Genomic DNA, 57671 nt, shown 5'->3' on the forward strand with positions numbered 1-57671 from the left:
CGACCGCTTGTTCCATACCCTTTTTGATGCCGAGGCCGATCTGGAAAATGAATTGGACACCCTTGCAACTCAATTCAGTACCTTGGTCGCCCTGGCCTGTTGGGAAACCGGCAAAAGCTGCCACGAGACCTGGGACACCTATGTAAAAGGGTTACCCCAGATTCTGAGTAAACTCAATGCCGATGCCGCCGCCATCCATGCCTGTGATCCCGCCTCCCTATCGCTTGAGGAGGTCTATTTGGCCTATCCCGGCTTTTTGGCCATCGCAGTATATCGTTTGGCCCATCCGTTGTACTTATTAGGGTTTCCGTTAGTACCCCGCTTGATGACGGAATATGCCCATCGCGAGACCGGGGTAGACATACATCCGGGTGCCCAGATTGGGGAATCGTTCTTTATTGATCATGCCACAGGAGTGGTAATCGGACAGACCGCCGTGATACACAACCATGTAAAAATATACCAAGGGGTTACCTTAGGCGCCTTGTATGTAGATAAAGATCTGGGAAACACCAAACGCCATCCTACCATAGAATCGCATGTAACCATATACGCCAATGCTACCATTTTAGGGGGCGATACCGTTATCGGTAGCCACAGTACCATTGGTGGTAACGCTTGGATTACCCAATCGGTGCCCCCACATTCCAAAGTTTACCACAACGCCCAAAATTCCATTAAAACCAATACCCATGCCTAACGATTTATTGTCTTTGATCGGTAACACCCCTATGGTGCGATCCCGAGTATTGAACACCAACCCGAATGTTGCGGTATATTTTAAATTGGAAGGCCAAAACCCTGGGGGCAGTGTAAAAGATCGAGCCGCCCTCAATATGATCCAAACCGGCTTGGCAACAGGTAACATAGACCAAAACACCAAATTAATAGAGGCTACGAGCGGTAATACCGGAATCGCCTTGGCCATGATCGCGCGTTCCTACGGACTCGATATAGAACTGGTTATGCCCGAAAGTGCCACCAAAGAACGGGTACAGACCATGCGGGCCTATGGGGCCAAAGTTACCCTGACCCCTGCCGATATCGGTATTGAAGGTGCGCGAGACTATGTAATGGACAAAGTGGCCAGCGATGGTTATGTGATGCTGGATCAATTTGGGAATGCCGCCAATTGGCAGGCCCATTACCAAAGTACCGGGCCCGAGATCTGGGCCGATACCCAAGGCCAGATTACCCATTTTGTCTCGGCCATGGGCACCACGGGCACCATTACCGGTACCGCAACCTATTTAAAAGAACAGAATCCGGCCATTACCATTGTTGGGGCCCAGCCTGCCGAAGGCTCGAAAATTCCGGGAATCCGAAAATGGTCACCCGATTATGTACCGGCTATTTTTGATCCGAGCAAAGTTGACCAAACCCAAGATGTCTCTGCCTCGGAGGCCCAGCAAATGGCCAAAAGAATGGCGCAGGAAGAAGGTATTTTCTGCGGTATTAGTAGCGGTGGGGCCGCCACCATTGCCCTGCGCCTGGCCCAAACCTTGGAAAAAGGATGTATCGTTAGTATTGTCTGTGATCGGGGCGACCGCTATTTATCATCCGATATTTTTTAAACTGAGTTCGATTAATTGGAATAGATAACATATCTGAATTACTTTAGAATACACTCATGTCAGCGCAGTCGAAAGCCTATAAAAGTTCTATGGCAAAAAAAGCCCTTCGACTGCCTGCCTGTCGGCTGACACGGCGCTCAGGAAGACATAGCTCGGCAACTAAGCGTAAAACATGCTGGCTACATACTTATGTTTTTTTGTAGGAAAAGATTAAAAAAAAGGCGCCGAAAATCAGTTCACCACAACTTTTTAGACTTCCACAACAAAGTGGCTTCCGTTAAACGATTTTACGTCAGAAAAAGGGATCTGCCTCGTTTTTATTACCGAATATTGTCCCATAAAAACCTACGTAATCGCTTATGGCCCTGTTTAGAATACTGCCATGGAAGGCCCTTGTCGTGCTGTCATATCTTTTATTGATTTGCCTAATCGTGTTAAACTTTTATGGCTTGTACAGTAATCGATTTTACTTTTTTAAGTTCGACAATTACATCTTACCCCTACTAGCGGTAGTACATTTCATCTATTTGTTCGTAATCCGTTTTAAAATCCGGGAAATGGAATACCCCGACCCCCAAATGCGTAATTTGGAATATGTGTTATACATTATCCTATCGGTATATGTATTCAAAGCTTTCGATACCCTGTTTACGGTATTGAGTTATAACGATTACGACCACCATTTGATCCCGGAAACCTTTCTCCCCATCGGTATCACCATATTTATCTTGTATCTAGTGCTCATGTACGTTACCTTTTCGCTCTTTTTGTTCCGAAAAGAACATATCGGTGCCTATGATTTTGAAAGCCTTAACGAAAAAATTGATCCCTGGCCTTGACCTACTTATGCAGGGAATCACCAAGCCTCGACATCTGTTGGGGCTTTTTTTATACTCTAGAATAATGGATATTAATGTAGGTTTTCACCACCAATCGCTTCTGGATGCCCTTGGAACCACCATTTTTCTTGGTTAAAGAAACCACCTTCCGAAAACTTTTGGGCAACAGAAGGCCTCAACAATTTCTAGAACAAACTTTTGGCCAATACCCTCCCCCTAGCCACACCAAACCTAGCCAAACCCAATAAAGTCCACTGTAAGGAAAGGTTTAAAGTTCCGGCAAATCCACCACAAATAGGCATAAGGGGTACTTTATCATAGATCGTGATACTTTGGTGAACCCTTTTTTGTTGTATTGCAAACAGCTATGCCCTTGAACACGGAACCCATGAAGCAGATCCTTATTATAGAAGACGACCCGGCCATCGTAGAATTGCTTGAAATACATCTTCAAGACCAATTTTATACCACCTCCAAGGCCTTAGATGGCATTTTAGGCTTGGACATGGCCCTAAAAGAATCATTTGATCTAATTATACTGGACTTGAACCTACCCGGAATGGATGGTGTAGAGGTCTGTAAACGTATCCGGGTCGAAAAAGAGGTCCCCATTATCATGCTTACTGCTAAATCAGAGGAAATCGATAGGGTGTTGGGCCTAGAGATCGGTGCCGACGATTATATCACCAAACCTTTTAGCGTTCGCGAATTTATGGCCCGGGTTAAAGCCGTTATGCGCCGCTCGGGCAGTAAAAAAAGGAAAGAAGATTCGTCAAGCGTTATGGATTACAACCACTTATTGATCGATATAGACAAACGGAAAGTGGTATTGGAAGGCAACCGTATCGAACTATCGCCCAAAGAATTCGAGCTATTGGCTCTAATGGCGGCCCATCCGGGTAAGAACTACAGCCGTACCGAATTACTGAACCTCATCTGGGGCTATAATTTTGAAGGCTATGAGCATACGGTCAACTCCCACATCAATCGGCTTCGCGCCAAAATCGAAAAAGACATGTCGCATCCGCAGTATATACTGACCAGCTGGGGTGTTGGCTATAAGTTCAACGAAGACATGACCGCATAATGGAAAATCAGCATACCCTTACACCCAAACTTATTAAGAAACTATGGATCGCTTTTACCACGCTTATCCTTTTAATGGGACTGAGTTACGTATTGATCACAGCCTATTTTGCCAACAAATACAACCAGCGGATCATTCAGCAGGTGAACTGGAACGTGGCCCAACACGTTATTGAGGAAAAATTTGCCGAGACCCCACCCTTTCTGGAAGACGGCAGCGTCAACAAAGCCCTTTTCGGTGACTTGATGCACGATATGATGGCCGTAAACCGGGGCATAGAGGTGTATCTTTTAGACCCGGAAGGCACCATACTCTATTCTGTGGTATTGGACCATGAAAAAGGAGCGCCGGTGCGCAAGATAGACCTGGCCCCTGTTCAAGAATTCCTGGGGCAAACCGGCGATAAAATCGTTCTGGGCGATGACCCCAGGGGAATGGACCAACGTAAGATATTTTCGGCCGCACCTTTTGAGGTAGATGGTAAATCGGGTTATATCTATATTATTTTAGCCGGAAAGGAGTTTGACCTGATCAGTAGCAACCTCTTAGGCTCCTATTTTTTAAAGCTAGGATTGGGTACTACCCTACTCACTATGCTTTTCGCGGCCTGTATAGCCTTGCTCAGCATTTGGTTCCTGACCAAGAACCTACGCGAGATCATTAAGATTATTAAACAATTTCAGGAAGGCGATCTTAAGGCGCGTATCCCTGATCCCGAAAAATCGGATATTGCCCCTTATGCACTCTCTTTTAACGAAATGGCCGATACCATAGTAGACAATATTGAAAAAATACAATCGGTCGATAGTCTACGCCGGGAATTGATCGCCAATGTTTCGCACGATCTCCGTACCCCTTTGGCCATCATGAAAGGGTATGTAGAGACCATGGTCATGAAAAAGGACAGCCTACCGCCGACCGAAATGGAGCGTTATTTACAAACCACCCACGACAGTACCGAAAGATTATCACGATTGATCGATCAACTCTTTCAATATTCCAAACTGGAAGCCGAGCAGGTGAGCCCCCAAAAAGAACCTTTTTCCATTAAAGAACTGTCTTATGACCTGATTGCCAAATTCAAGGTTTTGGCCGAGAAAAAGGGAATAGACTTGCATTTAGAATATTCCGATACCAATTATATGGTCTTCGCCGATGTGGGCCTTGTTGAACGTGCCATTCAAAACCTGTTGGAAAATGCCTTAAAATACACTCCGGCCCAAGGCGCGGTAACCCTTTGCCTTAAAAAACTAGGGGAACAGGTAGAAGTACGCGTTACCGATACGGGTGTGGGAATTGCCCAAAACGAACAAGCCCATATTTTTGATCGCTACCGCCAATTGCCTACGGCCGACAAAAAAATGGGATCAGGTTTAGGTTTGGCCATTGTCAAAAAAATCATGGACCTACACCAAACCACCATAACCGTTTTAAGCAAACCCCAAGAAGGCAGCTCTTTTGTGTTTCAATTACCGGCCTATTCATAAGTACTGCTGCAAACTCAGTCCATAACAATGGCCAAACATCAAGGATTCTAGGCTCTTAGTATTGAGCCTAGGTTGTACTTTTAACTTCCGGTTTAGCTACGGGCGTATCCCCTTTATCTATATGGGTTTCCATAGTACTTTAGTATTTACTATATTTCCAAACCAAACATTCTTTCATTTTCCTTAAAAATTGGTGGCATGGTTTAAGGAATCTCTAAAAATCACCCTGCGGATTAATCCTAGGGTGCTATGAAAGGGTCTAGAGGAGTATAAACTTTATCCGAAACCAAGGAAACCATGCGTAAGACCACCAATTACCTGATTCCCCTACTTTTTTGTGCCGTTTTTGGCGGTAACGCCCAATCACCCAATATCATTTTGGTAATGACCGACGATCAAGGTTGGCTAGATGCCGGCTTTAACGGCAATACCGAAATACAAACACCCCATCTCGATAAAATGGCCTCCGACGGCATTATTCTAGATCGATTTTATTCCGCCTCGGCCGTATGTTCCCCAACCCGGGCCAGTGTGGTCACTGGCAGGAATCCGTTGCGTATGGGTATTCCTAACGCCAATACGGGGCACCTAAAAACACAGGAATTGACTTTGGCGGAAATATTAAAAACCCAAGGTTATGCCACCGGACATTTCGGAAAATGGCACTTAGGTACCCTGACTACACAAGAAAAAGATGCCAACCGCGGGGGTCAGGAAAAAAACGCTCAGCATTTTAGCATACCTAGTATGCACGGCTACGATACCTTTTTCTGTACCGAATCTAAAGTACCGACCTACGACCCTATGCGGGTACCTCAAAGTTTTGATGCCGGTGAAAGCAAACGCTATGGCTGGAAAGCCGTGGAAGGCCAACGAAAAGATACCACCTACGGCACCTTCTATTGGGACGGACACGAACAAAAGGTCACCCAAAACCTGAAGGGAGACGATAGCCAGGTTATTATGGATCGTGTGATTCCTTTCATGGAAATGTCGGTAAAGGCCCAAAAGCCATTTTTCAGCACCATATGGTTCCATACACCGCATTTACCAGTAGTGGCCGATAGCGCCCAACGTGCCCAATACGCCAAACTCGATTTGAGGAAACAAATCTATTACGGTACCCTGACCGCCATGGACCAGCAAATGGGACGCTTATGGGAAAAATTGGAAAAAATGGGGGTGGCCGAAAACACCATGATATGGTTTTGTAGCGATAATGGCCCCGAGAACCGTACGCCCGGAAGCGCTGGCAAATTCAGGGCCCGTAAAAGAAGCCTGTACGAAGGCGGAGTTAGGGTACCTGCTTTCGTCATTTGGAAAAAAGTACTACAAGGTGGTAGTAGGAATACCACTCCCATGGTTACCAGCGACTATTTACCTACCCTATTGGAGGTTTTAAACATAAAGTACCCGAGCACACATCCGTTGGATGGGGAAAGTGTTTGGACAAATCTTTCAAAAGGAAAGCATGAGCGAAAAAAACCGATAGGCTTTTTATACGGCAACCAATATTCTTTGGTGAACAACCGCTATAAATACCTGAGCCCTGATAAGGGTAAAACCTATGAATTATACGATTTGATCAACGATCCGGAAGAAAAGCATAATATTATTTCAGAAAACCGGGCCTTGGCCCAAAAAATGCACGCCGAACTCAACTCTTGGATGGTGGCCGTAGATGCGAGTGCAGCGGGTAAAGACTATAAATAACCGTCAAACCTATTTTATGAAAGTCATCCCTTTTAGAATTTTTACGGCCATCGCGCTTTTGGGAGTGGTATTGTTTTCTTGTAAGGAAGCCCCTAAGACCGAAGCTCCGGCCAAAAAGCCCAATGTGGTCTTTATTTTTGCTGACGACCACAGTTACAACGCCTTAAGCAATTTAGGCGCAGATCAAGTGTACACCCCCAATTTGGATCGATTGCGAAAAAACGGTACCGATTTCTCCCACACCTATAATATGGGCGGCTGGAACGGGGCCATCTGTGTTGCCTCTAGAGCCATGATCAATACCGGACAATATATATGGAACGCCCGCCGTACCGATTCCTTGGTGCGTAAAGGCCAACCCACGAACCCATACTGGAGCGAGTATATGCAACAAGCCGGGTACGACACCTATATGACCGGTAAATGGCATGTATCGCGTAAGGCCGAAGAATTGTTCAATACGGTGGGTCATGTACGTGGTGGTATGCCCCGAAGCGTAAAAACAGCCTACAACCGCCCTTTAAGTGTTAACGATACTGTTTGGAAATCTACCGATACCATAAACGGTGGCTTTTGGGCCGGCGGCACCCATTGGAGTGAGGTCGTGGCCAACGATGCGCTTCAGTTCATTGACAGTGCCAAGACCAAAGAGAATCCGTTTTTTATGTATTTGGCCTTTAACGCCCCACATGATCCGAGGCAAGCGCCGCAGGAGTATTTAGATAAATATCCGTTGGATCAGGTAGCCGTTCCAGAGACTTTTTTAGAGGAGTACCCTTATCACGAAGAAATGGGTGCGGGCAAAAAGTTACGTGACGAGCGCTTGGCTCCCTATCCGCGTACCCCCTACTCCATTCAGGTACATCGCAAGGAATATTATGCCCTGATAAGTCATATGGACACCCAAATCGGTAAGATCCTCGATGCTTTGGAAGCCACGGGCGAAATGGACAATACCTATATCGTGTTTACCGCCGATCATGGTCTATCCGTGGGCCAACATGGCCTTTTGGGTAAACAGAATATGTACGACCACAGTGTACGGGTACCCTTTTATGTAGTGGGCCCCGATGTACCAAAAGGAAAAACCATAGATGCCCCCATTTATTTACAAGATGTGATGCCTACTACCTTGGAATGGGCCCAACAAGCCATACCCGAGCATGTTGAATTCAGTAGCTTGGTACCTTTGATCCAAGGTAAGGGCAAGGCCCATTTACCCTATATCTACGGGGCCTATACCGAAAACCAACGTATGGTACGTACCGACAGTCATAAACTGATATGGTACCCCAAGGCTGAAAAAATACGTCTATTCGATTTGAAAAAAGATCCCTTGGAAGAAAACGATGTGGCCGAAGATGCCAATTATGCCGAGGTCAAAACCGATTTGATCGAAAAATTACAGTCTTTACAGCAAGACATGCACGATCCCATTCCCACTATCGGGAAATAAACAACGGATCAGAAACCGTTAGATGGGCGTACCGACTCTTCCCTAGTGTCGTTACGTCCATTCTTCTTTTTCCCAAAACTATAATTCATTTTGAACCACAAAGGAAGGGCCGGAAGGGCCACATCACTCGCCTGGGTGGTATAAAAGTCCGAAGCGGTCTTAGTGGTCGTATAGGAATTGAATCGTTTGGCAAAGGGTAGGCCAGAATTGACCGCAAGGGTAAAATTCTTGTTAAGGGCCTTTTGTATGGAGACAAAGTAAAGTACATCGGCCCGGGTTTTCCCTTGAAAATTGATCCGAGGGCTATTGGCCGAGGCATTTAGCGCGAATTGCCAACCAGTTGCCCTACTATAGAGTAAACTGCCCCCGCCCTCAATAACCCATCCTTCTCGTGTTGAACTATCGGTCAAGGCTTTTAAGGGTTCGGTATGGTCATAAGAGGTTTTTATAAACCCGCCAACATCCATATTTTTACCCAAGGCGATTTGGGTATTGAGAAAAGCCCCAATACTTTGCCTTGCTCCAAGGTTCATTGCCTGATCCAAAAAATAACCTTCGGGTTGTATATGGGTATATAGCCCCTGTACATCTTGGGTATGGCCATAAAACAAGGCCCATTGATACCTATTGTCATTTTTGGCATAACTATATTTTGCCTCCACATAATGGTTTATGGCCGGTCGCAATTCCGGATTGCCTCTTTGAATGGTTACGGGATTATGGAACTGCGGACTCGGGTTTAATTGATGCCACGATGGTCTAAAGAGCTTTTTGGCATAGGTTACAAACAGTTTCGCCTGCTTTATATCGTGCTCCAAAACCAAGGTCGGTAACACATTGAAGGTTCTGTCGGAAACTTGGGCCTGACCTAGACTTGTTCTAGCAAATTCCCCTCGTGTTCCGATTTTAATGCCCCAGTTTTTCCACTTCTTCCGATATTCGATATACGATGCCCCAACCCATTCCTTGAAATCGAAACTTTGGAATACCGGATCGTTCAAATGGCGATACCTAAAGTATAACCCTGCCTTAAGCCTTCCTTTTTCCTTGAGATCATAGCCCGTATCGAAGCGCAGTTTGTAAAAGGTCTGTGCTGTTTCTTGATCGGCCTTTACGGTTTGGTCGGCATACACATAAGCCGTATTTCGTGATGCCCGTAAATCGGAAAATGCGGTGTTGAGACTATAATCCCAAAGCTCATTTTCGCCATTTAGGGTCAGGGCGTGGTATTGCTCGCGATTGGCATCATCATCCCATCGTTCTCCTTGTGCTTCCCAAGTTTCCTCGGCCCTTTCAAGGTATTGCGAAAATGCCCCGATCAGCTCATTTGAAAAATAGGTGTAGGTTCCATAATAATCCAACCGCCATTGCTTTGAAAACGGATACGATAGCCCAAAGTGACCTGTTTGGGCCGTATTCCTTTGGTCGTATTCCATATGCGATTGCCAGTATACGTCTTGGTCAAAAATGGTCTTGGATTCCTTATTTTTCTGATCCAGATACACCCATTCCCCATTATAGGAAGCGAAAATGTCGAGTTTACCCATGCTATAGCCTAAGTCCAAAGACGGAAAGGCGTATACCAAGTCGGATCGGGTTGGGATATCTACCACAAGGTTCCCATAAAGGGACTCCACATTCGCCTTACTGACGATAAAATTTAAAACAACCCCTACATCCGCTGCAACACTACTATCATTTTCCAAAACCTCGACCCGTTTTACAAAGGCCATATCCAAACGTTTGAGATAAGACAAGGGACGATCCACCCCATTCACCCTAACCCTTAGGTTACCGGTACCCTGATAGCGGATCGTTTTATTCAAATCCACCGTAATACCTGGGATAAATTTCACCACATCGGTCGCGGTAAAACTATTGGCCTGTACTTCTTTGTTTATGGTATAGGAGGTAACCCCCATACCCGTAGTATTTCGGTCTACCTCCGCAATTAGCACCACTTCATCCAAGGTTTCGGCAGAGGGGCTCATCCAAATGGTTGTAGGCGGCATTTTGGGGTTAAGCTGCATCGTCTCTTTACGGGTCGCATACCCCAAGGACGAAAAAGTTAGGGTATATTTTCCCAAATGCAAGGGGCCCAAAGAAAACACCCCCTTTTCATCGGTAATACAGCCTTTCCATTCACCCGCAATTTCCGTAACCACATTCACAAAGGGTAACGGACTTAGTGTAGTACTATCCAAAACCTTTCCATTTAGCCAAACTTCCTCTTGGGCTTGGGCTACACTAAAACTGAAGACCAGCAAGGCGATACCCAAAAATCCTTTTTTAAAAAGCATATCCATCACTTGATTTTTGTACAAAGTGAGGGCCTACGGATTCTTCGCGCAATTTTATGTGATGGGAGTCGTGTTTTTGTTACTTATGGAGCAAAAAGCTAAAAATATGGGCTGAAATGCAAGGAATTTGGTTTGGGTGACTAACCCAGTTTTTCCAATACCGTATCGAATTCGGTGGTTTTGTTGCGGGAAACGGGAATCTGTGCATCTATGTTCGTTAACCGTAAACGATAGCCCATACTGTTTCCGCTTTTAGCTTCTATTTTATACAGGTTGACCATATAGGAACGGTGCGATCGGTAGATAAAGGGAAAATTTTTTAACTGGGCCTCCATTTTGTTCATACTTGAACGAAGTAGCTTATGGGTCACCTCCTGTCCAGAATCGTAAAACAATTTGACGTAATTCCCCTCCGCTTCCAAATAAATGAGATTTTCGGGATCTATGTCCAAGAACTCCTTTTTTAGCTCGGATCGGATTCTTATGCTTTGGTTTTTTGTTGGTGTTCCAGCTTCTTTAGAGAATTTGAAATGGCCGTACCACCATAAAATAAGTACGGGTAAAGAGCCTCCTAAATAAGTATTACCCATCGAGTCAAAAAAAGTAGCCCAATGCCATCTGGAATTCGGATGGGCCTCTAGGGCAAATCCGAGAAAATAGCCCACAACACCACCGAAGCTTAGGACCAAAACCATAAAGAGTAAGGCATTGCCCAGGTTATATTCCCGCAAGTATTTACGAAGTAAAAACAGAAAAGGGATCAAGGCCAAAACAGAGCCCAATACATACATGGCCAAAACCGGATAATATCCAAATTTCTCCGAGGTATTAAAAAACAAGGGTTTGTAAATAGCCACAAAAAGAACGGATAGCAATCCAAAGCCTAAAGCCCCCTTAAGCGGGTGCATAAGCATATAGTGTGGGGGCGTTTTTCGCTTAAAAAAATTTAAATAGCTTGTTATTCCCATACTTATCAAAAGTAAGGCGAATACTGAAAACAAAACATATTTTTAGCCATATGATGGTCTAAACTACTTCCTATGCCGTTTTTCCAAGACCTTTTCAATATCGGCAAGGGAATAGCCTTTGGCCTGTAGTAAAATCAAATAATGGAACAACAGATCGGAGGACTCTTCCAAAAAGAGGTGGTCGTTTGTATCCATCGCCTCGATAACGGTTTCTACGGCTTCTTCCCCCACTTTTTGGGCCACCTTATTGATCCCCTTTTGGAACAAGCTGGAAACATAACTCGGTTTCCTGCCACCGGCCTCATGGTCTTCGGCCTGGGCTTTTCGCTGGGCGATAACCTCTTCTAATTTGCTTATAAAACCGAAAGAAGGGGTATTGGCCTCAGCCCAACAAGTATCCGTGCCTTTGTGGCAAGTAGGCCCTTGCGGGTGTACTTTTATCAGCAGGGCATCTTGATCACAATCCAATTTAATATCGGCCACCAACAAATAGTTTTCACTGGACTCCCCTTTGGTCCAAAGACGTTGTTTGGAGCGGCTGTAAAAAGTGGCCTTACCTGATTTTTGGGTTTCGGCCAGGGCCTCGGCATCCATATAACCCAACATGAGAACATTTTTGGTGGTTACATCTTGTATTATAGCGGGCACCAAGCCGTCTTTATATTTTTGGAAATTTACGTTCATAACTGATGGGTTTGCTTAACTTTCGATACGTACCGCTACTCCGGCCGCGTTTAAATTCTCTTTTAATTCGGGGATTCCGATTTCCTTGAAATGGAACACACTGGCCGCTAGGGCCGCATCGGCCTTACCTGCGACAAAGGTATCGGTAAAATGCGACATATGGCCCGCACCACCCGAGGCGATTATGGGTATATTCACCAATTCGGACAACTGGGCCAAAGCTTCATTGGCGAAGCCATTTTTGGTGCCATCGTGATCCATGGAAGTGAACAAAATTTCGCCTGCACCTCTTTTTTCCACTTCTTGGGCCCAGGCGAACAAATCGAGTTCGGTGGGTACCTTACCCCCTACCAAATGTACTTTCCATTGGTCGTCGATCTGTTTGGCATCAATGGCCACTACTACACATTGGGCCCCAAATTTTTCGGAGAGTTCATTTATCAATTCCGGGCGTTTTACCGCTGCGGAGTTTATGGAGACTTTGTCGGCCCCGTTCCGTAAGAGGATGTCGACATCTTCCACAGCAGAGATACCACCACCAACCGTAAATGGGATATTGATTTTCTGGGCCACCCGTCGTACCAGATCCGCTAGGGTACGTCGGCGTTCCTCTGTGGCCGAAATATCGAGAAATACCAATTCATCGGCCCCGGTTTGGGCATAAATGGCCGCCAGTTCCACGGGATCTCCCGCATCGCGCAGGTCTACAAAATTGACCCCCTTTACGGTTCTACCGTTTTTAATATCGAGACAAGGGATAATACGTTTCTTTAACATCTTAACTTAATTAATTTTCGCACAATGATTTAAGTGTGAAGTACCAAGTTTTAGGTACGAAGTACGATTTTCGAAGTTCGAGGTTATTAATTACATATTCTTTTTAACTGTTTTAATAGAGGCCACTATTATGGCAAGAACTTGATTCGCCTCACTTAACAAATCTTCTATTTTCTGATTACGCTCGGGAATTACCTCGGCAAACAGCTCCAACCAATATATGGTTTCATCAGCCTCTTCTTCTACAATTTTTAACTTATTTAAAAAATCCGCTGTGCTTTTAGCCCTTTGAGCTGCACGGTAATTGGCCCCTACGGAGGCCGAACAACGTATAAGCTGTCTTGCCCAAGCATCATATTCACGGGATTTGGGAACGTCTCGACAAAACAACCAACAGGCTATCGCTAGTTTTTTTGTTCGTTGTTTTAAATCTTGCATAACCGTTTTTCTTTATATTTTCATTTCCTCTTTTAATTTCCCGCTATAATTACGAGGTTCTAAGTACGAAGTACGAGGTTAAAATTCTTTGTGCATTAATCCTAAACCAGCAAAACTTTCGAATTGAATGTGATTGTTGTCGTTTTATTATCTTAATTTAATTCTATATGTTCTATTCTCTCTATTCTATCCCCAAATTCGTACTTCCCACTTCGTACTTCCGACTTCGTACTTCCCACTTCGTACTTCCCACTTCGTACTTCCCACTTCGTACTTCCCACTTCGTACTTCCCACTTCGTACTTCCCACTTCGTACTTCCGACTTCGTACCTCCCACTTCGAACTTAGACTACAGTTCCAATCCGTCATAAAACCCTAGGTCTTTACTCTTGAGTGCCTTTACGTAGAAAGCTATTTGTCCCGTATGGTAGGAATAATGCTCTATGGCATGAAACACCATGGCCAACCCAGAGTAATGATAACATTGTACTTCTTTTTTAGTTTCGTAGGCCTCATCGGAAGCTTCCAAAATCTTGGTTTTAGCTTGATCGACTACCTGACGTAACATTTCCAACAGTTCTTGTTTCGAAAGACCGGTTTTGGCATCAAATTCTTGGTCGCGCTCCCTTGTATCGCGTTCCCCGCCCAATCCGGAAATCACATATTGGGTTATGTTTCCACAAAGATGCAAAATCAGATTGGCTATACTATTCGATTGGGCATTCGGTCTTTGCCAAACCTCCTCGTCTGAGATATGGGTAAGTGCCTTTTGGATCTTTTCGGTATTCTCATCGAGCCGGGCCAAGGCCTGTGCTTTAAAATCGATCAACAACGCACTCATGAGATGATGTAATTTTCCAATTGTTTTAAAGAAATGCGGTTTTCGTAAATCGCTTTTCCAATGATGACCCCTTCACAGCCCAATTCGGCCAGTTTGGGTAGCTCATCAAAAGTAGAGATACCCCCACTGGCAATTAGTTTGGCCTTGGGCGTTCGCTCCAAAATCTCGGTATACAAGGCAAACGATGGCCCTTGTAGCATGCCGTCTTTGGCAATATCGGTGCAGATAACATAAGACACACCCTGATCGCAATATTGGTCAATAAAAGCTACCACATCTTCATTAGACGACTCTAACCAACCTGAAACGGCCACCTTTCGGTCTTTGGCATCGGCCCCAAGAATAATACGGTCGGCCCCATGCTTCTCTAACCAGTTGATAAAAGTATCGGGTTGTTTTACCGCTATACTGCCCCCGGTAATCTGTTGGGCCCCACTCTCAAAAGCGATATGCAGGTCCTCGTCGGATTTGAGTCCACCCCCGAAATCGATTTTAAGATTGGTTTTGGACGCGATGGTCTCCAACACCTTATGATTGATAATACGTTTTGATTTGGCTCCATCGAGATCTACCAAATGTAGGTATTCAATACCATGATCCTCGAACATTTTGGCCACCTCTAACGGATTTTCATTGTACACCTTTTTGGTATCGTAATCCCCTTTGGATAGGCGAACACATTTTCCTTCAATTATATCTATGGCTGGGATAATTCGCATAGGTCAGTAATACGTTGATTTAAAATTTATCTTCTTGAATTCTTTTAAACATCCAAACTTCCGGGTCATTGGGTCGTTCAAAACCGAATTGTTGGTACAGTCCGTGGGCATCTTTTGTTTTTAGCCCCACGCCCCTCACCTCTTGTAAGGACGGATGGTCTAGTATCGATTGGATTAAAAATTTTCCCAAACCCTGGCCTTGGTATTCGGGTGAAATGAACACATCCATCAACCAGGCAAACACCACATAGTCGGTTGCGATCCGGGCAAAACCTAGCTGCTGGCCACTCTCCTTTTCAAACAAACCAAAACATAAAGAGTTCGCTATCGCCTTTTGCATACGTGCTTTGCTCCGCCCTTTGGCCCAATACGATTGGTCGCTCAAATAGGCCTGGATAAAATCGAAATCCAAACGGCTTTTGTCGGTATCACATTCGTATATACTTGCCAAATTGCTCATTTTTATAGCGATAGAAAATTAGCCAAGATACGCTCGCCAATACCCCCACTCTTTTCTGGGTGGAATTGCGTCCCATAGAAATTGTTTTTACCCAATGCCGCCGAATACCATAGCCCATAGTTGGTTTGGGCAATCGTATCGGCTCCTAGGGCCACATAATAACTATGCACCATATAAATATCGGAAGCCTCGGTAACCCCAGTAAACAAAGGACCTTTTAGGTTTTCGATGGCATTCCATCCTATTTGGGGCACTTTTACCGAATCGGGAAAACGGACCACCTTTTCCTCAAAAATACCGAGGCCATCGGTATCGCCTTCCTCAGAATGGGCACACATGAGTTGCATACCCAAACAGATACCCAAAACCGGTTGTTTTAATATGGGGATCAAAGTATTGAGCCCGCTGTGTTTTAGCTTGGTCATAGCCGCCTGAGCGGCACCGACACCCGGAAAAATAACCTTATCCGCCCCACTTATGGCATCGATATCGTGGGTTACCTTGCCTGAATAGCCCAAACGTTCGAGTGCAAAACAAACACTCTGTACATTACCGGCCCCGTAATCTATAATAGCGATTTCCATATTATAACACCCCTTTTGTTGAAGGTAAGACCATTTTCTCTGGATCTCGTTTTACGGCCATTTTTATGGCTTTGGCCCAGGCCTTAAAAATGGCTTCGATCTTATGATGCTCGTTGGTACCTTCGGCCTTAATATTGAGATTGGCCTTGGCCCCATCTGAAAAGGACTTAAAGAAATGGAAAAACATTTCGGTGGGCATTTTACCTACCATTTCCCGTTTAAAATCGGCTTCCCAAACCAACCAGTTACGCCCTCCAAAGTCAATGGCCACCTGGGCCAGGCAATCGTCCATGGGTAAACAGAAGCCATACCGTTCTACCCCAAGTTTGTTACCCAAGGCCTGGGCAAAACACTCGCCCAAGGCAATGGCCGTATCTTCTATGGTATGGTGCTCATCGACCTCAAGGTCGCCTTGTACCTTAATATTTAGGTCCATTTGCCCGTGCCGCGCCAATTGATCTAACATATGGTCAAAAAAAGCAATGCCCGTATCTATTTCCGACTGGCCGCTACCATCGAGATTTAGCCCGATTTGTATTTGGGTCTCATGGGTATTGCGCTCGAGCTGGGCGCTACGGGATTCCAATTTCAAGAAACGATAAATAGCCTCCCAATCGTTGCTCTCCAAGGCAATGTACTCTTGAAGTTCATTTTCAGAAGATTCGGTCTCCCCCATGCCCAAATGCGTATTGTCGTTGATAAAGATGCCTTTGGCCCCCAAGTTTTTGGCCAGTTCTACATCGGTCAAACGATCGCCGATCACAAAAGAATTCTCTAAATCGTATTCTTCAGAAAAATAAGAGGTCAACAAGCCCGTACCGGGTTTACGCGTTGGGGCATTGTCTTTAGGAAAAGTACGGTCGATAAAGACCTCGGAAAAGACTACACCCTCATTTTCAAAGGCTTTAAGTATAAAATTATGCACCGGCCAAAACGTGTCTTCCGGAAAAACCGAGGTGCCCAAACCATCTTGATTGGTAATCATGACCAGTTCGTAATCCAATTCCTTGGCAATCTTACCCAAATAAGTAAACACTTTGGGGTAGAATACCATTTTTTCGAAGGCATCGATCTGTTCGTCAACGGTTTCCTTGATTATGGTGCCGTCGCGATCTATAAACAATACTTTTTTCATTTTAGGCTATCGATTTTAATGCTGTTATCAATTTTCGATTCTCTTCCGGGGTACCCACGGTAAAACGAAGTGTATTTTCACATAAAGCTTGGGTGGTCCTATTCCGAATTACTATCCCGGCCGCCAACAATTGGTCGTAGCGTCGGTTGGCATCGTCTACCCGGGCCAACACAAAATTAGCGTCGGAAGGGAAAACCTCGGTTACAAACGGAATAGCCCCTAGTGCTTGTTCCATCACATTTCTTTCCGAAAGAATGTTTTGAATTTCTTGGGCTACCCCTGCCCTATCCTGCAAACGTTCCAGTGCTTTTAATTGGGTCAACTGGTTTACGTTATATGGGGGTTTAATCTTATTGAGTATCGCAATAATTTCTAGAGAAGCCCAACACAATCCCAATCGGATACCAGCCATACCATAAGCTTTGGAGAGGGTTTGTGTAACTACCAGGTTCGGGTATTTGTACAATTGGGAAACACAACTCTCTTGATTGGAAAAGTCGATATAAGCCTCATCTACCACTACGATTCCCTTAAATCCGCTTAGTAAATCATGCATAGATTTCGTATCGAAACTATTGGACGTTGGGTTATTGGGCGAACAAAGAAAAAGTAATTTACTTTGGGGGCTTTGCGTTTCGAGGATTTTCGATACCTGCGGCTGAAAGTCAGCATTTAGGGTAATTTCGGTAACCCCAACATTATTGATACCGGCCAATACCTGATACATACCATAGGTGGGCGGAAGGGTTATGATATAATCCTGCCCCGGTTCACAAAAAGCCCGGAATAAGAGATCCAAAACTTCATCGCTACCATTGCCCAATAACAAATGATCGGCCGGAGCGCCTTTAATGTCCGCTAATACATTTTTTACGGAGCGCTGATAAGGATCAGGATAGCGGTTTACACCCGATTCATAGGGGTTTTCGTTAGCATCGAGAAAAACCATTTCCGACCCATCCGAGACATATTCGTCACGGGCCGAGGAATACGGTTTTAGATTTTTAACGCTTTCGCGGGTGATTTTATCTAGGTTGAAATTCATTTTGTTTTTGTTCTAAAGGGTCTTCGACTGCGCTCAGACTGACATGCTTACTATCTTCGACTGCCTGCCTGCCTGCCTGCCGGAGGACATGGCGCTCAGTGACCGACTTCCTACTTCATTTTATATCTTTTAACCTCAGGCAAACGGCATTTTTATGGGCCTGTAATCCTTCCGCCTCGGCCATTTTTTCTATAGCCGGACCAATTTGGGCCAACCCATGGGGTGTAATTTGCTGAAAGGTGATACTCTTTTGAAAACTACCCAAATTTACCCCGCTATACTGTTTGGCATAGCCATTGGTGGGCAAGGTATGGTTGGTACCCGAGGCATAATCCCCGGCACTTTCAGGGGTATGGTTACCAATAAAGACCGAACCTGCATTTTGGAGTCCATCGATATAAAAATCGAGATCTTTTACACAAATAATAAAGTGTTCTGGACCATATTGATTGATCAAATCCAAGCTTTCTTGGGCATCTTCCAACAAAATCAATTTCGAATTGGCAATGGCCTTTTCGGCAATGTCTTTTCGGGGTAAATCGAGTAACTGACGACTTACTTCGGTATTTACCTGCTCGATCATCGCCTTACTATTAGAAACCAAAAGTACTTGGGAATCGGGGCCATGCTCGGCCTGACTCAATAAATCACTGGCCACATAGGCCGCATTCGCCGTATCGTCGGCCAATACCAATAATTCTGAAGGTCCGGCAGGCATATCAATGGCCAATCCAAAACGGGTAGCCAACTGTTTGGCCACGGTAACGTATTGGTTACCAGGACCAAAAATTTTGTATACTTGGGGCACGGTCTCAGTACCAAAGGTCATGGCCGCAATGGCCTGTATACCACCTACCTTATAAATCTTTTCGAGTCCGCATAAATGGGCGGTATACAAAATAGCCGGGTGTATCTTGCCTTCGGCATCGGGTGGGGTACACAAAATCACTTCGTTACAACCCGCGATTTGAGCCGGTACGGCCAACATGAGAATGGTAGAGAACAAAGGGGCCGACCCTCCCGGAATATAGAGTCCCACCTTTTCAATGGCCCGCTTTTCTTGCCAGCAATGTACTCCCGGAGCGGTCTCAACACTCACCCTATCGGTAAGCTGCGCCCTATGGAAACTTTCAATATTGGTTTTGGCCAGTTTTATGGCCTCTTTTAGATCAGGATCCAACTCCGCTATGGCCACATGTACTTCTGGGCTACTTACGGTCAAGGTCTCCAACACCACCTTATCATACACTTCAGTATAGGCCTTAAGTGCTGCATCGCCTTCTGCCGCTACGCTGTTAAAAATGCGTTGGGCCAAGGGTTCAATAGCCTCATAGGTAGCCGTTGGTCTTTGCAATATTTCCTTCCATTGGGCCCGATTCGGGTTCTCAATAATTCGCATCTCAATTCATTTTTTGGATATAGTGGTAACCTACCGCTTCAAATCCTTGGTTTTGCCAGAATTCCTGGCCTTTTTTATTCCCGAGGTAACAATTCAATTCTGCCGATTGGCAACCTTGGTTTTTGGCATAATCTAAAATCCATGACACTAGGTTTTCACCAATGCCTTTGCCCCTAAATTCGGGTAAAATACAGACATTGTCCAGTTCTATATGCTTTCCTGTATAGATTTTATGCAAAATCCAAATTCCGGAAATACCGATCAACGAATCCCCATCAAAGGCCCCTACACATTGGTAATTATGCAGTTTCATCTGCTCGAGGCGAGCCCATAATTCCGCATCGGGTATATCTGGGTTTAGCAATCGAAGTAGAGGGATTATCCCTGCCAAATCATCCTTGTCAATAAACCGAATGTCAATCGCTATTGACATTACAACACCATTTTCTCAATAGGGCATACCAAAATACCTTCGGCCCCGGCCTGTTTCAATTCATCGATCATTTCCCAGAACCTATCTTTTTGCAAAACGGTATGTACCGAACTCCACCCTTCTTCAGCCAAAGGCAATACGGTGGGGCTACGCATTCCGGGTAACAATTTAAGAATGGTATCCAACTTTTCGTTAGGGGCGTTCAACAATACATATTTGGCCTCACGGGCCTGCAAAACCGATTGAATGCGGAATCTGATCTTTTCCAGAATCGCCCTCCTTGCATCTGATATTTTGGGCGATACCGCCAAAACCGCCTCCGATGTAAACATGATCTCGACCTCCTTTAGGTTGTTCTTGAACAAAGTACTGCCACTGGAAACGATATCGCAAATGGCATCGGCCAATCCGATATTGGGTGCGATCTCTACCGAACCATTGATGATATGCAGCTCGGCCGATACGCCTTTTTCGGCCAAATAATTTTTAACCGTATTCGGATAGGAAGTGGCTATACGCTTGCCCTCAAAGTCGGTAACCGAGTTATAGGCTACGCCCTTAGGAACGGCCAGCGATACCTTACATTTCGAAAAGCCCAAACGATCGGTAAAGTCGATATCGGCACCTTTTTCGACCAAAACATTCTCTCCGATTATGGCAATGTCCACTACACCATCTCGCAGGTATTGGGGTATATCGCCATTACGAAGGTAAAACACCTCCAAAGGAAAATTACGGGCCGAAGCCTTTAACTGATCCTTCCCATTTTCTATAGAGATACCGCAGTCTTTTAAGATTTTTAAGGAATCTTGGTTAAGTCTTCCGCTTTTTTGAACCGCAATCCTGATTTTTTCCATGCTAATTAATCTATGTTTTCTATTTGATTGATTATTTCCTTTTCCACTTAGATCCCGCTTTTCAGCGGGATTTGTTCAACTATTTGTTTTGATTTCGTTGCTCCGCAACTTTCAAAACAAGGGTTTCACTAACAAAAAAAACCCGTTTGATCTCTCAAACGGGTTTTACTATTTTGTAGGTACACAAAACAATCTCACCTCGCCTGAGCGTGGAAGTGAAAATGATGGTGATGTGTACGACTGTTGTTCTTCATTACGGTGTAAAAGTAATCGGTTTTTTTAAAACACAAAACCTAAAACGATAAACATTTTATGCCGCTATTGTTATTTTTATGTGAATACGTTGAAACAAAGACCGCTTTGCTAAAAGAATATCATGATACTCATAATATGTTTCGATTGCCAACACCAAACTACTCTTGAGTGATTATTACTAGCGGATGATAATCGTATTCTTCTTTTCGATATTCTCTTTGGTCTTGGTAAGGATATGTATGACCGGAAATTGAAAATCGTTGCCATAGTCTACCTGGCCAATTCTAACTTCCAAAATATAGGCCGGATCAATTTTCAAAGTACCAGGATCTTCATAAATAAACTCATGGTTAACTACATATAGAGCCTTTCCTTTAACATCGGTATACTGTCTTTGCAAATCATATAGGGTGATTAATCTCCTAATTAACGCTTTTGGTACCTCTAGCTCTAAAATGGCATCATAGGCTTTCCCGGCAAAAACCGTATCCTTGCGAATAACATTAATGTTCTTGATTTTCCCTTGATCAATAAAGTGCCCGGATTGAAAAGGAATCAATTCATCCCCTACTTTTATAATAGGCTCTATACCATGCCCGAAACCCGGATATTTGGCATCTTTAACAACATCAAAGTCGACATTATAGGTCCGTTTTACCGTTTTCCTATTAGATTGAAGGCCCGCAGGTTTTCCTTTTAGCTCATCTAAAACGTTTTTCTTTTGACCATATAGGCCAAATGAACAGCATAACACAACCAGTAATGGCCATTTGAAGGTCATCCCATCCAATTATTGGTTCCCCAAAATCAAAGGCAATCCATCGTCGCCAGAACCTACCACAACTACCTTGGCATTGGGCGATTCGGCCAGTTTTAGGGTGGCATCGATACCCTTGTCCTGCAATATCTTATCGGTCAAAGAGGCACTTAAAATGCGGTTGGCATCGGCTTTACCTTGAGCCTCGATACGTACTTTTTCCGCCTCTTTTTGAGCCGTAACCAATCGGAACTCGTATTCCAAGGATTCTTGCTCTTGTTTAAGCTTTCGCTCGATAGCCTCTTTAATGGTATTGGGTAGGGTTACATCACGAACCAAAATCTCATTAAGTTGGATATATTGGTCCCCCACAATTTTTTTGGTTTCCTCGAAAATCTCGGCCTGAATGGCATCCCGCTTGGAGGAATACAACTGTTCCGGGGTATAACGACCCACTACCGAACGTGCAGCAGAACGAATAGCCGGAAGCAAAATACGATCAATATATTGCTCACTCTTCTCTTTGTGGAGCTTGCCCAATTCGTCATATTTAGGTTGAAACCAAGCTGAGGCATCCAATTGAATATCCAAACCATTGGAAGACAACACCTTCATTTTCTCAAAAACCTCTTGTTGTCTTACCTCATAAACAAAAACCTTATTCCATGGAGCTACGATATGGAAGCCCTCTCCCATTGGGGGTTCATCGGTAACCACACCGCCACCAAAAGTTTTGTACAATACGCCCGCTTCACCCGAACCAATGGTTACGGCCGATTTGGCGATAACGATAAAAAGTATAATAATCACCAACAAAGTCGGCAATGCAATTTTTGGTAATTTTTCCATTTGAAAAGTATTATAAGTATCCGTTATATTTTCTGATAAACCACTCCAAGCCAAGGCATAAGGCCACTAAAGCCAATAGCCATTTGAAATCGATTAAAGATACCTTTTTTTCCTGGCTTTTTTGCACCGGAAGCCAACGATCATTTTGCAACAATTCAGCCTTTAGTTGCTCAAATTGATCGGGCAAAAAGGCCATGCCGTTATTATAATCAGCAAAGCGCTGCATTTTACCAAAGTCGGCACTGAGCTGTTGCTGCTCCAAATTAAAAGGCAATATGGTAAAGGCCCCAGATTTGATCAGACCTTCTTTTTTGTTCTCTACGGAAAACGTATAGTCGCCCACGGCCAATTGGCGCAGGTCAGCTTCGTAAAAATTCCCTTTTAAAACCATGGGAATTTCGGTTTCAGCACCATTCCCTGTCAATTTCAATGAAAGACTGGCTTTAGCATCGAAAACAAACGTCTTATCGAAATATTTGGCGGTAATCACGGCTTCCCTTGCCCCTCGAAACACATTTTGATAATCGACCGACAGCCGGGTTTTGGATTTATTCGCTGACAAAAAGCCCACCAATTTATCCATAAGTCCGTCAAAACCTTCGAAATTCCCTTGATTACGATAGTCTTGCATACGCCATTTCCAGATGCCTTCACCGAAAAGAATGGCCTCCCTGTTTTCATTACCCATCAAAGTCGCCAATAAGGGTTCACCTATGAGTCCGCCTTTAACCTCTTGCTCCAATAACTGCTCATGCTCCCTATGGATAATAGTCTCGCCCAATTCGGTTTCCAGGGGCGGATAACGCTCCAAGCTCCAAGAATCGGCAGCGAAATAAGAGAAGCCCCCGTTTTTTACGGGAATGGTTTCTTCATTGGCCCCTAAGGTAGTTTTTTGAAAGGCGGATTGAATTTGGTTTAAAAAGCCCCAATCGGTTTTTGGCCCCGTAATCGTGAAAAGATTGGCATTGCTGTTCTTTAAATAAGTATACAATTGGGTAAACGACCTATTGGGCTGATAGAGGATATACAGATCGGCCTCTGGTACTTGTCCGCCAGCCAAAGGTTTTCGTAAATCGAGGAACTCAAAAGTACGTTGTCCGTTTTTTTCTATCGCTTTTTTCAGCGCACCCATATCCGGATGCAACATAGTGGAACAAAACAACACCTTGACCCGTTCGTCTACCACCTCTATGGCCAATTGTCTTTGGTTGTTTTGGGTATTCCGCTCATTTTCCAAGGGTCGTAAACGGACCGAAATCGGTAAGATACCTATCCGTTCGGCCTTGATATCGGTTTGGATTTTGACCGTATTCTTTATCGCATCGAATGCAAGGGTTTCGGAAAAGGCCTTTTTTCCATCTACCCAAATCTCCAGATTGCTACGTGCACTCCCCTTTCCTTTATAATGTACATAGGCTTCAATAGGAAATCGATTATCGAGAAAGGCATACGGATTCAGTTGAATACGCCCTAAAGCCAGATCACGATACTGGGTGGTATCGCCCACCGTAAGGGTGTACAGACCCATTTTTTCGGGTACTTGTACGTACTCGTAGTCTTGGCCTTGGGTTTGGTGCCCGTCGGAAATCATGACCGTAGCCACTTTTTCTTTAATGAAAAGGTTTTCCAGTCCTTTTACGCCTTTCGCCAAATTGGAAACTTCACCTGTACAAGCCAGGGAATCAAGGGTAGTTAGTTTTTCAGCGATGGCGAATTGCTCCAGGTCGAAACGATCGAGCAACTCACTGCTGTTTCGAAAGTTTTCCAGTAAATCAGAGGTTTGTTGCTCGCCGCGTACCGCTTCAATAGACGCCGAAACATCTGTTAATAATACCAGTTTCGCCTTTTGAATATAAAGTTCCCTACTTACCATTTTAGGATCAACCAATAACAACAAGATCCCAAAAATCGATAGAAAACGAAAAAAGGAAAGATAAATATGTAATCTACCTTTCCTTTTGTTTTTATAATAATATTGAAATACCACCAGCAGCAAGGCCAACACGGCACAAGCGATTATCCATAAAAAGGTGGGTAATTCCATAAATGCGATGTCTACTAGGTAAGCATTCCCCCGTCTACATTTAGTACCTGACCGGTTACATAGGCCGAAAGATCGGAAGCGAAATACACACAGGCATTGGCCACATCTTCGGGCGTACCGCCACGTTTTAACGGAATACCGTTTCTCCAGCCTTCCACAACTTTTTCATCCAATTTGGCGGTCATTTCGGTTTCGATAAATCCAGGGGCTATGGCATTGCAACGAATGTTTCTAGAACCTAACTCCAAGGCCACGGATTTGGTAAAGCCGATCATACCAGCCTTTGAGGCCGCATAGTTGGCCTGACCCGCATTTCCTTTTACCCCAACCACGCTACTCATGTTCACGATGGAACCTTTACGCTGTTTTAGCATAGTGCGTTGTACGGCCTTGGTCATATTAAAAATAGACTTGAGGTTGATTTCGATAACGGCATCAAAATCGGCTTCGGACATACGCATCAACAAATTGTCTTTGGTAATACCGGCGTTATTGATCAATACATCAATACTATCAAAATCTTTATTTACCTCGGCGATCAAAGCTTCGGCCTGCTCAAAACTAGCGGCATTACTTTTATAAGCCTTGGCTTTAACACCCATGGCGCTAAGGTCTTTCTCTAAAGCTAAAGCCGGAGCCTCACTGGAACTATAGGTAAATGCGACATTGGCACCGTGCTGGGCGAATACTTCGGCAATACCTTTACCTATACCCCTACTGGCACCGGTAATGATCACATTTTTTCCTTCCAAAAGTTTCATCTATTCTTGTTTTAGGTTTTGGTAAGCAAATATATCAATTATTACCAAGGTATTTGGGAATGAAACCCGCTAAACCAGTCTGGTAAAACTGGGGAGCTTGGCATAAGAAAAAGGCTGTATATCCTTACAGATACACAGCCATAATTCATTAACCTATCAGATTTAATCTTTTATCGGGGCTGGTTTTTCATAGTTGAACAGATAATCGACATCCAATTCCTGTACCTTGCCCAATCGGGAAAGGGCGTTGACATCGACGTCTTTTTTATTACCTACTACCATAACATCGTAATCGCCGCCTTTAATATTCTCATTAAAGAAACCTTTTAGATCATCAAAACTCATATTCTTGATGGTATTATAGATCTCTTCTTTATTATTCTGGGTAAGCCCTCGTTTTTTAAGCCCCTCATACGACCAGAAAATTCGGGATTTTGTGGTACGTTCTGCGGCCAACTTCTTTAAGGTAGACGCTTTGGCGGCCTCAAAATTCTCCTGGGCTTCAGGCATATTCTCCATCAATTCCATCATGGCATCTACGGCTTGGTTCAATTTATTGGCCTGGGTACCTACATAAGCATAGGTATAATCGGGCTCTCCTGCCTTATCCGCAGCACCATAGGCCGAAAAGGCTGAATATGCCAATGATTTGGATTCGCGTATCTCTTGGAATACGATAGACGATAAGCCAGAACCGAAATAGGTATTGAACAATCGGGTCGCTGCCATTTTCGAGGGATCGAAAGTATCTCCTTTTGAGAGGAACAACATTTCAGCCTGAACCATATCGTAGTCCACAAAATAGACATTACCACCGGTTTCTTTCCTTTCGTAAGTTTTAGGATTTGGATAGGCTTTCAACTCACCATCTATTTGATGATGGGCAGCTAAGGCCTCGGTGGCTTGGTTAAGGTCCTTACCATAATAGAACAAACGGTGCTGATACCCTTTCAGGTTTTTGATTTCGGCCACCATTTCTTTGGAATCCATTGCTTTAAGTTCTTCGATGGTGTAGATATCGCGCAATCTCGAATTCTCACCGAATTCCCCATAACTAAAGAGTCCGCGCCACATGATCTGGCCTTTATTGGCCTTGGTATCTTGACGTCCTTTCGCGATTTTCAATACATATTTATCCCAGGTTTCTTGGTCGGCCTGGGCATTGGCCCATAAATCTTCCAACAAGGCCAAACCTTTCCCAAGATTTTCCCGTAAACCGGAAACATAAATAGTGGTACGATCACTTCCTGTACGCACCCCATAGTTCACCCCAAGCTTATAAAAGTCTTTGCTCACTTCTTCTGGGGTTTTCTCATGTGTACCCAAATACTCTAAATACCCAGCGGCCAAACCAAGCTTTTTGTTATGGTCGTTGCCCATATCGAAAATTAGGTTCAACTCGGCCAAATCGTTGGTAGTATTGGGAATATAGGCCATGCTCAGTCCATTTTCCAAGGTAGAGGTTTGAATAGCCTTGTCGTAGTCGACAAACTCAGGCTGAAGGTCCGGGGAGGTCATTTTATCGAAGCCTTGTACGAATTCAGACTTCTTACCACGGTTCAATTCTATAGGCGTAATGCCCGGGTTTTCTACTTTGACCAAGTCTTTGGTCTCCCCTTGGCGTTTATATACCACGGCGTAATTGTTGGTGTAGAAAGCGTTGGCAAAATCGACCAATTCTTGTTTGGTTACCTTTTTCATCTTCTCGAACATGGAAATGCGATCTTTCCAGTCCTGGAATTGGGTAAAGGCCTTTACATACTGGTAAGCCACCCCATTGGTATTTTCATATTGACGGATTTCGTTCAACTTTAAATCATTGATAACCGCATCGATAAGCCAATCTTCGAAATTCCCTTTTTTAACCTCTTCTATCTGCCCCAAAATAAGGTCTTTTACCTCTTCTAGGCTTTGGCCCGATTTCGGGTTTCCATAAAACTGGTGCATACCGTAATCGTTCAAAAAAGTGGTGTACGAACCAGCTCCTTGCACCATTTGTTTTTGATTCAGGTTCAAATCGATCAAACCGGCCGTGGAATTGTTCAAAATCATATCGACCAACATCAATTTGATTTCATCTTCGCTACCGATACCTTGCGAACGGAAAGCGATATTGACCCTTTCATTCTCCGGGCCGAATACCTCAACCTCGGCAGGCGCCGTCATAGCTGCTTCTACCGGACGTTCAGGATGGGTAACCTCTTGATATTTAAAGTTCCCAAAAGCCTTATCTACTTTTTGGATGGTCTCATCAAATTCTAAATCCCCTACCAAAATCACCGCCATATTGTTAGGCACATAATAGGTATTGAAATAATTGTTGATCGCTACCATTGAGGGGTTCTTCAAATGCTCGGAGGTACCGATCGTAGTCTGTTGTCCGTATGGGTGGGTCGGGAACAAAGCTTTGTTAAGGGCAAAGGCCGCCCTTCGGAAATCACTGTCCTGACTGCGGTTAAACTCTTCGTACACCGCCTCTAACTCGGTATGGAAAATACGCAATACCACCTGGCTAAAGCGTTCACTTTCAACATGCAACCATTTATCCAGACCGTTTGAAGGAATTTTATTCACATACACGGTCTCTTCGTGCCAGGTCCAAGCATTGGTGCCCTCTGCCCCTAAGGAACTGATCATTTTATCGTATTCGTTGGCTATGGATATCTGGGAAGCGGCCACCGAAGTTTCATCGATCTGTTTGTAAATGGCCTTCTTTTTCTCGGGATCCTGTTCGGCCTTATGGGCCTCATACAGATTTGAAATAGAATCGAGCAATACTTTTTCGGCCGCCCAATCTTGGGTTCCGAATTCGTCGGTGCCCTTGAACATCATATGCTCTAGGTAGTGGGCCAGTCCGGTATTATCGGCAGGATCGTACACCGACCCGGCACGTACCGGAATAAAGGTCTGGATTTTGGGCTCGGTTTTATTTTGGCTCAAATACACTTTTAACCCGTTCTTTAAGGTATAGAGCCTCAGTCCCGTAGGATCGTTGGATACGGTTTCGTATTCATAACCGTTGGCATCGGTTTGGGTGTTTACGGCAAAGGTAGCCTCGGGCTCCTTTTCTTTACAGGCGGTGAACAAAGTGGCCACGACCAGCAATAACAAGCTTAATTTTTTCTTCATACTGTTTTTAGGTTCATTGATTATTATGAATAGACATCCAAGGTATTTGGATACAAAAAAACCATCAACGAAAACATTGATGGTTTTTATATGATGTAATATAGTAAATAACCGTATACCAGTTACCTAACTTAATACTTCTTTAACTTTGACACCGATCTCAGCTGGTGAATCCACTACATGGATACCGCATTCGCTCATGATGCGCTTTTTGGCTTGGGCAGTATCGTCGCTACCCCCTACAATAGCACCGGCATGACCCATGGTACGCCCGGCAGGAGCAGTCTCCCCGGCGATAAAACCAACGATAGGCTTTTTGCTACCACTTTCTTTATACCATTTGGCGGCCTCGGCTTCCAATTGTCCGCCGATCTCACCGATCATAACCACACATTCGGTTTCTGGATCGTTAATCAATAATTCAACAGCCTCCTTGGTAGTGGTTCCGATGATAGGATCCCCACCGATTCCGATAGCGGTAGTAATACCCAATCCTTGACGTACCACCTGATCAGAGGCTTCATAGGTCAATGTACCTGATTTGGAAACGATACCCACGGTTCCTTTCTTGAAAACGAAACCGGGCATAATACCTACTTTGGCTTCTTCTGGAGTAATTACCCCCGGACAGTTAGGTCCAATCAAACGACAATCCTTACCTTGTATATAATCATAAGCCTTAACCATATCGGCCACAGGAATACCTTCGGTAATGGTAATGATAACCTTGATACCGGCATCGGCAGCTTCCATAATCGCATCGGCGGCAAAAGCTGGTGGCACGAAAATAATGGTCGTATCGGCACCTACTTGCTTCACTGCATCTTCAACGGTGTTGAAAACCGGCTTTCCTAGGTGCTCTTGCCCCCCTTTTCCTGGAGTTACACCACCTACAACATTGGTACCATACTCAATCATCTGGCTGGCGTGAAAAGTACCTTCACTACCTGTAAAACCTTGTACGATGATATTAGAGTCTTTATTAACTAAAACGCTCATGGATTCATTTTTTTAAAACAAGACAAAAATAAGGGTTTGGTATAGAATGACGAAGTATAAAACTAGCTTTTTTCCTTCGCCATCTTGCCTTCCTTTTTAGTTTTAGTGATTGTTCTTTTTCTTTAGTTGTTCTACGAGATCCGGAATTTGACGCAAGGCCGCCAACTCTTTATATTTCTTTCTAATATCGTCTGCGGGCGAACCGAAATAACTCTTTTTACCTTCTAAGGATTTACTTACACCAGATTGCGCTGAAATAACCGCTTTGGTCCCAATGGTAATACCACTAGTTATACCGACTTGGCCCCAAATGGTGACCTCATCTTCTATTACAACACAACCGGCCACTCCAACTTGGGAAGCGATCAAACATTTTTCGCCAATTACCGTATCGTGCCCCACTTGTACCTGATTGTCCAACTTACTCCCTTTTTTTATGGTGGTATCGCCAGTAACCCCACGATCTATGGTACATTGGGCACCCAATTCCACCTGGTCTTCCAGCACCACCCTGCCCCCAGAACGCAAACGATCGAACCCGGTGGGGCGGTTTTTGTAGTAAAAGGCATCGGCTCCTAAAATGGTTCCGGCATGTATGATCACATTATCCCCGATAACACAGTCGTCATAAATAACCACATTGGGATATATAAGACAGTTTTTACCGATCACCACATTATTCCCAATAAATACATTGGGTTGTATTACCGTACCTTCCCCTATTTGAGCGGTCTTGGACACGGCTTCATTCGCCGGTGTAAACGGATTAAAGTGTTGGGTAAGGGTATTGAAATCGCGAAAAGGATCATCGGAAACCAATAAGGCCTTCCCCTCAGGGCAAGCGACCTCTTTATTTATCAAAACCACGGTAGCCTTGGATTCCAAAGCTTTATCGTAGTATTTGGGGTGATCTACGAATACGATATCTCCCGGTTCCACCACGTGGATTTCGTTCATACCCAAAACTGGAAAATCTTCGGGCCCCACATAGGTACTCCCAATCAACTGGGCGATTTGCCCCAAGGTTTGGGGGTTAGCAAATTTCATAGCAAAGCTTATTCCTTGATACGCTCCATATAGGTACCCTTCTCGGTCTCTAACTTGATCTTATCGCCTTCATTGATAAACAAAGGTACGTTTACGCGGGCGCCCGTCTCAACCGTAGCAGGCTTTGTGGCATTGGTAGCGGTATTCCCTTTTACACCCGGTTCGGTATGGGTAACCTCTAAAATGACATGGGCCGGCATTTCGACAGAAAGTGGCATTTGATCTTCGGTATTGAACAAAATACTTACCGTTTCACCTTCTTTAAGCAAACCCGGATTATCCAAGGTACTCTCTTGCAAGGTAATCTGGTTGTAATCTTGGGTATCCATAAAGTGATAGGTCTCCCCTTCTGGATACAAATATTGGTATGAACGGGTCTCTACACGAACATCGTCTATTTTATGGCCGGCGGAAAAGGTATTGTCGATAACCTTGCCCGAAGTAACACTTTTTAGTTTGGTACGGACAAAAGCCGGACCTTTACCCGGTTTTACGTGAAGGAATTCAATGATTTTATAGATATCGTGGTTGTACTTGATGCACAATCCTTTTCTGATGTCGGACGTATTTGCCATAAATGTGTATTTAATTGGTACTAAAATAACCTTTCATGATCCCACGCTGGGAATCTCTGATGAACTGAAGGATCTCGTCCCTTTCCGGGGTAGCCTCCATTTCGGCTTCAATGATTCGGGAAGCCTGGGTATTGTTATAACTTTTTTGATATAGGATGCGGTAAATATTCTGTATTTCCCTGATTTTATCGGTACTATATCCCCTACGCCTCAAACCTATGGAGTTAATACCCACATAAGATAAAGGTTCACGGGCCGCTTTAACATAGGGCGGTACATCTTTACGCACTAAAGAACCTCCGGTAACAAAGGCATGATCCCCTACGGAAACGAATTGATGTACGGCCACAAAACCTGCCAAAACCACATTATCACCAATATTAATATGTCCGGCCAAGGTGGTATTGTTCGAAAAAATACAATTGTCTCCCACGATACAATCATGTGCAACGTGACAATAGGCCATAATCAGGCAATTCTTCCCGATTTGGGTCTTCATTCGGTCAGAGGTACCTTTATTAATGGTGGCACACTCTCGAATAGTGGTATTATCGCCAATGATTACCGTGGTATCTTCCCCATTGTACTTTAAATCTTGGGGTGTAGCTGAAATTACAGAACCCGGAAAAATGTTACAGTTCTTTCCGATACGGGCCCCTTCCATAATGGTTACATTGGAACCGATCCATGTACCTTCACCAATCTCTACATTATTATGTATGGTGGTAAAGGGCTCTACCACTACGTTCTTTGCTATTTTGGCACCGGGGTGCACATAAGCCAGGGGTTGATTCATACTATTGTTTCTTTACGATTTGAGCCATCATCTCGGCCTCACAGACCAGTTTGCCGTTGGCGTAGGCGTAGGCCTGCATATGACAAATACCCCTACGAATCGGGGAAATAAGGCTACAATGGAATATAAGCGTATCGCCGGGAAGCACCTTTCTTTTAAACTTGACATTATCTATTTTCATGAACAAGGTCAGGTAGTTCTCGGGATCCGGTACGGTACTCAGTACCAATATACCCCCGGTTTGGGCCATGGCCTCTATCTGTAATACCCCAGGCATTACCGGGGCATCGGGAAAATGCCCTACAAAGAAAGGTTCGTTCATGGTAACGTTCTTCATACCAACAACATGGGAATCGGAAAGTTCCAAGATACGATCGATCAATAAGAATGGAGGTCGGTGTGGCAACATGGCCATAATCTGATGGATGTCCATCAATGGTGGTTGATCCAGATCGAACTGAGGTACCTTATTGCGTTTTTCAGCCTTAATAATCTTGGCTAACTTTTTGGCACATTGCGTATTCACGAAATGACCTGGTTTGGTAGCGATAACCTTCCCTCGGATACGGGTACCGGCCAAAGCCAAATCACCAATAATATCCAATAACTTATGACGGGCCGCTTCATTAGGGTGATGCAGGGTCAAATTATCTAGGATCCCATTGGGTTTAACCGCTAACTTATCCTTATTAAAGGCTTTACGCAGCTTATCCATGGTTTCGTCAGAGATTTCCTTGTCTACATAAACAATGGCATTGTTCAGGTCGCCCCCTTTGATCAGACCATTTTCCAACAGCATTTCCAATTCGTGCAAGAAGCTAAAGGTACGCGCACAGGCAATCTCTTTCTTAAAATCGGAAATATGTTCGAGCGTGGCATTTTGGGTCCCCAAAACCTTTGTGCCAAAATCGACCATAGCGGTTACTTGGTACTCATCGGCGGGTATAATGGTAATCTCTGATCCCGAAGCCTCATCCCTATAGGTAATTACCTCTTTTACGATAAACTCTTCGCGGTCGGCATCTTGCTCTATGGTACCGGCTTCTTCCAAGGCTTCTATAAAGAATTTGGAAGACCCATCCATAATCGGAGGTTCGGCCGCATCGAGTTCGATCAAAACATTATCGATATCCATACCTACCAAGGCTGCCAACACATGTTCAGAGGTGCTAATCTGTACCCCGTTCTTCTCTAGATTGGTACTACGTTGGGTATTCACCACATAATTGGCATCGGCCTCAATGACCGGGGTACCTTCCAAATCTACCCTTTTAAAGGCATAACCGTGGTTTTCTGGAGCAGGTACGAATTTTAGGGTAACGTTCTTACCGGTATGTAAGCCAACACCTGTCAAAGATATTTCCTTGGCTATGGTGCGTTGTTTTTTTACGTCAGGATTGCCCACTTTTTCTTTCTTTTTCTAATTGGTTTAATCTAGCTACCGTTTTCGGCAGATTTTTAAAATGTACGTATGATTTGTTGTAATCGCCATAATTCAAGGCTGGGGAACCTTGCAGCACTTCATCGTCTTTTACATTTCGGCCAATACCCGATTGGGCCTGGATCTTTACCCGATCACCAATGGTAATATGGCCCACAATACCCACTTGCCCCCCAATCATACAGCGACTACCGATCTTTGTAGAGCCTGCGATTCCGGTTTGTGCCGCGATAACGGTATGCTCGCCAATTTCCACATTATGCGCAATTTGGATCTGATTGTCCAGTTTCACCCCTTTTCGCAAAATTGTAGACCCTAAAGTGGCCCGGTCTATGGTGGTACCGGCTCCTACATCTACATGGTCTTCCAAAATAACATTACCGGTTTGGGGTACCCGGGTAAATTCACCCTGTTCATTAGGCGCATAACCAAAGCCGTCTGCCCCGATAATGGCCCCGGAATGGATTACACACTCCTTACCGATTACAGTTTCGGAATAGATTTTGGCCCCGGCGAAAACACAAACATTATCCCCAAGGCTTACATTATCACCAATGTAAACGTTCGGATAAATTTTTACGTTATCCCCAATTTTCACATTGTTGCCCAAATAAGCAAAAGCCCCAATATAAACGGCTTCCCCATATGAGGCTGATTCCGATATAAAAGAAGGCTGTTCTACCCCTACTTTATTGTTCTTTACTTGATTGTAATATTCCAAAAGCTTGGAAAACGACTTATAGGCATCGTCTACCTTGATCAAAGTCGTATCGATCTCTTGCTCTGGCTCAAAGTCTTTATTGACAATGGCAATGGAAGCCTTTGTGGTATATATATAGGATGTATATTTTGGATTGGCCAAAAAGGTAAGGGAGCCTTGTTCGCCCTCTTCTATTTTAGCTAATTTATCTACGGCAATCTCAGGGTTTCCAAAAACCTCCCCCTCCAGGATCGCCGCAATCTGACCCGCTGTAAATTTCATGGACACAAAAGTAACAAAAATAGTTAAAAGCCTTCCTTAGGATAGCACAGATAATGCTTGGATATGGGTTTTGACAAGGGCTTTAAGTTAAAGCCATCGGAAGCTTCGACCACATCTGACAAACGCCCATCCTTCCGTAAAATATGAATGCGTTGTTTGGCTGCATCATAAGCCTTTTGGGCAATGCTACCCCCAAAAACAAAATAAGGCACTTCGTTGGCCTTCAAGCCCATACCGCGTTGTACCCTTTCTTGCATTTGCTCGGCATAACCAGGCTCGAAAGGTTGATTACGCAATTCGATATGCAAAAGTTGGCGATCTAGCAACATACCGCACAACTTGGCCAATACCCGATCCGATTCGTTCCGCCACAATTTTAAGGCTGAAAGAATATCCACGTCATCCAATTGGGCAAAAGTATCCAAAACAGAAGCATTGAAAGTGTTTTCGGTAACCTCATTACGTAAAAAATAGGTCAAGGGAGCACTACATGTTAAAGCCTGTCCCTGTTGCATCAACTCCCTGGCCCGTTGAAACACACGAATCAGTAATTGTTCCCCTACCAGACCGGTCTTATGTAAATAAACCTGCCAATACATGAAACGGCGAGCCATCAAGAATTTTTCTACTGAATAGATCCCTTTTTCCTCCAAAACCAAGGTGCCATCGGCCACATTGAGCATACTGATCAAACGTTGCGAACTCACATTTCCCTCGGTTACCCCAGTATAAAAACTGTCGCGCCGCAAATAATCCAGCCGATCCATATCCAACTGGCTAGAAATAAGCTGATTCAGGTATTGTTTCGGGTAATCGCCTTGGAACATGGCTATGGCCACATCCAATTTCCCCTTATATTTTTCGTTCAGGGCCTGCATAAACTTTAGAGAAATGGCTTCGTGCTGTACCCCTTGCACAATACTATGCTCCATGGCATGGGAAAAAGGTCCGTGCCCAATATCGTGCAATAAAATCGCTGCTATGAGACCAGATTCTTCCTCTTGGGTTATTTCCACCCCTTTGTCCTGCAACACCTGTATAGCCTGCCGCATAAGATGCATACAACCCAAGGCATGGTGAAAACGGGTATGGTGCGCCCCGGGATATACTAAATAAGAAAGTCCCATTTGAGTAATTCGTCTTAGCCTTTGGAAATAAGGTTCGGAAATAAGATCGAATACAAAGGAGTTGGGGATTCCAATAAATCCGTAAATTGGATCATTGAAAATTTTGAGTTTATTGGATTTTGCCAAGATAATGCGCTTTGCTCGCACAAATATACATACTAAATGAGGAAGATTACCATTCTATGGGCGGACGACGAGATCGATATATTAAAACCCCATATTATTTTCTTGGAAAGTAAAGGATACGAGGTAATCGCCTGTCAAAGTGGACAAGAGGCCTTGGATGTGCTTACGGAAACCAGTGTTGATATCGTATTTTTAGATGAGAACATGCCTGGGATTTCCGGCCTGGAAACCTTAAACGAGATTAAAGTCTCGCATGCCAGTTTGCCTGTGGTCATGATTACCAAGAGTGAGGAAGAGTTTATTATGGAAGAGGCCATTGGTTCAAAAATCGCCGATTATCTAATTAAACCGGTAAATCCTAAGCAAATTCTTTTGTCCTTAAAAAAGAACCTAGATCATTCGCGCTTAGTCTCTGAAAAGACCACGGCCAATTACCAACAAGAATTTAGAAAAATAGCCCTAGACCTCTCTATGGTGAACAGTTGGGAAGAATGGGCCGAGCTGTATAAAAAACTTATTTATTGGGAAATGGAACTCGAAAAAATCGAGGATTCCGGTATGTTCGAAATTTTAGAATCCCAAAAAACGGAGGCCAACAACCAGTTCGGCAAGTTCATAGATCGTAATTATGCCGATTGGTTCGGTAATGGGGAAGCCCCTACCATGTCGCATACCCTCTTCAAAAACTGGGTAATGCCCGAACTGGACAAAGGGTCTACAGTGTTGGTGGTCATAGATAATTTAAGGTATGATCAATGGTTGGCTTTTGAAGAAGTATTGACCCCGTTTTACAAAAAGGCCTCTGAAAAACCCTATTACAGTATATTACCCACGGCTACCCAATACGCTCGAAATGCCATTTTTTCTGGACTTATGCCCTTGGAAATGGAACGAAGGCACAAAGACTGGTGGAAAAACGATACCGATGAAGGCGGGAAAAACCTTTTTGAGGCTGAATTCCTGGGCGCCCAGATACAACGTTTGGGTTTAGACGTAAAATGGGATTACCATAAGATCAGTAATTTAAAGCAAGGGAAAAACCTAGTACAGCAGTTTAAAGGTCAAAAAGAGAACGACCTTACGGTAATCGTTTATAATTTTGTGGATATGCTTTCACATGCCAAGACCGAAATGGAAGTTATAAAGGAATTGGCGGCAAACGATAAAGCATACCGTTCATTGACTTTAAGTTGGTTTAAAAACTCCCCTTTGCTGGAAATTATACAGCAAGCCCAAGAAATGGGCAAGCGCTTGATCATAACCACCGACCACGGTACCATTAACGTAAAACAGCCTTCGAAGGTTATCGGGGATAAAGAGACCAGTCTAAACCTACGTTATAAAACCGGTCGTAGCCTTACATTTGAAGACAAAGATGTACTAGAGGCCCAAAAACCGGCGAGCATACACCTGCCCTCCATTAACGTAAGCAGCTCATATATTTTTGCAAAGAACGATTTGTTCTTTGCTTATCCCAACAACTATAACCATTATGTGGGTTACTACCGTAATACTTATCAGCATGGTGGGGTGTCTTTAGAGGAAATGATCATACCCTTTGTAGTTTTGGATCCCAAGTAGGTAACATTGGAGTTAAACTGGCTGATTTCATATTATCAATAGAAACCCATTCGGAGGTAAGCCAACACCTTTAAAAAGATTCTATCAGAAAAAAAGGTCATAATAATATGGGCCAAGTTTAATGTAACCATATGTTTTCCTTTCTACAAATAGATGTAGGTTAACACTTTTACCCAGAACAGTGTAACCGTTGGGAATATTTTTCGGATTTATGTATTTGATCTCAAAGGAATTGGAATTTGCATATGAAAATCAACATGTTTTCATTCGATAACGTTATTTTTGTGTTTTGAATTTCGGTTCCCCCATTTCAACCAAATCATTACGCCTATGGGTATTGTATTAAATCGACATACTCAATCCAAATCGATTCACTATCACTCATGCCATTTTTTTATTTTTTTCAGGACTGATCGGGTCTTATCCTATCTATCTTTTAGCAAAACGATATTCAATTAAAATATAAATACGTTATACTAATCGACATGGCAATAATTATGATATAATTAACCACAGATTCGAGAATAAACACCATCGTACCAATATAGTTTTTATTGGAAACGGGCACCGAGTTTAGTGTCGTTGCCAAGCGGGCATACTGGAATCATATACAAAACCTAACACTAAAACACTGTTTTAATCACCTACAATTTAAACAGAAAGTAAAATATTAAAACAGTAACAGGGCCCCTTACGGAGTTTGTGGCAACCAAATCAATTTCCCAATCCGCACTAAATAAAAGTCTAAGCTGAAATGACCTGAATCAAATAAGTAATCCATCAATACTTTCTTTCTGATAGACTTCGGTTTTATCATACCGGAAGTCATTCATTTTTTGAATTTATTATTAAAATCTGGTAAAAAAGCAATCATTTCGAAGACGGTAAAAATCAAAGCTTTCGTTTTAGGTAATCACCATACCCTTCTTATTGCACCCTTTGTTAGTTTTAACACAAAGTAAATTTTTGAACAAGCCATTAGTTTACATGAACAACACCTGTACAATTGAAAACTGAAAGATTTCATTATCAAACATCTCATTAACAAGCTGTATTTAAGTAATTTACCAAAGTGAAAATATAGTTTAATTTTGCAAGGTTGAATTCGAATTAGTTATGACATCTTTGAACTTTACATTAAAAAACATACACCAGGCTGCCCAATTTGTTTTAAAACATGCACAATCCAATATACTGTGTTTTCACGGACAAATGGGAGCTGGAAAAACTACTTTGATTAAGGCCATAATTGCCCAATTAACCGGAGATGGCGCACAAGCCAATAGCCCAACCTTTGGATTGGTGAATGAATATACGAATGAAAATGGGGAGACTTTGGCTTATCATTTTGATCTTTATCGTATTGAAGATGAAGCCGAAGCCTTGGATATGGGAATCGAAGAATATTTATACGGAGATAAAACGGTTTTTTTGGAATGGCCCGAGAAGATTAGCGGATTATTACCTGATGCTTCACACTATCAAATTGATATTATAGATCAAAATGAGCGAAAAATAGGACTTAAATAAAGTATTTTCATTCGCAAATGAAAGGTTTAGTAGCTGAAAATGAAAAGATTACATTTTTTTAACATTTCATGTTCCACGAAAGCTTTGATTTTATCGTTGAAATGCACTACTTTAACCATTCCTAAATTTTGCCCCCGTCGCCTAACCCAAGTGCATGGTAAAGAACTGATTTATTAACCAAAATTCTTTACGATGAACACTAAAAGAGTTTTATTCGGTATTCTTGCCGTGGCCGTATTTGGCTTGACCGCAGTGTCTTGCTCTGATACCGCTGAAGACGACAGTCTTTATACGCAGAGTATTGAGAAAGGTAGGATTAAGACTCCACCACCAAACGGATGATAATCCAAAAAATTAGGCTTCTATATACTAGAAGCCTTTTTTTTTAGTTATTTATTCAGTTATTGACCCAGCTATGGCAGAAAATCCGTTTAAAAAAGACGACTTCAAAAAAGCGATAAAATCCAGAAGTATTTGGATTGGTAGCATCGTGGCCGTCCTTATTGCCATATCTCCTTATTTGTTTTATACATATCAATACTTTCCAAACACACCTACCTATGACACCTTTCTTTTTTCTATAGAAAGCACCTATTACGAAAGTGTCAATACCATGATGTGGATGCTGATGGGGAAACTTATCCCATTGATTTTATTAATTCTTTGGTTTTTTACCTGTAAACATTGGTGGTACCATATCATACTGATTCCGGTGGCTATGTACGCTTTTCAAATATTTTCATTAATTGAAAGTGATATTAAGAATATCGATGAAATCGAAATCTATTGGTTGATTCCCATCATGATGTTCATTACCCCATTCGTGTATTTTATTCGGGTTAAACTCTTTGACAAACATGTTTTAGGCATTGATTTAGATGCCATGGATCAAGAGTTGAAAGAACTCAAAGCCAAACAAAAAGCTTCAGAAGATAAAAATATGCCCAAAGCGGTATAGTCTTACATTCCTTCGTTTTGGCTTAATTTCCATAAAAATCGTAGTTTTGAGGTTGCAAGTCGCTACTACATGAAGCCACCTAATTCTCCTTTTACAAAAGATCAATTATTACCTCAGGAAGAAACCTTGGAGGTATTGAAACAGAAGGGCGAATTATTTATTGGCATTCCCAAAGAAAACCAATACCAAGAAAAAAGGATTTGTCTCACCCCCGATGCCGTTAGTGCCATAGTGGCCAACGGGCATAGGGTACTGGTTGAAGCGGGTGCCGGTGAAGGATCTAGCTATACCGATCTAGAATATACCCAAGCAGGGGCCGAAGTGACCCGCGATACCAAAAAAGTATTAGGGTGCCCCTTGATCCTAAAAGTAGAGCCACCCACCCTTTCGGAAATAGAAATGATGGCGCCCCAGGCCATTATCATTTCCGCCCTTCAGATAAAAACACAGCACAAGGACTATTTTAGTGTACTGGCCAAAAAAAGGATAACCGCCATAGCCTTTGAATATATCAAAGACGAAATGGGCAAATATCCGGCTATACGCTCTTCTAGTGAAATAGCTGGTTTGGCCGCCATATTGATTGCGGCTGAAACCTTGGCCGCCACCAACCAGGGTAACGGACTGCTCTTTGGTAACATTAGCGGGGTACCTCCTGCCGAGGTAGTTATTATTGGTGCCGGAACGGTAGGTGAATATGCAGCCCGTTCTGCTTTGGGATTGGGGGCCAGTGTTAAGGTCTTCGATAATTCTTTGACCAAGTTGCGCAAGATTCAAACCAACTTGAACCGTACCATTTATACCTCTACGGTGCAACCCAAAAACCTTTCAAAGGCCTTGAGAAGGTGCGATGTTGCCATTGGTGCCACCCGGGGCGATGGTAGATCGCCCATTATGGTCAGTTCAGATATGGTCGAAAACATGAAAACCGGTGCGGTGATCATTGACGTGAGTATCGATACCGGTGGCTGTTTTGAAACCAGTGAAGTTACCGATCACGACAACCCTACTTTCGAGAAATTCGGGGTAATACACTATGGGGTTCCGAACATCCCATCGCGATACCCGAAAACCTCTTCGCTTTCCATTTCCAATATCTTTACCCCCTATCTGTTAAAGGTCGGTGAAGAAGGCGGTTTGGAAAATGCATTACGGTTTGATCGTGGTTTACGAAGCGGATTGTATATGTACCACGGTATACTAACCAACAAAACCGTAGGCGAATGGTTCGACCTACCTTTTAGCGATATCAATTTCCTTATTTTCTAGTATGCCCCTGATCAAAAGACTCGGATACTATTTGGGCGGATTTGCCATTGGCCTCATTTTCTTGGCTATTTTCCTGAAAAACAAAGCTGAAGAAACCGGAAGCAGTTTTTGTTACCTACCCAATTGTCGGGTGTTAAAGGAACTACGCTCCAAACCTTTGGCGATTACCCAAGCATCGAAGGCTAGTTTGCAATCAGCGCAATGGGACAGTATTCAAATTGCCTATATTCTTAATGAGGGAGCTGTAGATTTTTCAAAAAGCGACACCAAAAACGAGACCTGTAAGACCTACCATATAAATGCCGAGGTAGAAACAAAACCAGCAGCCATGGTATTTAAAAACTGTAAGGACAGTGTGTATTTAGAATCCGTACGTTTTGATGCGGTGAATTAACCTATCTGTAAACCAAAGCTTTAGAATACCAAATAAACGGTTGGGCCGTTAATTTTTACCTGCTTAATCCAGCTTCCGTCTTTTTCTTTCGTTTTTGATCAAAAACAATTCGCGCGTGGTTTGTCCGGCCACCGAGGTATTCTCTTCGGCCCGTCTAATTAAATACGGCATCACATCCTTAACCGGTCCGAATGGTAAATATTTGGCCACATGATAGCCTTCTGCCGATAGGTTAAAGGAGATATGATCGCTCATACCATAAAGTTGACCGAAGAAAACCCTGGGGTCGTTATTTGCCAAGCCTTTGGCTTTCATAATTTCAATAAGCTTATAACAGCTTTCTTCGTTATGGGTGCCTGCAAAGATGACGATGCGACCCAAGTGCTCCATTATATAGGCCACCACTTCGTCAAAATTGACATCGGTTGCTTCCTTTGATGCGCAAATAGGACTTTTATAGCCTTGTTCCTCGGCACGCTCATTCTCTTTTTCCATATAGGCCCCGCGCACTACTTTCACCCCAATTACATAATTCCGGGTTTCAGCATCTTGTTGTAATTTTTTAAGGTAATCCAAGCGATCCCAACGATACAACTGCAGCGTATTGAAAACCACCGCCTTTTCCTTATTGTATTTGAACATCATGTCTTGTACCAAATCGTCGGCGGCATCTTGCATCCAACTTTCTTCTGCATCGATCAATAAAGCGATATCCATTTCATAAGCCCGTTTACAAGCCGCATCGAAACGCGCCACTACCCTTTCCCATTCTTCTTTTTCCGCGGTAGAAAGTACGTCTCCCTGACCAACTTTTTCATATAAGGCCAAACGACCTAAACCGGTGGGTTTAAACACCGCAAAAGGTATGGCCTCCATTTCCTTTACATATTTAATGGTCTCAAGGGTCTTGGTAAGGGCAAAATCGAATTGGGCTTCTTCCTCTTTTCCCTCCACAGAATAATCGAGGACCGAGGACACCCCTTTTTCGAACATTTTTTCAATAACCGGGATACAGTCTTTTTCGGTTACCCCTCCACAAAAATGATCAAACACCGTGGCACGGATTAGGCCTTCGACAGGCAAATGTGCTTTAATGGCAAAATTGGTAACGGCAGTACCAATGCGCACAAGCGGCTCATTGGCAATCAATTTGAATAAGAAATAGGCCCTTTCCAATTCCGAATCGGACTTTAAGCTAAAAGCCGTTGCAGTATCCTCAAAAATACGTTTCATTATTGCGAATTTGATAACGCCGCAAATATAGGACGGCTTCATTTAATTTTTACATAAAATACTTGTTATTTTGCCCTCTTAAAATCCGTAGTAATGCAATCGATCTGTAGCCATACGAGTACTGTACATTTTGGGGAAACCGGGTATGCCGAAATTAACGGTCACTTGGCCAAAAGTAATTACTCTAGCGTTTTTGTTTTAGTCGATTCCAATACGCACGAACATTGTTTGGCCCCGTTTTTAAGTCAATTAGCGACCGATAGCCCCATAGAGGTTTTGGAAGTAGAGCCCGGGGAAGTAAACAAAACCTTGGAAACCTGTAACCAACTATGGTTGGCCCTATCGGAATTGGGTGCAGATCGCAAAAGCCTAATAATAAATTTGGGCGGAGGCGTAGTTACCGATATGGGCGGTTTTGTAGCTTCGGCCTTTAAAAGGGGTATCGATTTTATAAACGTGCCCACTACCCTATTGTCAATGGTAGATGCTTCGGTAGGTGGTAAAACCGGTGTAGATCTTGGGCCCTTGAAAAACCAGATCGGCACAATAAGCCAACCAGTAATGGTTTTGGTAGACCCTATTTATTTACAAACTTTAGACCAGCGACAAAAAACCAGTGGTTTTGCCGAAATGCTAAAACATGGTTTAATCAAAGATGCCAACTATTGGGCCAGCTTAAAACCAGGTATACCCGAAAAACTCACAGAAAGCATACATCATTCGGTTGCCATTAAAAATGAGGTGGTAACCCAAGACCCGACCGAACAAGGTTTGCGCAAGATTTTGAATTTTGGTCATACTTTGGGGCATGCCGTAGAATCGTACTTTTTGGAAAGTGAGGCCCATGAAACCTTATTACACGGCGAGGCCATTGCCGTGGGTATGGTTATGGAAGCCTATTTATCGTATAAGCTTTGTGGCCTTCCCTGGTCTGATTGCGAAGAGATAAAGACCACCTTTAAGGCCCATTTTGGCAGTATAGCCTTTGAAGCTGAGGATATTGAAAAAATATTGGGCTATTTAAAATTCGACAAGAAAAACAGTCATGGTAAGGTAAAATTTGCCCTCTTAAAGGCCATTGGTGATACCCAATGGGATATAGAGGTACCCCAAGACCTGCTACTCGAATCGATCACATACTACGAAAAAGTTTAAGTACACCTACTTTTTTCCCGGCTTTACAACTCTTTAGATCCAAGTGTTGTTTAATATTCTAGTTTTAGGTCAGTAAGCAACCTAAACCATTGAATATGAAACGCAAACTAGTAGACTACAAAAAGCTCGACCATCAAATCGCCAACTTATTATTGGAGAATTATCCGCATGGGTATGGGGATAGCGATATCATCTCCTTTAAAAATGCCAGTGGCGAAATCATAGAAGCCGTAGAGGTACGCACTAACGATACCATTTATATGGTAAAGATCAGTCAGAGCCTTACCTATTTCATCGATAACTTCGATGCTACCGTAGCCAATGAATTGAATAAGGAAGCCAAGGCAAAAACCGCAGCCAAAGCCGCCTTGGAAAAAGAACATGGGGAAACAGACCTTTTGAATTAGCCAAACCATTCCCATCTATAAAGAAAGGGCGATCCGAATGGACCGCCCTTTTTTATTCGGTATAACCTGATAAATCAAATTTCGTTGAAGATGGTATGCATCAAACGTTTTTTATCGTTTATGCTCTCCTCAAGCGAAATCATGGTTTCCGTTCTACTGATACCATCGATATCATCTATTTTAAAGATGATGTTTTTAGCGTGTGTGGTATCCCGGGCCCTGATCTTACAGAAAATATTGAATTTACCCGTTGTGATATGGGCAACCGTTACATTAGGAATATCTTCCAAACGTTGGATTACAAATTTGGTTTGATGGGTCTTCTCAAGAAAAATACCAACATAAGCGATAAAGCTGTACCCCAATTTATGATAATCGAGGGTTAGGGAAGAACCACGGATAATTCCGGCTTCCTCCATTTTTTTCACCCGAACATGCACCGTACCGGCCGAAATCAATAACTTTTTCGCTATATCGGTAAAAGGAGTACGCGTATTATCAATAAGCATATCCAATATCTGGTGATCTATCTCGTCCAACTTAACTGCCTTACTCATATTGAAAGAATTTTAGGCAAAATTAAAAAAATGCGGAATAAAATGTAAAAGAAATTAGATTTTTTTGAAAATAACTCAATAAACAAGTCATTTTTAATCGATTCCGTATTGCTCAATAAGGCGGCTCAAACGTTTGAAACGGGAAATTTCGAGCCTATCAGCATTTTCAGCGGCGTTTAGCTGCTTATGGCCATAAAACCCCGTTACATCCCCTTTTTTCATTATTTGAGGTACGAAATCAACAGCTTCGTTTACTAATTCCTCTTTAAACAGTATGGCCAAATCGACATTCTTCGGAATGTTTTTATTCAATTCATGGGCATTTGAAACGATAATATCCACAAAGCACTTCCCATTTTCCGGAATGGCCAGATAATCTGTCACACTATAATTTAGGAAGCTTTTATCGATTATGGCGCGTAATCCAGCCAACAAGGCTCGAAAAATCAATTCTCGGGTCTTGGTTCTGTTATAATCATTCGGAAAATGCCCGGCTTCGAACAAAATCGTAGGCACTCCGGCCATCATAAATGCGTCCCCGACACAATTGGCATTGAATCCGTCGTCATACCTACCTACCCCTTTAGGAATAAACCGATACAATTCTTCAGTCATAAGAGCGATAAGTTGCATGGCCGTTTTGCGATGCTCGTTTAAACTACGCGCTTCGTCAAAAGCTGGTGCTAAAAAAGAAACCGTGGCCGGAACGGCAGATTGCCCCACACTAAATATGGTACGCTGACCATGTAGGTTAAAACAAAAGTCAGGTTGGAAACTTTCAAAGACCTTTCTCAAGAGCTGGCTTTCCACTTGAGTCCTTTTTTGGGAGTCACGGTTCAAATCGACCTGATTGGCGTTTAACCGGGTGTATTTTTTGGCCCCGTCAGGACTCAAAATGGGAATAATATATAATTTACAATTGGAAACTATTATGTTTTTGACCTCTGCATCATATTGTAACAAATGTAACAAGTCAATTAGGGCCTTGGTCGTGGTAGATTCGTTGCCGTGCATTTGGGACCACATTAGCACTTTGGTAGGCCCTTCGCCAAATTCTAGTCCATAGATAGGGCGTTGCTGTTCTGAATAACCGATAATATGGGTTGAAACATCAATTTTAAGGCGATTTAAGGCAATTTCTAGGTATTCTAGGGGAAAGTAACGGTCTAAGGTAATATCGAGCGCATAAGGCGTGTATTCCATCATTGGATAAGGTTTGATACGTATCAGGGTTAGGCTGCAAAGCTATAAACCAATTCATTTACAAATGTAGCAAAGGAATATTTCAAAAATGTTACAATTGTATATTGTAAATCGGGAAGGAAATTCTTGATCAGCTACCAAAGTTGTGTCCATATTTACGATCGTTACATGGTATTTATATCTACTACTCAATCTATTGTATATCACATCATTAACACGTATTCATTGAATGATTAAATTATATCTGCATTACAATTCTATTTTGTAAATTGTAAATTACACCCTATTTTGCTACAAAATACGGTTTACAATGATAAATTACGAGGAATTGGTAAAACGCCTTGGGGTGTTGATGAGCTACTACAATCTCAGTGCCTCTGCATTCGCGGACAAGGTTGGCGTGCAACGTTCCAGCATTTCACATTTGTTATCAGGCCGTAACAGACCCAGTTTAGAGTTCGTTACCAAGGTAGTGAGTACTTTTCCGGAGGTAAACCTATATTGGTTGCTTAACGGTAAGGGTAGTTTTCCTTCTGAGGATGGTGCCCCACCCGCCCAAACCAGCCTTCCGTTATCCGAAAAGGCCCCGCTCCCCCAACCCACAGTCGAAAAATCGACCCCATCGGAACCTAAAACGCCGACCCAAAAACCAAAATCCGTCGAAAAACCAATCCCCACCCCTATCAAAAAGCGTGTTGGTACCAACAAAACCATTGAACGCATCGTTATTTTCTATTCCGACGGTAGTTTTGAAGCCTATACCGAAGATCGTTCATAAAATTAAGTCACTTTTTTTCCTACAAGCATACGAAATGCCTTAATTTGGGGTATGATCAAGAATACCCTTTCCCTACTCACGGGATTATTACTTACGGCCTGTTATTCCCCAAATCGGAATTGTACCGATTTTGCCACGGGAACCTTTGAATTCGAATACGAAATTGACGGAAATACCAAAAAAGCAACCTTTAAGCGTGACTTGAAGTACAGCGTAGATTATTTTGACAACCAAATAGATAGCTCCACCGTTAGATGGTTAAATGATTGTGAGTTCGTACTCACTCCTTTAGACGGTAAACAAACGGCCATACATTACAAAATCTTGTCTACCACCTCCGATAGTTACCTCTTCGAATATAAACGGGCCGTAAAACAAGCCCATAAAAAACAACTGGTCAAACGCGGAACCGCAACAAAAATCGATTAAATTATGTTTGAGATCTTTTCGAGTCCAGATGCTTGGATGGCATTGCTAACCCTCACCTTTCTAGAAATCGTTCTGGGTATAGACAATATCATATTTATTTCTATCGCCGCCGGTAAATTAGAGCCTTCGCAACGTAAAAAGGCGACCAATATCGGACTCATACTGGCCATGGTCATGCGTATCGTACTCTTATTCGGTATATCGCTATTGACCACCATGAAAAAACCATTCTGGTTCCTGGACGAATCCTGGATACATGGCGGTATCAGTGGTCAGGCCCTGATTTTATTCGCGGGCGGACTCTTCCTTTTATACAAGAGTACCAAGGAGATACACGAAAAAATCGAAGATAAAGGACACGACGAACGCGAGGTGACCAAAAGCCGGTCTACCTCTTTGAGCAACGCTATTGTACAGATAACCATTATCAATATCGTATTCTCCTTCGACTCCATTTTAACGGCCATCGGTATGACCAACGGTATTTCGCCCAACCCCAACGACGCCTTGATATTAATGGTTGTTGCCGTTGTTATTTCTGTGATAATCATGATGTTATTCGCTAATCCGGTTGGTGAATTCGTTAACAAACACCCTTCAATACAAGTATTGGGATTATCATTTTTGATTTTGATCGGTTTTATGCTTATTGCAGAAGCCGCCCACATATCGCATTTGGTGGTATTCGACAACGAGGTAGGCGCCATACCTAAAGGCTACCTTTACTTTGCCATAACCTTCTCGCTTATGGTCGAGTTTTTGAATATGCGTGTACGTAAAAAGAAAATTAAAGAACCGGAAGCATAAGATTTGACAAACCAAATAAAAAATCCAATCGTTTTGATTGGCTTTTTTATACATCAGTGGTTTTCTTTAAGATATATCACATTATTAAAAGTTTAACTTCAAATGTAATTTTAAAGATTAGCGTATCTTTTCGTCAGTTTTTCAAGCCATTTTTCACGTTTTTGTTGGCTGGTGAACTTCACATAGTTCAAACTGATCCATTTTCTGTTGGGCACCCCTATTTTCCAAAACGTCCCGAACAAGACCGCTTTTTTAATCGCGTTACCGAACAAGGCCCTATAGGCCCATGCCGGGGTATTCATAGTGGTAATCATATGTACCCCTTTCAATTGTTTTAAGCGGCCCAGCATGCGGTTCCCTTTGTCGTTATAATCATAAGCGATTCCCGGAAAAATCAATTTATCGATAAAGCCTTTGGTCAGTGCCGGCATTAATTCCCACCAAATCGGAAAGATAAAAATCAGGAAATCTGCAGCTTGCAAACGGATTTTATAAGCTTTTACCAGCGGATCCAAGGCCTCGTAGGAGGCCTGGCTATCTTTGGCCGCCGTTACAAAGGCCTTCAAGTCTTTGGCCCGCATCACGGGATCAAAGCCATCTTCGTCCAAATGGATCAAATCAATGCTATGTCCGGCCCGGGAAAGACCTTTTTGAACAGCTTCTAAGACTGCATTACAATAGCTTTTCTCATACGGATGGTTGAATACGATTAATACCCTCATAATCAAATGGTTTTACGGCAAAAATACTCCCGGTAAAAACCATTGGCATTAACAAAAGATAACGCCTATTCGAAGAAAATAGGTATAGGAAAAACGGGCTGGCATACCCGCCATTGCCATAAAAAATCAATGTAGTTTAGCCCTTATACGGCTTAAGGATACCGGGGTGACGCCCAGATACGAGGCCACATAATGATGGGGGACGTCTTCCATTAGGGATGGATACTGCTTAATTAGGCCCAAATAGCGCTCTTTTGGCGAATCTTTGATACGCGACAAAAACAAGTCCTGATAATCATATAAACGTTGGCATAAGCCCCGTATAAGCATGTCCTTTACCCCTTCTTGGGAAGTGATACGGGCCAAAAAGATTTCTTTTGGTACCGCTTTCAAAACAACCGGGCCCACCGTTTCTATATTGAATTTACTAGGCCGGTCTTCCATGAGACTGGCAATCGATGCCATGGCACTACCAGCAAAAAAGAACTGAAAGGTAATATCGTTCCCGTCTTTATTGAACCACATTCTTGCGATACCCTGCTCTATAAAGAAAACTTTTTTACTGTAGTCGCCCTCGGCCAAAAGCAGTGTTTTTCGCCCCAGTTCCATGGTTTCTGCCTGGGGAAAAGCCTCCAAAAATATAGACGAAACTATCCCCATAAACTCAAATCAATTAATCAAAAAGGGTGGCCTGTCCGTCGTCTTCCGTGGGTGGTTCGGGTTTATTATCGTCATTTCCCCCAACCTTTTGCTCATCGACTACTTCTATCTCTTCTACCGCTTCCGGTTGCGGTTCTTCATAAGGTAGAGAATCCTTGAAATCGATGTTTTTTACCTTATCGGCAGTCAATTGATTCCCTAAAGCTTTAATTCCTTTAATCGATATAAACTGCTCCATATCAATCTCTTGATTTGGCTTAGCCTCCTTACCCCTTGGTTTAACGAAGGAAATCTCGGCCACCGGTCTCCAATCGGTACTCACCAGCTCTAAAAAGGTCTTGGCATGGTCGGTAATAAAACTTTCTTCCCGTTGCGGGTTCTCAATCAGGAATCGTTTGATATAGTAACGCTCCTTGGCCCCTTCATAATAAATAACCGAAATAGGTTTTTTGGGATTCCATTTTTCCAACACCAGCATATCGGCATCAAAATGCAGGGCCATATCGGGCACTTCGGTCTTTACCACACCTTTTTGGGTAATGATCAACAAACGATCTTCGCCCCGGAATTCGCCCAACAACTCGCCCCTACCATCTACATTTAAGCGGCGTACGACCTCATCGAACCAGATTTTACGGGGTTTTAGGGTAGATACGCCCTTTTCCTTCAGCTCTATGCGTTTTACGGCATATTTGGTCACTATATTCCCTTTGGCCCCTCGCCCCTTGATAAGCAAATCGGCGAAATCGAGATCCCATTTTAGTTTTTTGACACTACCCACCTGGCGTAGCATTACCGTAATAATCTCAGCTTCCCCATTCGGATTAGCGGTAAAGTACAACACCTTTGACTGGGCTTTGCCCGTGGTAAGATCATACATTTTATCGCGAGTTACCGAGGTAACGTTAAAACGCTTGATATAGGTAGCCCCACCTTTTCCATCTTTGTACACCATATTGTAGATGGTGCGGGCGTCTTTCTTCTTAAAAACGGCCACATGTATGATGTTTTTACCGATAAAGGTCTTACTATCTACCTTGGTCACCATCATCTTACCGTCTTCTGTAAATACGATGATATCGTCTATATCGCTACAATCGGCTACATATTCGTCTTTTTTCAGGGAGGTACCCACAAAACCTTCTGCCCGGTTTACGTACAGTTTGGTATTACGCATAACCACTTTGGTGGTATCGATATTATCGAAAATCCGTATTTCCGATTTGCGCTCCCTGCCCTTTCCGTACTTGGCTTTTAGGTTTTTGAAATAGTCTATGGCGAATTCTACCAAGTGGGCCAAATGATGCTTTACCTCTGCAATCCTTTCTTCGAGACTTTCAAGATGTTGCTGTGCCTTATCTAAATCAAACTTTGAAATACGTTTTATCCGAATTTCGGTCAAACGAACGATATCTTCCTCGGTTACGGCGCGCTTTAAATGCCCAATATGTGGCTTTAATCCCTTGTCGATGGCCGAGATTACCCCTTCCCAGGTTTCCTCCTCTTCAATGTCGCGATAAATACGGTTTTCAATAAAGATGCGCTCCAAGGAAGAAAAATGCCATTGCTCTTCCAGCTCCTTCAGTTGGATTTCCAATTCGGCCTTTAACAAGGCCAAAGTATTGTCTGTCGAACGACGCAACATCTCACTGACCCCGATAAACTCAGGTTTATTGTCCTCGATAATACAACCTAGGGGCGAAATAGAGCTCTCACAAGACGTAAAAGCATATAAGGCATCGATGGTTTTATCCGGACTGATACCATTGGGCAAATGCACGATAATCTCAACCGAAGCCGCCGTATTATCCTCGATTTTCTTGACTTTCAGCTTCCCTTTTTCGTTGGCTTTCAGTATCGACTCTATTAAAGAGCCGGTATCGGTATTATAGGGTATCTCCTTAATAACCAGCTTATTCTTATCCAACTGTTCTATCAAGGCCCGAACACGCACCTTACCGCCGCGCATACCATCGTTATAATTGCTTACATCGATAATACCCGAGGTTGGAAAGTCGGGATAGATCACGAACTTCTGTCCTTTCAGACATTTGATGGAGGCATCGATCAGCTCGATAAAGTTATGCGGCATAATCTTGGTAGAAAGTCCGACCGCAATCCCCTCGGCCCCCTGGGCCAATAAAAGCGGGAATTTCACCGGAAGGTGTATCGGCTCCTTTTTACGCCCGTCATAGGAGAGTTGCCAATCGGTTACCTTGGGACTAAAAACAACCTCAAGGGCGAATTTAGAGAGCCGGGCCTCTATATAACGTGAAGCCGCCGCCCTATCGCCTGTGAGAATATTACCCCAGTTTCCCTGGGTATCTATCAAAAGATCTTTTTGGCCGATCTGCACCATGGCATCGGCTATACTGGCATCGCCATGGGGGTGGTACTGCATGGTATGCCCCACTACGTTGGCCACCTTATTGTACCGACCATCGTCCAGTTCTTTTAACGAATGCATGATCCGTCTTTGTACCGGCTTAAATCCGTCTTCTACCGATGGAACGGCCCGCTCCAAGATTACGTAAGAAGCGTAATCCAAGAACCAATCTTTGTACATTCCCGTTACTTTGACCAGACTATCTTGTGGCTGCTCTTCGGGATGTTGTTGGGCTTCGCCCAAACCTTCTTCATGTTCGTCCATAAAAAAGTATAGTGCTGGTATAGAACCGATTTACTCCGCTAAATCAAGCTCTACTTTAAGGTTATTTATAATAAATTTTTGGCGTTCAGGCGTATTCTTACCCATATAGAACTGCAGCAATTGATCAATGGTCATGGCCTTGTCGAGCATTACCGGTTCTAGGCGGATATCTTCCCCTATAAAGAATTTGAACTCGTCGGGCGAAATCTCACCCAATCCCTTAAATCGGGTAATTTCGGGTTTGCCCGTAAGTTCTTCTATAGCCGCCTTCTTCTCTTCTTCGCTATAGCAATAGATGGTTTTCTTTTTGTTACGCACCCGAAACAAGGGCGTCTGTAAGATATATAGATGGTTTTCTTTGATCAATTCCGGGAAAAACTGCAGAAAAAAGGTAATCAACAACAAACGGATGTGCATACCATCGACATCGGCATCGGTGGCGATCACGATATTGTTATACCTCAAATCTTCCATAGACTCCTCAATGTTCAATGCTGCCTGCAACAGATTGAACTCCTCATTTTCGTACACGATCTTTTTGCTCATCCCATACGAGTTCAGGGGCTTTCCCCGTAAACTGAACACCGCTTGGGTATTTACGTCCCTACTCTTGGTAATGGAACCCGAGGCCGAATCTCCCTCGGTAATGAACAAGGTACTTTCCAACCTACGGTCTTTTTTCATATCGCCAAGGTGCACTCGGCAATCGCGTAGTTTTTTGTTATGCAGACTGGCCTTTTTAGCCCTTTCACGCGCCAGCTTCCGTATACCCGACAATTCTTTCCGTTCGCGCTCGGCCTGAACGATCTTGCGTTGCAATGCCTCAGCCGTATCGGGGTTCTTATGTAAAAAGTTATCGAGTTTGGTCTTAACAAAATCGTTTATAAAGGTACGTACGGTAGGCAGACCGCCACCCATTTCGGTAGATCCCAATTTGGTTTTGGTCTGGCTTTCGAAAACCGGCTCCATCACCTTAATGGCTATGGCCGAGATAATGGATTTACGTACATCGGCCGCATCGTAATTTTTATTATAGAATTCACGTACGGTCTTTACCACCGCCTCCCGAAAGGCCGCCTGGTGCGTACCCCCCTGGGTCGTATGCTGTCCGTTTACGAACGAATGGTACTCCTCGCTATATTGGGTACGGCTATGGGTAATGGCCACCTCTATATCATCGCCACGTAGGTGAATGATCGGATAGAGCATATCCTCAACCGGATTATTGTCTTCCAATAGGTCTTTTAGCCCATTTTCGGAAAGGAATTTCTCCCCATTGAACACAATGGTAAGCCCTGGGTTCAGGTACACATAGTTTTTAAGCATGCGCACCACATATTCCGAACGGTACTTGTAATTCTTAAAAATACTTGGATCGGGCGTAAAGGTAACCTTGGTCCCCCTACGGCGCGAGGTCTCTACCGGCCCCTCTTCCTGCACCAGGTTCCCCTGTTCGAACTCGGCCGTCTTCATTTGCTTATCGCGATGCGACTCTACACGAAAGGCCGTAGACAAGGCATTTACCGCCTTGGTACCAACCCCGTTCAATCCGACCGATTTCTTAAAGGCCCGGGAATCGTACTTACCTCCGGTATTCATTTTAGAGACCACATCGACCACCTTGCCTAGCGGAATACCCCTACCGTAATCACGCACCGAAACGGCATTGTCCTTAATATTGATCTCAATGGTCTTACCCGCCCCCATAACGAATTCATCGATACAGTTGTCGAGCACCTCTTTAAGCAAGATATAGATACCGTCATCGGCAGCCGAACCATCGCCCAGTTTACCGATATACATTCCGGGTCGCATTCTAATATGCTCCTTCCAGTCGAGTGAACGTATATTATCTTCGGTATATTGGGTTGTATCCGCCATAAAAGCCCATTTTTTGGTATGCTGGCTAATATAGAAATCGTAGGGATAAAATAAAACCCTAAACCTTCCTTTTAATTAACAACCGTTTCATCCAAAAAGGGATGAAACGAGACAAAAAGAAGAAAGAACACAGAAAATAGACAAAACCAACCCTACTTTCATCAAATTTCAAAACAAGAACCAACAGCAAGCAATTACCATAAAATTTAATTTGGCCTAAACCGGTATAATAAATCTTTAGCGCCCAAAAGCTAGTTACGGGAGCCCATAGCCATTAGAATATAGAATTTTTGATCACCCTTGTTTTATGCGTTCATTTTTTCGCAGTCTTTGCTCTTTACTCTTTTTTCTTTTTGTCTAAGAACTTCAACCTTTATCCCGTTTACCCACCAGGCGTACCCCTAAGATTACGATACCCATGCCCAACCATTGCCACCCACCGATCCGCTCACCCAAGAAAACATAGGCCAACAAAATCGTGGACACTGGCCCAAGGCTCCCAAAAATGGAAAATCGGGATGCCCCCATCCGCTTAATGGCAGCTGCGATAAGAAAAGAGGGTATTACGGTAGCAAACAAAGCCATAAGTACTCCTATAAAATAAACTTGCCACGGATACTCCCACAATCCGCCCTGGGCCTGAAAACCGTAATGTATAAACACACATACACTGGCCACGATCATGGAATAGGCCGTAAATCGGGCACTACCCAAACGGGGGATCAAACGGCCACTACCTACAATATAAATGGCATAGGTAAAAGCACTGCCGAACACCAAGGCCGTACCCAGCAATACATGGACACCCCCCAACTCCAATTCCGGGAAAAAGACCACCAATACCCCGATATAGGTCACACCGATAGCCCACCAACCTTTTTTGGATAACCTCTCTTTAAAAAACAACCAAGAGAGCAATACCACCAGGGTCGGGTACACAAAGAGCACCACCCGCTCCAATCCGGCCTTAATGTATTTTAGCCCCATAAAATCGAGCAGACTGGCCAAATAATAGCCCACAAATCCCAAAAAGAGGAGTTGCAAGATCTCTTTGAGGCCGAGTTCGGTCAATTTTGAACGGTTTTCACCCCAAAAGACTACACCTACATAAAAAGGTAAGGCAAACAACATACGGAACAGCAGCAGGTCTACCGTGCCAACCCCGAACCTATAGGCCCATTTTACCATAACGGCCTTGGAGGAAAACAGTACCACCCCCAAAACGGCCAATAGCGCACCCGATATACGTAAATTGTTCTGTTCCATACCGTAAACCTAAGCGAATCGATTTCGGCCAAGGGAACACCTAAAAATGGATTACGACACCCAACTACGGCCTTATAGGGTGCACCACCGCGGTTTCGGTACGCTGGTGTATGGTATCGAAGGCCTGCAGCATTTTAAACAACTGCTGGCGTTGCGCTTGGGCCAGATTCGTGGTCTCACTGGGGTCGGCCTCCAAATCGAAAAGCTGATAGGGCCCTTCGAAGGCCTTGCCCTTAGGCGGTAAGCGCCCTCCTGAACCCTGGGCCAACACCAGTTTCCATCGGCCATCACGTATAGCGAAGACCCCATTGGCAGAATGGTTGATCACCGGCTCACGCGAATACCCTTTTTCGCCTTTTAGAAGTGGCAAAAAACTAAAACTATCCTCCCCGGCTTGGGTACGATCATAATCGGCCCCAATCAGTTCGGCCGCCGTCGCAAAGAAATCGGTATGGGTAATGGTATAATGGCTTTTCCCCGCTGTAAATCCGGCCGGCCAACGCACTAAAAAGGGCACTCTATGGCCGCCTTCGTATACATCGGCCTTGGTGCCCCTAAACCTATAATTCGCTTGATGGTTTTCAGTCTTAAACGCCTGTTTGGTCACATCTTCGGTATGCCCGGCACTACCTTCCGGAAACTTCGGATTCTCCCCAATACGGTGCATGAACGAACCATTATCACTGGTCAACACCACCAGCGTGTTTTCTTCTAACCCCTGTTCCTTAAGCGTTTTTAGCACTTGACCTACTGTCCAGTCGACCTGGGTCACAAAATCGCCATAATCGCCCAAATCGGTATTTCCCCGAAAGCGTTTATGCGGTAAAACCGGCTTATGTGGTGCGGTTAATGGTAGATACAAAAAGAAAGGCGAATCCTTTTTGGAAACGATATATTCTTGGGCTATTCGGGTAATCTCGTCCAGACTCTCCTGCATATCGAAATTCGGACCTTTCTCACCCATTCGGGCATAGGCCGGGAAATTCCCTTTCGGCATGGAATCGATGAGTTTTTCTGTAAAGCGGTCGTTTTCTATATAGCCATAGGGCGGAAAATCGAGGGAAGCAGTAATACCGTAAAAATAGTCGAAACCGTTCTCTAAGGGCCCGTTTTGAACCACACCGGAAGCATCGATTTTATAAATGCTGTTTTTAGTTTCGGCTTTCAACGGAAGATCCATACCCAAATGCCATTTTCCGATACAGGCCGTGGCATACCCTTTACTTTTAAACAGATCGGCCACCGTAGTACGCTCGGGGTCGATCAGGTGTTTGGAATAACCATTGAGCACCCCTCTTTTCATTCGGGTACGCCAGGCATAGCGGCCGGTAACCACCCCATAACGGGTCGGGGTACAAACCGCCGAATTTGAATGGGCGTCAGTAAAGACCATTCCCGCTTCAGCCAAACGATTGATCTCGGGTGTTGGTATCTTCGATTCCGGGTTTAAGGCCTGCACATCGCCATAACCGAGATCATCAGCCAAGATAAATACCACATTGGGAGTTGCTTCCTTTTTAGGAGTAGATTTCGATTTCTCCTGACAGGATAAAAACAATAAACCACAGGCTAAAAACGAAAAAAAGGGGCGATAAAACTGTTTCATAGCCCTATGTTAGACCAATTTAGCAAGTAAACTGTGTAAAATATACAAACGTTAGCCCCCAGCCGACGGAAAGCGGAAATATGGCTGACCAGTATCTGATACCTTATTTCTAATTATGTAAACGTATGTCATGAAGCTTCCTGCAAACACTTAGTATTTAGTACCTAGTATATAGTATTTAGTACTAAGTAGGTAACACTCAGTTGCCAGCATCTAGCGTCTAGAAAACAAACTATACATTAAACCTAAAGTGCATCACATCGCCATCTTTTACGATGTATTCCTTGCCTTCGACCCGCATTTTACCGGCCTCTTTCACTTTGGCCTCGGTACCATAAGACACATAATCGTCATAGGCGATAACCTCGGCACGGATAAAGCCTTTTTCAAAATCGGTATGGATTACCCCGGCCGCTTGCGGAGCCGTCGCCCCCTTGGGAAAGGTCCAGGCACGTACTTCTTTTTCACCAGCGGTAAAGTAAGTTTCCAAGCCTAATAAGGTATAGGCACCACGGATCAACTTGGCAGAACCAGGCTCGCTTAAACCCAAGTCTTCCAAAAACATCTGACGCTCTTCGTAAGTTTCAAGTTCGGTAATATCGGCCTCGGTACCCACGGCCAAAAAGATAACCTCGGCATTTTCGTGGGCCACGGCCTCGCGTACTTTTTCTACATAGGCGTTACCGGCAACCGCTCCTTCCTCGTCTACGTTACAGACATACATGACCGGTTTATCGGTGATCAATTGTAGGTTTTTAACGAACTCTTCGCGCTCGTCTTCAGAAACTTCGATACCACGTACCGAAATCCCCGATTCCAAGCCGGTTTTCAAGGCATTAAGGACAGCTTCCTCTTTTTGCGCCTCTTTGTTTCCGGTTCGGGCGGCCCGCTTTACTTTATC

General features: G+C 43.7%; 54 protein-coding genes (2 of these 54 cut by a window edge). 18 read left to right on the forward strand and 36 right to left on the reverse strand.

The window, feature by feature from the left end; genetic code table 11:
- The 7 genes from B7P33_RS14085 to B7P33_RS14115 form a co-directional block, all read left to right on the forward strand.
- Positions 1-700 carry the 3' portion of a serine O-acetyltransferase gene (locus B7P33_RS14085; protein WP_097442649.1) on the forward strand. Its footprint begins 92 nt before the window's first position, so the window shows 700 of its 792 coding nt (coding positions 93-792); the start codon falls outside the window, past its left edge; the stop codon is at positions 698-700.
- The gene (gene cysM, locus B7P33_RS14090; RefSeq protein WP_097442650.1) at positions 693-1574 is read left to right on the forward strand and encodes a cysteine synthase CysM; all 882 of its coding nucleotides are present in this window, start codon (positions 693-695) and stop codon (positions 1572-1574) included. The genes B7P33_RS14085 and cysM overlap by 8 nt, the downstream gene beginning before the upstream one ends.
- 557 nt (positions 1575-2131) lie before the next feature.
- Entirely contained in the window at positions 2132-2413 is a 282-nt protein-coding gene (locus tag B7P33_RS19680) for a hypothetical protein (protein WP_245871801.1), read from the forward strand.
- A 388-nt stretch (positions 2414-2801) separates the two neighbouring features.
- Positions 2802-3500: a response regulator transcription factor gene (locus B7P33_RS14100; protein WP_097443013.1), complete on the forward strand. Its 699-nt coding sequence runs from the start codon at positions 2802-2804 to the stop codon at positions 3498-3500.
- Positions 3500-4987 (forward strand): HAMP domain-containing sensor histidine kinase, encoded by a 1488-nt coding sequence (locus tag B7P33_RS14105; RefSeq protein WP_097442652.1) that lies wholly within the window; start codon positions 3500-3502, stop codon positions 4985-4987. Before B7P33_RS14100 ends, B7P33_RS14105 begins: the two co-directional genes overlap by 1 nt.
- Positions 4988-5284: 297 nt before the next feature.
- Complete coding sequence (locus B7P33_RS14110; protein WP_097442653.1) at positions 5285-6700, forward strand: sulfatase-like hydrolase/transferase; 1416 nt, start codon at positions 5285-5287, stop codon at positions 6698-6700.
- 16 nt (positions 6701-6716) lie between these two features.
- Complete coding sequence (locus B7P33_RS14115) at positions 6717-8156, forward strand: sulfatase-like hydrolase/transferase (protein ID WP_097442654.1); 1440 nt, start codon at positions 6717-6719, stop codon at positions 8154-8156.
- A gap of 8 nt (positions 8157-8164) precedes the next feature.
- Here the strand turns inward: B7P33_RS14115 and B7P33_RS14120 are convergent, their stop codons facing one another.
- The 26 genes from B7P33_RS14120 to B7P33_RS14245 all read right to left on the reverse strand — a co-directional run bounded on the left by B7P33_RS14120 (position 8165) and on the right by B7P33_RS14245 (position 35684).
- Complete coding sequence (locus B7P33_RS14120) at positions 8165-10462, reverse strand: outer membrane beta-barrel family protein (RefSeq protein ID WP_097442655.1); 2298 nt, start codon at positions 10460-10462, stop codon at positions 8165-8167.
- A 134-nt stretch (positions 10463-10596) separates the two neighbouring features.
- Complete coding sequence (locus B7P33_RS14125; RefSeq protein WP_172435959.1) at positions 10597-11364, reverse strand: LytR/AlgR family response regulator transcription factor; 768 nt, start codon at positions 11362-11364, stop codon at positions 10597-10599.
- A gap of 123 nt (positions 11365-11487) precedes the next feature.
- Complete coding sequence (gene hisIE / locus B7P33_RS14130; RefSeq protein WP_097442657.1) at positions 11488-12108, reverse strand: bifunctional phosphoribosyl-AMP cyclohydrolase/phosphoribosyl-ATP diphosphatase HisIE; 621 nt, start codon at positions 12106-12108, stop codon at positions 11488-11490.
- Between the two features lie 15 nt (positions 12109-12123).
- Complete coding sequence (gene hisF / locus B7P33_RS14135) at positions 12124-12885, reverse strand: imidazole glycerol phosphate synthase subunit HisF (RefSeq protein ID WP_097442658.1); 762 nt, start codon at positions 12883-12885, stop codon at positions 12124-12126.
- A gap of 90 nt (positions 12886-12975) precedes the next feature.
- The gene (locus B7P33_RS14140; protein WP_097442659.1) at positions 12976-13323 is read right to left on the reverse strand and encodes a four helix bundle protein; all 348 of its coding nucleotides are present in this window, start codon (positions 13321-13323) and stop codon (positions 12976-12978) included.
- Between the two features lie 349 nt (positions 13324-13672).
- Positions 13673-14164: a DinB family protein gene (locus B7P33_RS14145; protein WP_097442660.1), complete on the reverse strand. Its 492-nt coding sequence runs from the start codon at positions 14162-14164 to the stop codon at positions 13673-13675.
- Positions 14161-14883 (reverse strand): 1-(5-phosphoribosyl)-5-[(5-phosphoribosylamino)methylideneamino]imidazole-4-carboxamide isomerase, encoded by a 723-nt coding sequence (gene hisA, locus B7P33_RS14150; protein ID WP_097442661.1) that lies wholly within the window; start codon positions 14881-14883, stop codon positions 14161-14163. Before hisA ends, B7P33_RS14145 begins: the two co-directional genes overlap by 4 nt.
- 19 nt (positions 14884-14902) lie before the next feature.
- Positions 14903-15343 carry a GNAT family N-acetyltransferase gene (locus tag B7P33_RS14155; protein WP_097442662.1) on the reverse strand — a complete coding sequence of 147 codons (441 nt, stop codon included), beginning with the start codon at positions 15341-15343 and terminating at the stop codon, positions 14903-14905.
- A gap of 2 nt (positions 15344-15345) precedes the next feature.
- Positions 15346-15927 carry an imidazole glycerol phosphate synthase subunit HisH gene (gene hisH / locus B7P33_RS14160; protein WP_097442663.1) on the reverse strand — a complete coding sequence of 194 codons (582 nt, stop codon included), beginning with the start codon at positions 15925-15927 and terminating at the stop codon, positions 15346-15348.
- Between the two features lies 1 nt (position 15928).
- Positions 15929-17062, reverse strand: coding sequence for a bifunctional histidinol-phosphatase/imidazoleglycerol-phosphate dehydratase HisB (hisB, locus tag B7P33_RS14165; RefSeq protein ID WP_097442664.1), 1134 nt, complete (start codon positions 17060-17062; stop codon positions 15929-15931).
- A gap of 1 nt (position 17063) precedes the next feature.
- Positions 17064-18107, reverse strand: a complete 1044-nt coding sequence (hisC, locus tag B7P33_RS14170; protein ID WP_097442665.1) for a histidinol-phosphate transaminase — start codon at positions 18105-18107, stop codon at positions 17064-17066.
- Positions 18108-18222: 115 nt separating this feature from the next.
- On the reverse strand, positions 18223-19506 hold the full coding sequence (hisD, locus tag B7P33_RS14175) for a histidinol dehydrogenase (RefSeq protein ID WP_097442666.1): 1284 nt from the start codon (positions 19504-19506) through the stop codon (positions 18223-18225).
- Between the two features lies 1 nt (position 19507).
- The gene (locus B7P33_RS14180; protein ID WP_097442667.1) at positions 19508-19939 is read right to left on the reverse strand and encodes a GNAT family N-acetyltransferase; all 432 of its coding nucleotides are present in this window, start codon (positions 19937-19939) and stop codon (positions 19508-19510) included.
- Entirely contained in the window at positions 19939-20796 is an 858-nt protein-coding gene (hisG, locus tag B7P33_RS14185; RefSeq protein ID WP_097442668.1) for an ATP phosphoribosyltransferase, read from the reverse strand. The genes B7P33_RS14180 and hisG overlap by 1 nt, the downstream gene beginning before the upstream one ends.
- 433 nt (positions 20797-21229) lie before the next feature.
- Positions 21230-21832 carry a hypothetical protein gene (locus B7P33_RS14190; protein ID WP_097442669.1) on the reverse strand — a complete coding sequence of 201 codons (603 nt, stop codon included), beginning with the start codon at positions 21830-21832 and terminating at the stop codon, positions 21230-21232.
- 9 nt (positions 21833-21841) lie between these two features.
- Positions 21842-22657, reverse strand: a complete 816-nt coding sequence (locus tag B7P33_RS14195; protein WP_097442670.1) for a prohibitin family protein — start codon at positions 22655-22657, stop codon at positions 21842-21844.
- 10 nt (positions 22658-22667) lie between these two features.
- On the reverse strand, positions 22668-24701 hold the full coding sequence (locus tag B7P33_RS14200; protein WP_097442671.1) for a hypothetical protein: 2034 nt from the start codon (positions 24699-24701) through the stop codon (positions 22668-22670).
- A gap of 14 nt (positions 24702-24715) precedes the next feature.
- A complete protein-coding gene (fabG, locus tag B7P33_RS14205) occupies positions 24716-25462 on the reverse strand; it encodes a 3-oxoacyl-[acyl-carrier-protein] reductase (RefSeq protein ID WP_097442672.1) in 747 nt (248 codons plus the stop codon).
- Positions 25463-25624: 162 nt separating this feature from the next.
- Positions 25625-28591 (reverse strand): M16 family metallopeptidase, encoded by a 2967-nt coding sequence (locus B7P33_RS14210; RefSeq protein ID WP_097442673.1) that lies wholly within the window; start codon positions 28589-28591, stop codon positions 25625-25627.
- A gap of 126 nt (positions 28592-28717) precedes the next feature.
- On the reverse strand, positions 28718-29590 hold the full coding sequence (sucD, locus tag B7P33_RS14215; RefSeq protein ID WP_097442674.1) for a succinate--CoA ligase subunit alpha: 873 nt from the start codon (positions 29588-29590) through the stop codon (positions 28718-28720).
- 102 nt (positions 29591-29692) lie between these two features.
- Positions 29693-30637: a UDP-3-O-(3-hydroxymyristoyl)glucosamine N-acyltransferase gene (locus tag B7P33_RS14220; protein ID WP_097442675.1), complete on the reverse strand. Its 945-nt coding sequence runs from the start codon at positions 30635-30637 to the stop codon at positions 29693-29695.
- A gap of 8 nt (positions 30638-30645) precedes the next feature.
- Positions 30646-31212, reverse strand: coding sequence for an elongation factor P (efp, locus tag B7P33_RS14225; protein ID WP_097442676.1), 567 nt, complete (start codon positions 31210-31212; stop codon positions 30646-30648).
- Between the two features lie 10 nt (positions 31213-31222).
- A complete protein-coding gene (lpxA, locus tag B7P33_RS14230) occupies positions 31223-32008 on the reverse strand; it encodes an acyl-ACP--UDP-N-acetylglucosamine O-acyltransferase (RefSeq protein WP_097442677.1) in 786 nt (261 codons plus the stop codon).
- A 1-nt stretch (position 32009) separates the two neighbouring features.
- Positions 32010-33413, reverse strand: a complete 1404-nt coding sequence (locus tag B7P33_RS14235; protein WP_097442678.1) for a bifunctional UDP-3-O-[3-hydroxymyristoyl] N-acetylglucosamine deacetylase/3-hydroxyacyl-ACP dehydratase — start codon at positions 33411-33413, stop codon at positions 32010-32012.
- Complete coding sequence (lpxD, locus tag B7P33_RS14240) at positions 33400-34431, reverse strand: UDP-3-O-(3-hydroxymyristoyl)glucosamine N-acyltransferase (RefSeq protein ID WP_097442679.1); 1032 nt, start codon at positions 34429-34431, stop codon at positions 33400-33402. Before lpxD ends, B7P33_RS14235 begins: the two co-directional genes overlap by 14 nt.
- A gap of 23 nt (positions 34432-34454) precedes the next feature.
- The gene (locus B7P33_RS14245; protein ID WP_097442680.1) at positions 34455-35684 is read right to left on the reverse strand and encodes an HD domain-containing protein; all 1230 of its coding nucleotides are present in this window, start codon (positions 35682-35684) and stop codon (positions 34455-34457) included.
- A gap of 36 nt (positions 35685-35720) precedes the next feature.
- Here B7P33_RS14245 and porX point away from each other — a divergent pair, with 36 nt between their 5' ends.
- The 6 genes from porX to B7P33_RS14270 all read left to right on the forward strand — a co-directional run bounded on the left by porX (position 35721) and on the right by B7P33_RS14270 (position 41416).
- Positions 35721-37265 carry a T9SS response regulator signal transducer PorX gene (porX, locus tag B7P33_RS14250; RefSeq protein WP_097442681.1) on the forward strand — a complete coding sequence of 515 codons (1545 nt, stop codon included), beginning with the start codon at positions 35721-35723 and terminating at the stop codon, positions 37263-37265.
- 1116 nt (positions 37266-38381) lie between these two features.
- The gene (tsaE, locus tag B7P33_RS14255) at positions 38382-38795 is read left to right on the forward strand and encodes a tRNA (adenosine(37)-N6)-threonylcarbamoyltransferase complex ATPase subunit type 1 TsaE (protein ID WP_097442682.1); all 414 of its coding nucleotides are present in this window, start codon (positions 38382-38384) and stop codon (positions 38793-38795) included.
- 192 nt (positions 38796-38987) lie between these two features.
- On the forward strand, positions 38988-39137 hold the full coding sequence (locus B7P33_RS19400; protein WP_172435936.1) for a hypothetical protein: 150 nt from the start codon (positions 38988-38990) through the stop codon (positions 39135-39137).
- A 73-nt stretch (positions 39138-39210) separates the two neighbouring features.
- Positions 39211-39753: a hypothetical protein gene (locus B7P33_RS14260; protein WP_097442683.1), complete on the forward strand. Its 543-nt coding sequence runs from the start codon at positions 39211-39213 to the stop codon at positions 39751-39753.
- Between the two features lie 69 nt (positions 39754-39822).
- Entirely contained in the window at positions 39823-41022 is a 1200-nt protein-coding gene (locus B7P33_RS14265) for an alanine dehydrogenase (RefSeq protein WP_097442684.1), read from the forward strand.
- A gap of 1 nt (position 41023) precedes the next feature.
- Positions 41024-41416: a hypothetical protein gene (locus tag B7P33_RS14270; RefSeq protein ID WP_097442685.1), complete on the forward strand. Its 393-nt coding sequence runs from the start codon at positions 41024-41026 to the stop codon at positions 41414-41416.
- 63 nt (positions 41417-41479) lie between these two features.
- Here the strand turns inward: B7P33_RS14270 and B7P33_RS14275 are convergent, their stop codons facing one another.
- Positions 41480-42649 (reverse strand): proline dehydrogenase family protein, encoded by a 1170-nt coding sequence (locus B7P33_RS14275; RefSeq protein WP_097442686.1) that lies wholly within the window; start codon positions 42647-42649, stop codon positions 41480-41482.
- A 93-nt stretch (positions 42650-42742) separates the two neighbouring features.
- Here B7P33_RS14275 and aroB point away from each other — a divergent pair, with 93 nt between their 5' ends.
- A complete protein-coding gene (aroB, locus tag B7P33_RS14280) occupies positions 42743-43804 on the forward strand; it encodes a 3-dehydroquinate synthase (protein WP_097442687.1) in 1062 nt (353 codons plus the stop codon).
- 95 nt (positions 43805-43899) lie between these two features.
- On the forward strand, positions 43900-44211 hold the full coding sequence (locus tag B7P33_RS14285; RefSeq protein ID WP_097442688.1) for a hypothetical protein: 312 nt from the start codon (positions 43900-43902) through the stop codon (positions 44209-44211).
- 74 nt (positions 44212-44285) lie between these two features.
- Here B7P33_RS14285 and B7P33_RS14290 read toward each other — a convergent pair whose 3' ends face one another.
- Positions 44286-44768 carry an Lrp/AsnC family transcriptional regulator gene (locus B7P33_RS14290; protein WP_097442689.1) on the reverse strand — a complete coding sequence of 161 codons (483 nt, stop codon included), beginning with the start codon at positions 44766-44768 and terminating at the stop codon, positions 44286-44288.
- A gap of 93 nt (positions 44769-44861) precedes the next feature.
- Positions 44862-45974, reverse strand: coding sequence for a M14 family metallopeptidase (locus B7P33_RS14295; protein ID WP_097442690.1), 1113 nt, complete (start codon positions 45972-45974; stop codon positions 44862-44864).
- Between the two features lie 307 nt (positions 45975-46281).
- Between B7P33_RS14295 and B7P33_RS14300 the strand changes: the two genes are divergently transcribed.
- Genes B7P33_RS14300 through B7P33_RS14310 form a run of 3 tightly spaced genes read left to right on the forward strand, consistent with a single transcriptional unit; the run spans position 46282 to position 47985 of the window.
- Positions 46282-46749 (forward strand): helix-turn-helix domain-containing protein, encoded by a 468-nt coding sequence (locus B7P33_RS14300; protein WP_097442691.1) that lies wholly within the window; start codon positions 46282-46284, stop codon positions 46747-46749.
- A gap of 51 nt (positions 46750-46800) precedes the next feature.
- Positions 46801-47178: a hypothetical protein gene (locus B7P33_RS14305; protein WP_097442692.1), complete on the forward strand. Its 378-nt coding sequence runs from the start codon at positions 46801-46803 to the stop codon at positions 47176-47178.
- Between the two features lie 3 nt (positions 47179-47181).
- Positions 47182-47985, forward strand: coding sequence for a TerC family protein (locus B7P33_RS14310; RefSeq protein WP_097442693.1), 804 nt, complete (start codon positions 47182-47184; stop codon positions 47983-47985).
- Positions 47986-48095: 110 nt separating this feature from the next.
- On the opposite strand, the gene B7P33_RS14315 is transcribed toward B7P33_RS14310, so the two are convergent.
- The 7 genes from B7P33_RS14315 to ychF all read right to left on the reverse strand — a co-directional run.
- A complete protein-coding gene (locus B7P33_RS14315; protein WP_097442694.1) occupies positions 48096-48707 on the reverse strand; it encodes an NAD(P)H-dependent oxidoreductase in 612 nt (203 codons plus the stop codon).
- A gap of 126 nt (positions 48708-48833) precedes the next feature.
- Positions 48834-49367, reverse strand: a complete 534-nt coding sequence (locus B7P33_RS14320) for a Crp/Fnr family transcriptional regulator (protein ID WP_097442695.1) — start codon at positions 49365-49367, stop codon at positions 48834-48836.
- Positions 49368-49380: 13 nt separating this feature from the next.
- Positions 49381-52017 carry a DNA gyrase/topoisomerase IV subunit A gene (locus B7P33_RS14325; RefSeq protein ID WP_097442696.1) on the reverse strand — a complete coding sequence of 879 codons (2637 nt, stop codon included), beginning with the start codon at positions 52015-52017 and terminating at the stop codon, positions 49381-49383.
- Positions 52018-52047: 30 nt separating this feature from the next.
- Positions 52048-53898 (reverse strand): DNA topoisomerase IV subunit B, encoded by a 1851-nt coding sequence (locus B7P33_RS14330; RefSeq protein WP_097442697.1) that lies wholly within the window; start codon positions 53896-53898, stop codon positions 52048-52050.
- Positions 53899-54264: 366 nt separating this feature from the next.
- Positions 54265-55164, reverse strand: coding sequence for a DMT family transporter (locus B7P33_RS14335; protein WP_097442698.1), 900 nt, complete (start codon positions 55162-55164; stop codon positions 54265-54267).
- A 64-nt stretch (positions 55165-55228) separates the two neighbouring features.
- Positions 55229-56770: a sulfatase family protein gene (locus B7P33_RS14340; protein ID WP_097442699.1), complete on the reverse strand. Its 1542-nt coding sequence runs from the start codon at positions 56768-56770 to the stop codon at positions 55229-55231.
- 232 nt (positions 56771-57002) lie between these two features.
- A protein-coding gene (gene ychF, locus B7P33_RS14345; protein ID WP_097442700.1) for a redox-regulated ATPase YchF crosses the window boundary here: on the reverse strand, positions 57003-57671 show its 3' portion. It continues 426 nt past the right edge of the window; the window shows 669 of its 1095 coding nt (coding positions 427-1095); its start codon lies beyond the right edge, outside the window; it ends in the stop codon at positions 57003-57005.

Origin of the sequence: Sediminicola luteus, assembly GCF_002514735.1 — a bacterium.
GTDB lineage: Bacteria > Bacteroidota > Bacteroidia > Flavobacteriales > Flavobacteriaceae > HQA918.

Excerpts from the sequence above, each read along its gene's own strand:
- B7P33_RS14140 (WP_097442659.1), bottom strand. The coding sequence starts at position 13,323 with ATGCAAGATTTAAAACAACGAACAAAAAAACTAGCGATAGCCTGTTGG.
- B7P33_RS14290 (WP_097442689.1), bottom strand. The coding sequence starts at position 44,768 with ATGAGTAAGGCAGTTAAGTTGGACGAGATAGATCACCAGATATTGGAT.
- B7P33_RS14145 (WP_097442660.1), bottom strand. The coding sequence starts at position 14,164 with ATGAGTGCGTTGTTGATCGATTTTAAAGCACAGGCCTTGGCCCGGCTC.
- B7P33_RS14105 (WP_097442652.1), top strand. The coding sequence starts at position 3,500 with ATGGAAAATCAGCATACCCTTACACCCAAACTTATTAAGAAACTATGG.
- hisF (WP_097442658.1), bottom strand. The coding sequence starts at position 12,885 with ATGTTAAAGAAACGTATTATCCCTTGTCTCGATATTAAAAACGGTAGA.
- tsaE (WP_097442682.1), top strand. The coding sequence starts at position 38,382 with ATGACATCTTTGAACTTTACATTAAAAAACATACACCAGGCTGCCCAA.
- B7P33_RS14335 (WP_097442698.1), bottom strand. The coding sequence starts at position 55,164 with ATGGAACAGAACAATTTACGTATATCGGGTGCGCTATTGGCCGTTTTG.
- porX (WP_097442681.1), top strand. The coding sequence starts at position 35,721 with ATGAGGAAGATTACCATTCTATGGGCGGACGACGAGATCGATATATTA.
- B7P33_RS14200 (WP_097442671.1), bottom strand. The coding sequence starts at position 24,701 with ATGGAATTACCCACCTTTTTATGGATAATCGCTTGTGCCGTGTTGGCC.
- B7P33_RS19400 (WP_172435936.1), top strand. The coding sequence starts at position 38,988 with ATGAACACTAAAAGAGTTTTATTCGGTATTCTTGCCGTGGCCGTATTT.
- B7P33_RS14265 (WP_097442684.1), top strand. The coding sequence starts at position 39,823 with ATGAAGCCACCTAATTCTCCTTTTACAAAAGATCAATTATTACCTCAG.
- aroB (WP_097442687.1), top strand. The coding sequence starts at position 42,743 with ATGCAATCGATCTGTAGCCATACGAGTACTGTACATTTTGGGGAAACC.
- hisIE (WP_097442657.1), bottom strand. The coding sequence starts at position 12,108 with ATGAACGTAAATTTCCAAAAATATAAAGACGGCTTGGTGCCCGCTATA.
- fabG (WP_097442672.1), bottom strand. The coding sequence starts at position 25,462 with ATGAAACTTTTGGAAGGAAAAAATGTGATCATTACCGGTGCCAGTAGG.
- B7P33_RS14110 (WP_097442653.1), top strand. The coding sequence starts at position 5,285 with ATGCGTAAGACCACCAATTACCTGATTCCCCTACTTTTTTGTGCCGTT.
- B7P33_RS14210 (WP_097442673.1), bottom strand. The coding sequence starts at position 28,591 with ATGAAGAAAAAATTAAGCTTGTTATTGCTGGTCGTGGCCACTTTGTTC.
- B7P33_RS14315 (WP_097442694.1), bottom strand. The coding sequence starts at position 48,707 with ATGAGGGTATTAATCGTATTCAACCATCCGTATGAGAAAAGCTATTGT.
- B7P33_RS14295 (WP_097442690.1), bottom strand. The coding sequence starts at position 45,974 with ATGATGGAATACACGCCTTATGCGCTCGATATTACCTTAGACCGTTAC.
- B7P33_RS14285 (WP_097442688.1), top strand. The coding sequence starts at position 43,900 with ATGAAACGCAAACTAGTAGACTACAAAAAGCTCGACCATCAAATCGCC.
- B7P33_RS14120 (WP_097442655.1), bottom strand. The coding sequence starts at position 10,462 with ATGGATATGCTTTTTAAAAAAGGATTTTTGGGTATCGCCTTGCTGGTC.
- B7P33_RS14320 (WP_097442695.1), bottom strand. The coding sequence starts at position 49,367 with ATGGGGATAGTTTCGTCTATATTTTTGGAGGCTTTTCCCCAGGCAGAA.
- lpxD (WP_097442679.1), bottom strand. The coding sequence starts at position 34,431 with ATGAAATTTACAGCGGGTCAGATTGCGGCGATCCTGGAGGGGGAGGTT.
- sucD (WP_097442674.1), bottom strand. The coding sequence starts at position 29,590 with ATGAGCGTTTTAGTTAATAAAGACTCTAATATCATCGTACAAGGTTTT.
- B7P33_RS14275 (WP_097442686.1), bottom strand. The coding sequence starts at position 42,649 with ATGAAACGTATTTTTGAGGATACTGCAACGGCTTTTAGCTTAAAGTCC.
- efp (WP_097442676.1), bottom strand. The coding sequence starts at position 31,212 with ATGGCAAATACGTCCGACATCAGAAAAGGATTGTGCATCAAGTACAAC.
- B7P33_RS14340 (WP_097442699.1), bottom strand. The coding sequence starts at position 56,770 with ATGAAACAGTTTTATCGCCCCTTTTTTTCGTTTTTAGCCTGTGGTTTA.
- B7P33_RS14180 (WP_097442667.1), bottom strand. The coding sequence starts at position 19,939 with ATGTCAATAGCGATTGACATTCGGTTTATTGACAAGGATGATTTGGCA.
- B7P33_RS14190 (WP_097442669.1), bottom strand. The coding sequence starts at position 21,832 with ATGACCTTCAAATGGCCATTACTGGTTGTGTTATGCTGTTCATTTGGC.
- B7P33_RS14305 (WP_097442692.1), top strand. The coding sequence starts at position 46,801 with ATGATCAAGAATACCCTTTCCCTACTCACGGGATTATTACTTACGGCC.
- hisB (WP_097442664.1), bottom strand. The coding sequence starts at position 17,062 with ATGAAAAAAGTATTGTTTATAGATCGCGACGGCACCATAATCAAGGAA.
- B7P33_RS14195 (WP_097442670.1), bottom strand. The coding sequence starts at position 22,657 with ATGGAAAAATTACCAAAAATTGCATTGCCGACTTTGTTGGTGATTATT.
- B7P33_RS14100 (WP_097443013.1), top strand. The coding sequence starts at position 2,802 with ATGAAGCAGATCCTTATTATAGAAGACGACCCGGCCATCGTAGAATTG.
- hisD (WP_097442666.1), bottom strand. The coding sequence starts at position 19,506 with ATGCGAATTATTGAGAACCCGAATCGGGCCCAATGGAAGGAAATATTG.
- lpxA (WP_097442677.1), bottom strand. The coding sequence starts at position 32,008 with ATGAATCAACCCCTGGCTTATGTGCACCCCGGTGCCAAAATAGCAAAG.
- B7P33_RS14155 (WP_097442662.1), bottom strand. The coding sequence starts at position 15,343 with ATGAGCAATTTGGCAAGTATATACGAATGTGATACCGACAAAAGCCGT.
- hisG (WP_097442668.1), bottom strand. The coding sequence starts at position 20,796 with ATGGAAAAAATCAGGATTGCGGTTCAAAAAAGCGGAAGACTTAACCAA.
- hisH (WP_097442663.1), bottom strand. The coding sequence starts at position 15,927 with ATGGAAATCGCTATTATAGATTACGGGGCCGGTAATGTACAGAGTGTT.
- B7P33_RS14300 (WP_097442691.1), top strand. The coding sequence starts at position 46,282 with ATGATAAATTACGAGGAATTGGTAAAACGCCTTGGGGTGTTGATGAGC.
- hisA (WP_097442661.1), bottom strand. The coding sequence starts at position 14,883 with ATGCGAATTATCCCAGCCATAGATATAATTGAAGGAAAATGTGTTCGC.
- hisC (WP_097442665.1), bottom strand. The coding sequence starts at position 18,107 with ATGAATTTCAACCTAGATAAAATCACCCGCGAAAGCGTTAAAAATCTA.
- B7P33_RS14125 (WP_172435959.1), bottom strand. The coding sequence starts at position 11,364 with ATGCACCCGCTTAAGGGGGCTTTAGGCTTTGGATTGCTATCCGTTCTT.
- B7P33_RS14270 (WP_097442685.1), top strand. The coding sequence starts at position 41,024 with ATGCCCCTGATCAAAAGACTCGGATACTATTTGGGCGGATTTGCCATT.
- B7P33_RS14325 (WP_097442696.1), bottom strand. The coding sequence starts at position 52,017 with ATGGACGAACATGAAGAAGGTTTGGGCGAAGCCCAACAACATCCCGAA.
- B7P33_RS19680 (WP_245871801.1), top strand. The coding sequence starts at position 2,132 with ATGGAATACCCCGACCCCCAAATGCGTAATTTGGAATATGTGTTATAC.
- cysM (WP_097442650.1), top strand. The coding sequence starts at position 693 with ATGCCTAACGATTTATTGTCTTTGATCGGTAACACCCCTATGGTGCGA.
- B7P33_RS14310 (WP_097442693.1), top strand. The coding sequence starts at position 47,182 with ATGTTTGAGATCTTTTCGAGTCCAGATGCTTGGATGGCATTGCTAACC.
- B7P33_RS14330 (WP_097442697.1), bottom strand. The coding sequence starts at position 53,898 with ATGGCGGATACAACCCAATATACCGAAGATAATATACGTTCACTCGAC.
- B7P33_RS14220 (WP_097442675.1), bottom strand. The coding sequence starts at position 30,637 with ATGAAATTTGCTAACCCCCAAACCTTGGGGCAAATCGCCCAGTTGATT.
- B7P33_RS14115 (WP_097442654.1), top strand. The coding sequence starts at position 6,717 with ATGAAAGTCATCCCTTTTAGAATTTTTACGGCCATCGCGCTTTTGGGA.
- B7P33_RS14260 (WP_097442683.1), top strand. The coding sequence starts at position 39,211 with ATGGCAGAAAATCCGTTTAAAAAAGACGACTTCAAAAAAGCGATAAAA.